Annotated in this window: 60 protein-coding genes (2 of these 60 cut by a window edge); 32 read left to right on the top strand and 28 right to left on the bottom strand. The window is 71.3% G+C overall.

Annotated elements, in window-relative coordinates; translation table 11 throughout:
• Positions 1 to 141, top strand: the 3' portion of a protein-coding gene (locus RM609_RS25305) for a DUF47 domain-containing protein (protein WP_311613856.1). Its footprint begins 480 nt before the window's first position; the window shows 141 of its 621 coding nt (coding positions 481–621); its start codon lies beyond the left edge, outside the window; its stop codon occupies positions 139 to 141.
• 6 nt (positions 142 to 147) lie between these two features.
• On the top strand, positions 148 to 1,146 hold the full coding sequence (locus tag RM609_RS25300; RefSeq protein ID WP_311613855.1) for an inorganic phosphate transporter: 999 nt from the start codon (positions 148 to 150) through the stop codon (positions 1,144 to 1,146).
• Positions 1,147 to 1,266: 120 nt separating this feature from the next.
• Here RM609_RS25300 and pstB read toward each other — a convergent pair whose 3' ends face one another.
• From pstB to pstS, 4 genes are all read right to left on the bottom strand, one after another.
• On the bottom strand, positions 1,267 to 2,046 hold the full coding sequence (pstB, locus tag RM609_RS25295) for a phosphate ABC transporter ATP-binding protein PstB (protein ID WP_311613854.1): 780 nt from the start codon (positions 2,044 to 2,046) through the stop codon (positions 1,267 to 1,269).
• A gap of 30 nt (positions 2,047 to 2,076) precedes the next feature.
• Entirely contained in the window at positions 2,077 to 3,159 is a 1,083-nt protein-coding gene (gene pstA / locus RM609_RS25290; RefSeq protein ID WP_311613853.1) for a phosphate ABC transporter permease PstA, read from the bottom strand.
• Positions 3,156 to 4,118, bottom strand: coding sequence for a phosphate ABC transporter permease subunit PstC (gene pstC / locus RM609_RS25285; RefSeq protein ID WP_311613852.1), 963 nt, complete (start codon positions 4,116 to 4,118; stop codon positions 3,156 to 3,158). The genes pstA and pstC overlap by 4 nt, the downstream gene beginning before the upstream one ends.
• Before the next feature lie 224 nt (positions 4,119 to 4,342).
• A complete protein-coding gene (pstS, locus tag RM609_RS25280) occupies positions 4,343 to 5,476 on the bottom strand; it encodes a phosphate ABC transporter substrate-binding protein PstS (protein WP_311613851.1) in 1,134 nt (377 codons plus the stop codon).
• Between the two features lie 375 nt (positions 5,477 to 5,851).
• Between pstS and RM609_RS25275 the strand changes: the two genes are divergently transcribed.
• Together RM609_RS25275 and RM609_RS25270 are read left to right on the top strand one after the other, a co-directional pair.
• On the top strand, positions 5,852 to 6,943 hold the full coding sequence (locus RM609_RS25275; protein WP_311613850.1) for a C40 family peptidase: 1,092 nt from the start codon (positions 5,852 to 5,854) through the stop codon (positions 6,941 to 6,943).
• Between the two features lie 260 nt (positions 6,944 to 7,203).
• Entirely contained in the window at positions 7,204 to 8,433 is a 1,230-nt protein-coding gene (locus RM609_RS25270) for a PP2C family protein-serine/threonine phosphatase (RefSeq protein WP_311613849.1), read from the top strand.
• Positions 8,434 to 8,469: 36 nt separating this feature from the next.
• Here the strand turns inward: RM609_RS25270 and RM609_RS25265 are convergent, their stop codons facing one another.
• From RM609_RS25265 to RM609_RS25250, 4 genes are all read right to left on the bottom strand, one after another.
• Entirely contained in the window at positions 8,470 to 8,811 is a 342-nt protein-coding gene (locus RM609_RS25265; protein ID WP_311613848.1) for a DUF2516 family protein, read from the bottom strand.
• A gap of 102 nt (positions 8,812 to 8,913) precedes the next feature.
• Positions 8,914 to 9,519: a hypothetical protein gene (locus RM609_RS25260; RefSeq protein ID WP_311613847.1), complete on the bottom strand. Its 606-nt coding sequence runs from the start codon at positions 9,517 to 9,519 to the stop codon at positions 8,914 to 8,916.
• Between the two features lie 73 nt (positions 9,520 to 9,592).
• On the bottom strand, positions 9,593 to 10,030 hold the full coding sequence (locus RM609_RS25255) for a helix-turn-helix domain-containing protein (RefSeq protein ID WP_311613846.1): 438 nt from the start codon (positions 10,028 to 10,030) through the stop codon (positions 9,593 to 9,595).
• 129 nt (positions 10,031 to 10,159) lie between these two features.
• Positions 10,160 to 11,104, bottom strand: coding sequence for a YwqG family protein (locus RM609_RS25250; RefSeq protein ID WP_311613845.1), 945 nt, complete (start codon positions 11,102 to 11,104; stop codon positions 10,160 to 10,162).
• Between the two features lie 202 nt (positions 11,105 to 11,306).
• On the opposite strand from RM609_RS25250, the gene RM609_RS25245 reads away from it, so the two are divergent.
• The 7 genes from RM609_RS25245 to RM609_RS25215 all read left to right on the top strand — a co-directional run bounded on the left by RM609_RS25245 (position 11,307) and on the right by RM609_RS25215 (position 16,391).
• Positions 11,307 to 12,461 carry an erythromycin esterase family protein gene (locus tag RM609_RS25245; RefSeq protein ID WP_311613844.1) on the top strand — a complete coding sequence of 385 codons (1,155 nt, stop codon included), beginning with the start codon at positions 11,307 to 11,309 and terminating at the stop codon, positions 12,459 to 12,461.
• 117 nt (positions 12,462 to 12,578) lie between these two features.
• Entirely contained in the window at positions 12,579 to 12,812 is a 234-nt protein-coding gene (locus tag RM609_RS25240; protein WP_311613843.1) for a hypothetical protein, read from the top strand.
• A 220-nt stretch (positions 12,813 to 13,032) separates the two neighbouring features.
• Positions 13,033 to 13,908, top strand: coding sequence for a putative protein N(5)-glutamine methyltransferase (locus RM609_RS25235; protein ID WP_311613842.1), 876 nt, complete (start codon positions 13,033 to 13,035; stop codon positions 13,906 to 13,908).
• Between the two features lie 30 nt (positions 13,909 to 13,938).
• Positions 13,939 to 14,340 (top strand): helix-turn-helix domain-containing protein, encoded by a 402-nt coding sequence (locus tag RM609_RS25230; protein ID WP_311613841.1) that lies wholly within the window; start codon positions 13,939 to 13,941, stop codon positions 14,338 to 14,340.
• Positions 14,341 to 14,411: 71 nt separating this feature from the next.
• Complete coding sequence (locus RM609_RS25225; protein WP_311613840.1) at positions 14,412 to 14,822, top strand: VOC family protein; 411 nt, start codon at positions 14,412 to 14,414, stop codon at positions 14,820 to 14,822.
• 60 nt (positions 14,823 to 14,882) lie between these two features.
• Complete coding sequence (locus tag RM609_RS25220) at positions 14,883 to 15,665, top strand: GNAT family N-acetyltransferase (RefSeq protein ID WP_311613839.1); 783 nt, start codon at positions 14,883 to 14,885, stop codon at positions 15,663 to 15,665.
• 66 nt (positions 15,666 to 15,731) lie between these two features.
• Positions 15,732 to 16,391: a ScbR family autoregulator-binding transcription factor gene (locus RM609_RS25215; protein ID WP_311613838.1), complete on the top strand. Its 660-nt coding sequence runs from the start codon at positions 15,732 to 15,734 to the stop codon at positions 16,389 to 16,391.
• Positions 16,392 to 16,416: 25 nt separating this feature from the next.
• Here the strand turns inward: RM609_RS25215 and dtd are convergent, their stop codons facing one another.
• A complete protein-coding gene (dtd, locus tag RM609_RS25210; protein ID WP_311613837.1) occupies positions 16,417 to 16,842 on the bottom strand; it encodes a D-aminoacyl-tRNA deacylase in 426 nt (141 codons plus the stop codon).
• A 157-nt stretch (positions 16,843 to 16,999) separates the two neighbouring features.
• Between dtd and RM609_RS25205 the strand changes: the two genes are divergently transcribed.
• The 4 genes from RM609_RS25205 to RM609_RS25190 all read left to right on the top strand — a co-directional run bounded on the left by RM609_RS25205 (position 17,000) and on the right by RM609_RS25190 (position 20,896).
• Entirely contained in the window at positions 17,000 to 17,665 is a 666-nt protein-coding gene (locus tag RM609_RS25205; protein WP_311613836.1) for an RsiG family protein, read from the top strand.
• Positions 17,666 to 17,740: 75 nt separating this feature from the next.
• A complete protein-coding gene (locus RM609_RS25200; protein WP_311613835.1) occupies positions 17,741 to 18,730 on the top strand; it encodes an asparaginase in 990 nt (329 codons plus the stop codon).
• A 159-nt stretch (positions 18,731 to 18,889) separates the two neighbouring features.
• Positions 18,890 to 20,146 carry a GNAT family N-acetyltransferase gene (locus RM609_RS25195; RefSeq protein WP_311613834.1) on the top strand — a complete coding sequence of 419 codons (1,257 nt, stop codon included), beginning with the start codon at positions 18,890 to 18,892 and terminating at the stop codon, positions 20,144 to 20,146.
• Positions 20,147 to 20,302: 156 nt separating this feature from the next.
• A complete protein-coding gene (locus RM609_RS25190; RefSeq protein WP_311613833.1) occupies positions 20,303 to 20,896 on the top strand; it encodes an NADPH-dependent FMN reductase in 594 nt (197 codons plus the stop codon).
• Positions 20,897 to 20,944: 48 nt separating this feature from the next.
• Here RM609_RS25190 and RM609_RS25185 read toward each other — a convergent pair whose 3' ends face one another.
• A complete protein-coding gene (locus RM609_RS25185) occupies positions 20,945 to 21,754 on the bottom strand; it encodes an SDR family NAD(P)-dependent oxidoreductase (protein ID WP_311613832.1) in 810 nt (269 codons plus the stop codon).
• Between the two features lie 60 nt (positions 21,755 to 21,814).
• On the opposite strand from RM609_RS25185, the gene RM609_RS25180 reads away from it, so the two are divergent.
• Entirely contained in the window at positions 21,815 to 25,009 is a 3,195-nt protein-coding gene (locus tag RM609_RS25180; RefSeq protein WP_438828528.1) for an ATP-binding protein, read from the top strand.
• 77 nt (positions 25,010 to 25,086) lie between these two features.
• Here the strand turns inward: RM609_RS25180 and RM609_RS25175 are convergent, their stop codons facing one another.
• Positions 25,087 to 25,464, bottom strand: coding sequence for an ArsR/SmtB family transcription factor (locus RM609_RS25175; RefSeq protein WP_311613831.1), 378 nt, complete (start codon positions 25,462 to 25,464; stop codon positions 25,087 to 25,089).
• A 100-nt stretch (positions 25,465 to 25,564) separates the two neighbouring features.
• Between RM609_RS25175 and RM609_RS25170 the strand changes: the two genes are divergently transcribed.
• Positions 25,565 to 26,791, top strand: coding sequence for an MFS transporter (locus RM609_RS25170; RefSeq protein ID WP_438828527.1), 1,227 nt, complete (start codon positions 25,565 to 25,567; stop codon positions 26,789 to 26,791).
• A gap of 287 nt (positions 26,792 to 27,078) precedes the next feature.
• On the opposite strand, the gene ygfZ is transcribed toward RM609_RS25170, so the two are convergent.
• The 6 genes from ygfZ to RM609_RS25140 all read right to left on the bottom strand — a co-directional run bounded on the left by ygfZ (position 27,079) and on the right by RM609_RS25140 (position 32,207).
• Entirely contained in the window at positions 27,079 to 28,059 is a 981-nt protein-coding gene (gene ygfZ / locus RM609_RS25165) for a CAF17-like 4Fe-4S cluster assembly/insertion protein YgfZ (protein ID WP_311613830.1), read from the bottom strand.
• A 10-nt stretch (positions 28,060 to 28,069) separates the two neighbouring features.
• Positions 28,070 to 28,507 (bottom strand): Fur family transcriptional regulator, encoded by a 438-nt coding sequence (locus RM609_RS25160; protein ID WP_311613829.1) that lies wholly within the window; start codon positions 28,505 to 28,507, stop codon positions 28,070 to 28,072.
• 19 nt (positions 28,508 to 28,526) lie between these two features.
• A complete protein-coding gene (locus tag RM609_RS25155; protein WP_311613828.1) occupies positions 28,527 to 29,558 on the bottom strand; it encodes an ABC transporter substrate-binding protein in 1,032 nt (343 codons plus the stop codon).
• Between the two features lie 10 nt (positions 29,559 to 29,568).
• Positions 29,569 to 30,336, bottom strand: a complete 768-nt coding sequence (locus tag RM609_RS25150; protein ID WP_311613827.1) for an ABC transporter ATP-binding protein — start codon at positions 30,334 to 30,336, stop codon at positions 29,569 to 29,571.
• Positions 30,336 to 31,382, bottom strand: a complete 1,047-nt coding sequence (locus RM609_RS25145; RefSeq protein ID WP_311613826.1) for a FecCD family ABC transporter permease — start codon at positions 31,380 to 31,382, stop codon at positions 30,336 to 30,338. The genes RM609_RS25150 and RM609_RS25145 overlap by 1 nt, the downstream gene beginning before the upstream one ends.
• 225 nt (positions 31,383 to 31,607) lie before the next feature.
• Positions 31,608 to 32,207, bottom strand: a complete 600-nt coding sequence (locus tag RM609_RS25140) for a heme-binding beta-barrel domain-containing protein (protein ID WP_311613825.1) — start codon at positions 32,205 to 32,207, stop codon at positions 31,608 to 31,610.
• A gap of 259 nt (positions 32,208 to 32,466) precedes the next feature.
• Between RM609_RS25140 and RM609_RS25135 the strand changes: the two genes are divergently transcribed.
• Positions 32,467 to 32,838 (top strand): DsrE family protein, encoded by a 372-nt coding sequence (locus RM609_RS25135; protein WP_126915426.1) that lies wholly within the window; start codon positions 32,467 to 32,469, stop codon positions 32,836 to 32,838.
• A 20-nt stretch (positions 32,839 to 32,858) separates the two neighbouring features.
• On the opposite strand, the gene RM609_RS25130 is transcribed toward RM609_RS25135, so the two are convergent.
• The 6 genes from RM609_RS25130 to RM609_RS25105 form a co-directional block, all read right to left on the bottom strand.
• Entirely contained in the window at positions 32,859 to 33,215 is a 357-nt protein-coding gene (locus RM609_RS25130; protein ID WP_311613824.1) for a DUF3099 domain-containing protein, read from the bottom strand.
• 59 nt (positions 33,216 to 33,274) lie between these two features.
• Complete coding sequence (locus RM609_RS25125; protein WP_311613823.1) at positions 33,275 to 33,565, bottom strand: DUF1416 domain-containing protein; 291 nt, start codon at positions 33,563 to 33,565, stop codon at positions 33,275 to 33,277.
• Between the two features lie 29 nt (positions 33,566 to 33,594).
• Positions 33,595 to 34,440 (bottom strand): sulfurtransferase, encoded by an 846-nt coding sequence (locus tag RM609_RS25120; protein WP_311613822.1) that lies wholly within the window; start codon positions 34,438 to 34,440, stop codon positions 33,595 to 33,597.
• Between the two features lie 411 nt (positions 34,441 to 34,851).
• On the bottom strand, positions 34,852 to 35,562 hold the full coding sequence (locus RM609_RS25115; protein ID WP_311613821.1) for an LmeA family phospholipid-binding protein: 711 nt from the start codon (positions 35,560 to 35,562) through the stop codon (positions 34,852 to 34,854).
• A gap of 194 nt (positions 35,563 to 35,756) precedes the next feature.
• A complete protein-coding gene (locus tag RM609_RS25110; protein ID WP_311613820.1) occupies positions 35,757 to 37,076 on the bottom strand; it encodes a hypothetical protein in 1,320 nt (439 codons plus the stop codon).
• Positions 37,077 to 37,085: 9 nt separating this feature from the next.
• Positions 37,086 to 37,373 carry a MoaD/ThiS family protein gene (locus RM609_RS25105; protein ID WP_311613887.1) on the bottom strand — a complete coding sequence of 96 codons (288 nt, stop codon included), beginning with the start codon at positions 37,371 to 37,373 and terminating at the stop codon, positions 37,086 to 37,088.
• A 145-nt stretch (positions 37,374 to 37,518) separates the two neighbouring features.
• On the opposite strand from RM609_RS25105, the gene RM609_RS25100 reads away from it, so the two are divergent.
• From RM609_RS25100 to RM609_RS25065, 8 genes are all read left to right on the top strand, one after another.
• Positions 37,519 to 39,252: an ABC transporter ATP-binding protein gene (locus tag RM609_RS25100; protein ID WP_311613819.1), complete on the top strand. Its 1,734-nt coding sequence runs from the start codon at positions 37,519 to 37,521 to the stop codon at positions 39,250 to 39,252.
• A gap of 179 nt (positions 39,253 to 39,431) precedes the next feature.
• Positions 39,432 to 41,330: an ABC transporter ATP-binding protein gene (locus RM609_RS25095; RefSeq protein ID WP_311613886.1), complete on the top strand. Its 1,899-nt coding sequence runs from the start codon at positions 39,432 to 39,434 to the stop codon at positions 41,328 to 41,330.
• A 483-nt stretch (positions 41,331 to 41,813) separates the two neighbouring features.
• Positions 41,814 to 42,671, top strand: a complete 858-nt coding sequence (locus RM609_RS25090; RefSeq protein ID WP_311613818.1) for a response regulator transcription factor — start codon at positions 41,814 to 41,816, stop codon at positions 42,669 to 42,671.
• Positions 42,672 to 42,695: 24 nt separating this feature from the next.
• On the top strand, positions 42,696 to 43,718 hold the full coding sequence (locus RM609_RS25085; protein ID WP_311613817.1) for a LacI family DNA-binding transcriptional regulator: 1,023 nt from the start codon (positions 42,696 to 42,698) through the stop codon (positions 43,716 to 43,718).
• A 252-nt stretch (positions 43,719 to 43,970) separates the two neighbouring features.
• A complete protein-coding gene (locus tag RM609_RS25080) occupies positions 43,971 to 44,990 on the top strand; it encodes a S1C family serine protease (protein WP_311613816.1) in 1,020 nt (339 codons plus the stop codon).
• 72 nt (positions 44,991 to 45,062) lie between these two features.
• Entirely contained in the window at positions 45,063 to 45,800 is a 738-nt protein-coding gene (locus RM609_RS25075) for a response regulator transcription factor (protein ID WP_311613815.1), read from the top strand.
• A complete protein-coding gene (locus RM609_RS25070; RefSeq protein ID WP_311613814.1) occupies positions 45,797 to 47,203 on the top strand; it encodes a sensor histidine kinase in 1,407 nt (468 codons plus the stop codon). The genes RM609_RS25075 and RM609_RS25070 overlap by 4 nt, the downstream gene beginning before the upstream one ends.
• A 228-nt stretch (positions 47,204 to 47,431) precedes the next feature.
• Positions 47,432 to 47,812 carry a hypothetical protein gene (locus RM609_RS25065; protein WP_311613813.1) on the top strand — a complete coding sequence of 127 codons (381 nt, stop codon included), beginning with the start codon at positions 47,432 to 47,434 and terminating at the stop codon, positions 47,810 to 47,812.
• 93 nt (positions 47,813 to 47,905) lie between these two features.
• Here RM609_RS25065 and RM609_RS25060 read toward each other — a convergent pair whose 3' ends face one another.
• The gene (locus RM609_RS25060) at positions 47,906 to 49,243 is read right to left on the bottom strand and encodes an LmeA family phospholipid-binding protein (RefSeq protein WP_311613812.1); all 1,338 of its coding nucleotides are present in this window, start codon (positions 49,241 to 49,243) and stop codon (positions 47,906 to 47,908) included.
• A gap of 341 nt (positions 49,244 to 49,584) precedes the next feature.
• Between RM609_RS25060 and RM609_RS25055 the strand changes: the two genes are divergently transcribed.
• A complete protein-coding gene (locus tag RM609_RS25055; protein WP_311613811.1) occupies positions 49,585 to 50,232 on the top strand; it encodes a hypothetical protein in 648 nt (215 codons plus the stop codon).
• A gap of 11 nt (positions 50,233 to 50,243) precedes the next feature.
• Here the strand turns inward: RM609_RS25055 and RM609_RS25050 are convergent, their stop codons facing one another.
• Positions 50,244 to 50,729, bottom strand: a complete 486-nt coding sequence (locus RM609_RS25050) for an ATP-binding protein (RefSeq protein ID WP_311613810.1) — start codon at positions 50,727 to 50,729, stop codon at positions 50,244 to 50,246.
• A 141-nt stretch (positions 50,730 to 50,870) separates the two neighbouring features.
• Between RM609_RS25050 and RM609_RS25045 the strand changes: the two genes are divergently transcribed.
• Genes RM609_RS25045 through RM609_RS25035 form a run of 3 tightly spaced genes read left to right on the top strand, consistent with a single transcriptional unit; the run spans position 50,871 to position 52,132 of the window.
• Positions 50,871 to 51,722 (top strand): helix-turn-helix domain-containing protein, encoded by an 852-nt coding sequence (locus RM609_RS25045; protein ID WP_311613809.1) that lies wholly within the window; start codon positions 50,871 to 50,873, stop codon positions 51,720 to 51,722.
• 12 nt (positions 51,723 to 51,734) lie between these two features.
• Positions 51,735 to 51,935 carry a DUF397 domain-containing protein gene (locus RM609_RS25040; RefSeq protein WP_311613808.1) on the top strand — a complete coding sequence of 67 codons (201 nt, stop codon included), beginning with the start codon at positions 51,735 to 51,737 and terminating at the stop codon, positions 51,933 to 51,935.
• Positions 51,929 to 52,132, top strand: coding sequence for a DUF397 domain-containing protein (locus RM609_RS25035; RefSeq protein ID WP_438828526.1), 204 nt, complete (start codon positions 51,929 to 51,931; stop codon positions 52,130 to 52,132). The genes RM609_RS25040 and RM609_RS25035 overlap by 7 nt, the downstream gene beginning before the upstream one ends.
• Before the next feature lie 16 nt (positions 52,133 to 52,148).
• On the opposite strand, the gene RM609_RS25030 is transcribed toward RM609_RS25035, so the two are convergent.
• Positions 52,149 to 53,189 carry a helix-turn-helix domain-containing protein gene (locus RM609_RS25030; RefSeq protein WP_311613807.1) on the bottom strand — a complete coding sequence of 347 codons (1,041 nt, stop codon included), beginning with the start codon at positions 53,187 to 53,189 and terminating at the stop codon, positions 52,149 to 52,151.
• A 204-nt stretch (positions 53,190 to 53,393) separates the two neighbouring features.
• Between RM609_RS25030 and RM609_RS25025 the strand changes: the two genes are divergently transcribed.
• Together RM609_RS25025 and RM609_RS25020 are read left to right on the top strand one after the other, a co-directional pair.
• Positions 53,394 to 54,017, top strand: a complete 624-nt coding sequence (locus RM609_RS25025) for a L,D-transpeptidase (RefSeq protein ID WP_311613806.1) — start codon at positions 53,394 to 53,396, stop codon at positions 54,015 to 54,017.
• The gene (locus RM609_RS25020; protein ID WP_311613805.1) at positions 54,017 to 54,175 is read left to right on the top strand and encodes a hypothetical protein; all 159 of its coding nucleotides are present in this window, start codon (positions 54,017 to 54,019) and stop codon (positions 54,173 to 54,175) included. The genes RM609_RS25025 and RM609_RS25020 overlap by 1 nt, the downstream gene beginning before the upstream one ends.
• Positions 54,176 to 54,249: 74 nt before the next feature.
• Here the strand turns inward: RM609_RS25020 and RM609_RS25015 are convergent, their stop codons facing one another.
• Together RM609_RS25015 and RM609_RS25010 are read right to left on the bottom strand one after the other, a co-directional pair.
• Positions 54,250 to 54,723, bottom strand: coding sequence for a hypothetical protein (locus tag RM609_RS25015; protein ID WP_311613804.1), 474 nt, complete (start codon positions 54,721 to 54,723; stop codon positions 54,250 to 54,252).
• Between the two features lie 78 nt (positions 54,724 to 54,801).
• On the bottom strand, positions 54,802 to 54,950 hold the 3' portion of the coding sequence (locus RM609_RS25010) for a hypothetical protein (protein WP_311613803.1). It continues 64 nt past the right edge of the window; 149 of the gene's 213 nt are visible here — the last part of the coding sequence; its start codon lies off the right edge, out of view; it ends in the stop codon at positions 54,802 to 54,804.

The following is a 54,950-nucleotide window of genomic DNA, read 5'->3' as shown; positions in this document are numbered from 1 at the left end:
CTCGCACAGCTCTTCAATGGCAAGTACGACGCCATCGAGGTCCTCAAGCTCAAGCAGATCGTGGATGTGCTCGAGGAGGCGGCCGACGCTTTCGAGCACGTCGCGAATACCGTCGAGACCATCGCGGTCAAGGAGTCCTGACCCCCGGTGGATACGTTTGCACTTGTCGTAACCATCGCGGTCGCGCTCGGTTTCACCTATACGAACGGCTTCCACGATTCCGCGAACGCCATCGCCACCTCGGTCTCCACGCGGGCGCTGACCCCGCGCGCGGCCCTCGCGATGGCCGCGGTCATGAACCTCGCCGGTGCCTTCCTGGGCAGTGGTGTGGCCAAGACGGTCAGTGAGGGACTGATCGAGACCCCGACGGGCGACAAGGGGATGGGCATCCTCTTCGCCGCTCTGATCGGCGCGATCGCCTGGAACCTGATCACCTGGTACTTCGGTCTGCCGTCGTCCTCCTCGCACGCCCTCTTCGGCGGCATGGTGGGCGCCGCGCTGGCGGGCGGTACGACCGTCATCTGGACGGGCGTCGTCGACAAGGTCGTCGTGCCGATGTTCCTCTCCCCGTTCGTCGGCCTGATCCTCGGCTATCTGGTGATGGTCGCGATCATGTGGATGTTCCGCCGGTCCAACCCGCACAAGGCCAAGCGCGGCTTCCGCATCGCCCAGACCGTCTCGGCCGCCGGCATGGCGCTCGGCCACGGTCTCCAGGACGCCCAGAAGACGATGGGCATCGTGATGATGGCGCTGGTCATCGGCGATGTGCAGAGCAAGGGCGACGCGATCCCGGTCTGGGTCAAGCTCTCCTGCGCGGTGATGCTCTCGCTGGGTACGTACGCGGGTGGCTGGCGCATCATGCGGACGCTCGGCCGGAAGATCATCGAGCTGGACCCGCCGCAGGGCTTCGCGGCGGAGACGACCGGTGCGTCCGTGATGTTCACGACCGCGTTTATGTTCCACGCGCCGATCTCCACGACGCATGTCATCACCTCGGCGATCATGGGTGTGGGTGCGACGAAGCGGGTCAACGCGGTGCGCTGGGGTGTCGCCAAGAACATCATCCTCGGCTGGTTCATCACGATGCCGGCCGCGGCGGCGGTCGCTGCGCTGAGCTACTGGATTGTGAACCTCGCGTTCGGCTGACGCGCCGGACGAAAGAATTGGGCCCGCCCCCTGGTACGAACAGGGGGCGGGCCCTTTGCCTTGCGGTGGCACCGCCATGCAGCACCGCGAGGCAGATCGTGGGCGGGCCGTGGCCGGGGATTACCCGAAGCGGCCCGAGATGTAGTCCTCGGTGGCCTGGACCGACGGGTTGGAGAAGATGCGCTCCGTGTCGTCGATCTCGATCAGCTTGCCGGGCTGGCCCACGCCCGCCAGGTTGAAGAAGGCGGTGCGGTCGGAGACACGGGCCGCCTGCTGCATGTTGTGGGTCACGATGACGATCGTGAACCGCTCCTTGAGCTCGCCGATGAGGTCCTCGATGGCGAGCGTGGAGATCGGGTCGAGCGCCGAGCAGGGCTCGTCCATCAGCAGGACCTGGGGCTCGACCGCGATGGCGCGGGCGATGCACAGCCGCTGCTGCTGGCCGCCGGAGAGGCCGGCGCCCGGCTTGTTCAGCCGGTCCTTGACCTCGTTCCAGAGGTTCGCGCCCTTGAGGGACTTCTCCACGATCGTGTCCAGCTCGGACTTGCGGTACCGGCCGCCGTTGAGGCGGACGCCGGCGACCACGTTCTCGTAGATGGACATGGTCGGGAAGGGGTTCGGGCGCTGGAAGACCATGCCGACCATCCGGCGCACGGCGACGGGGTCGACGCCGGAGCCGTAGAGGTTCTCGTCGTCCAGCATCACCTTGCCCTCGACCCGGCCGCCGGCGGTGACCTCGTGCATCCGGTTGAGGGTGCGCAGGAAGGTGGACTTGCCGCAGCCGGAGGGGCCGATGAAGGCGGTCACGGAGCGGGGCTCCACGGTCATCGAGATGTCCTCGATGGCCTTGTGGTTGCCGTAGTAGGCGTTCAGGCCGCTGACGTCGATTCGCTTGGCCATGGGGATCACTACTTTCGAAATCAAACCGCGTCAGCGGCCGGCCTTGGGGGCCTTCCAGCGGGCGATGCCGCGGGCCACCAGGTTGAGGATCATGACGAAGGCGATGAGGACCAGGGCCGCGGCCCAGGCGCGGTCGTAGCTGGCCTCGTTGCCCGCCGCCCACTGCTCGTAGATGTAGTACGGCAGGGAGGACTGGGCGCCTTCGAAGGGGTTGTTGTTGATGAGCTGGGAGCCGAAGACCAGGAGGACGATCGGGGCGGACTCACCGGCGATACGGGCGACCGCGAGCATCACACCGGTGGCGATGCCGCCTATGGCGGTGGGCAGGACGACCTTGAGGATCGTGCGCCACTTCGGCACGCCCAGGGCGTACGAGGCCTCGCGCAGCTCGTTGGGGACGAGCTTGAGCATCTCCTCCGTGGAGCGGACGACGACCGGCATCATCAGGATGGCCAGGGCCATCGACCCCGCGAAGCCGGAGTAGCCGTTGTCCAGCATCAGGATCCAGAAGCTGAGGACGAACAGGCCCGCGACGATCGACGGGATGCCCGTCATGACGTCGACGAAGAAGGTGACCGCTGTCGCGAGGCGGCCCCGGCCGTACTCGACCAGGTAGATCGCCGTCAGCAGGCCGATGGGGGCCGCGATGGCGGTGGCGATGCCGACCTGCTCCAGGGTGCCGATGATGGCGTGGTAGACGCCGCCGCCGGGCTGGATGGTCAGGACGCCGGCCATGGAGTGGGAGAGGAAGTTCCCGTCGAGGACCTTCGCGCCGCGCGAGATCGTCTCCCAGAGCAGCGAGACCAGCGGGACGACCGCGAGCAGGAAGCAGACCCACACCATGCTGGTGGCGAAGCGGTCCTTGGCCTGCCGGAGGCCCTCGACCCGGGCCGCCAGGGCGAACATCCCGGCGAGGAAGACCACCGCCGCGATCAGGCCCCACTGGACGTGGCTGCTCAGCCCGGCGCCCAGGCCGACGCCGGTGCCGACGGCGGCCGCGGCGGCCGCGAGGGCGGCGGGGGCCCAGCGCGGGAGGCGGGGCTGGCGCAGGGTGTGCGGGGGGAGGGGCGCGCTGTCGGCGACGACCGTCTTGTCCATGGTCACGTCGCTCATGCCGTGTACTCCTTGCGGCGGGCGATGATCAGCCGGGCGGCGCCGTTGACCAGCAGGGTCAGGACGAAGAGGACGAGACCCGAGGCGATCAGGGCGTCCTTGCCGATGTCACCGGACTCCTTGAAGCTGCTCGCGATGTTCTGGGCGAACGTTCCGCCGCCCGGGTCGAGCAGGCTCTTGCCGATGGTGAAGCTGGGGGAGAGGACGGTGGCGACGGCCATCGTCTCGCCGAGGGCGCGGCCCAGGCCCAGCATCGAGGCGCTGATGACACCGGAGCGGCCGAAGGGGAGGACGGACATCCGGATGACTTCCCAGCGGGTCGCGCCGAGCGCGAGGGCGGCCTCCTCGTGCATCTTCGGGGCCTGGAGGAAGACCTCGCGGCTGACGCTGGTGACGATCGGCAGGATCATGATCGCCAGCAGGATGCCGATCGTGAAGAGCGAGCGGGCGGCGCCGTCGTGGTACTCGAAGATCCCGGTCCAGCCGAAGTAGTCGTTCAGCCAGCTGTAGAGCCCGCCGAGGTGCGGCACCAGGAAGAGGGCGCCCCACAGGCCGTAGACGATGGACGGGACGGCGGCGAGCAGGTCGATCACATAGCTCAGCGGCGCGGCGAGCTTGCGCGGCGCGTAGTGCGAGATGAACAGCGCGATGCCGATCGCCACGGGCACGGCGATGAGCATCGCGATGACCGAGCTGACGATCGTGCCGAACGCCAGCACCGCGATGCCGAACTTGGGCGGGGTGGAGTTGGCGGCCCACTCGAAGGTGGTGAAGAAGTCGCCCTCGTTCTTGGAGAGGGCGCTGGTCGCCCGCACGGCGAGGAAGGCCGCGATGGCGGCCATGATCACCAGGAGCAGGATCCCGGAGCCCCGGGAGAGGCCGAGGAAGATCCGGTCACCGGCGCGGGAGGTTTTTTGCGGCGGTGGTGGGCCGGGGGGCGTGGCTGAGGTTATTTCCATGGGTTTCTCCGGTCTGCGGGGCGGCTGGCGCCGGGCCTTCCGGGGCCGGTGGTTTCCGGTTGTCCGGGTGGGCCGTGGCGCTGCCGTCCCGTCGTGCGGCGGTGCACCGGATGGTGTGTGGGCTCGGGGCTGGTGCGGCCCGGTGGGCGGTTTGTGCCCACCCGTTCCGCTTGGGGGCACCTCCCAGCGGTAGCTGGGGGAGGAACGATTGCCCACAAAGCAGGTCAGGACAGGGTGGCGACGGTCTCGCGGACCTTCTTGGCGATCTCGGCGGGCAGCGGCGCGTAGCCGAGGCCCTTGAGGACCGACTGGCCGTCCTCGCTCGCGATGTAGGTCAGGAAGGACTTGGCGGCCGGGAGGGTCTCGGCCTTGTTGCCCTTGTCACCGACGATCTCGTACGTGACCAGGGTGATCGGGTAGGCGCCCTCGGCCTTGGTGGCGTAGTTGAGCTTGAGGGCGAGGTCGGAGCCGGTGCCGACGATCTTGGCCTCGGCGATCGCCTTGGAGGCGTTGTCGGAGGTGGCCTCGACCGGGGCGGCGGCGCCGGTGTTGAGCTTCACCGTCTTGATGCTGTTGGCGGTGGCGTAGCTCAGCTCGAAGTAGGAGATGGCGCCGGAGGTCTGCTTGACCTGCGAGGAGACCCCCGCGGAGCCGTCGGCCGACTGGCCGCCCTTGGCCTTCCAGGCCTTGGCGGGCTCGTACGACCAGGAGGAGGGCGCGGCGGCCTTGAGGTACTTGGTGAAGTTGTCCGTCGTGCCGGACTCGTCGGAGCGGTGGAACGCCTGGATCTTCAGGTCGGGGAGCTTGGCGTCCTTGTTGAGCTTGGCGATCGCCTCGTCGTTCCACTTCTCGATCTTGCCGTCGAAGATCTTGGCGAGGGTGTCGGCGTCGAGGACCAGGTTGTCCACGCCCGGGACGTTGTAGCCGATGGCGATGGGGCCGCCGACCATGGGGAGGTTGACGCCCTGGCCGCCCTTGACGACCTCCTTGGACTTGGTGACCTCCTCCGGCTTCAGCGCCGAGTCGGAGCCCGCGAAGGCCGTCTTGCCCTGGAGGAACTCCTGGACGCCGGCGCCGGAACCCGTGGCCTTGTAGTTGATCTGGGTGTCCTTGCAGGCCGCCGAGTAGTTCTTGATCCAGAGGTCCATGGCGTTCTTCTGCGCGGAGGAGCCGGAGGCCAGCAGCTGGCCCTTGCCCTCGCACTTGATGTTGCCCGCCGCCTTGGTGGAGTCGCCGCCGCCCGTGGAGCCGCCGCCGCTGTTGTCGTCCGAGCCGCACGCCGTGAGCACCAGGGCGCTCGAGACGGCGATGGCGCCGAGAGCGACGGTGCGAAGCCGGTTCTTGCGCTGAAGCTTCACTTTCGGGTGTTCCTTCCGGGAGCCGCCGCTGGGGCGGCGTGCGAGAGGTGTCGGTACGAGCGGTCCTGCCCGCACCCTCTACTCGGCGAAATTAGGCAGATCAGGTGAAGCGGTCGAAGGGTGAGAGTGAACGGAGGGTGAACCTCACCCGTCAGGGTGGTTGCCCACACGCAGGTCCGGTTCTTTTTGCAGTGTGACGCAGGTCTCTATCGATTTGACGCCAGGCATGGCAGCATCCGAATTTCGCGTGACGGTATGTCAGGCGTGGGGGTGAAGGCGCGGAGGTGGCCGGTGGGGTGTCCTGACAGGCGGAACGACGACCGTACGGGCGATGACGGTGCGGGCGACGGCCGGGGGCGCCGGCGGCGTGTGGCGGTGGCGACCGCGCTCGTGTGCGCGGCCGGGCTGGCGGTACTGGGCGCGCCTGGCGTGACGTACGCGGCGCCCGTGCCGACGCCGGACCCGACGCCGTCACCGTCGTCGTCCGCCTCGGCGGGTGCGGCGGGCACGGCGGGTGACGACGACGCCCGGCGTCTGGAGACCATCCACAAGGAGGTGGAGGAGCTCTACCGCAAGGCCGAGACCGCCACCGACGCCTACAACGCCGCAGGTGAGCAGCTGCGTCTCCAGGAGAAGTCGATCGCGGACCTCACCCGCCGGCTGGAGGCGTCCCAGAAGCGCCTGGACACGCTGCGCGCCCAGGCGGGCGCCCTGGCCCGCGCCCAGTACCGCAGCGGTGGCTTCAACCGCACCCAGCTCTTCCTCAGCGGGTCCCCCGACTCCTTCCTCGGCAACGTCTCCCTCGCCCGCAAGGGCGAGCAGGCCACCCGCCGGCTGCTGACCGACGTCACGGCCGCCAAGGCGGAGCTGGAGCGCTACACCCAGGACGCGGGCGTGCGCTGGAAGGCGCTGGACGCGGAGAAGAAGAAGCGGGAAGCCGCGAAGAAGGAGATCCAGGAGCGGCTGGACACCGCCAAGCAGCTGGAATCACGACTCGCGGCGCAGGAGAAGGAGAGACTCCGGCTGCTGGAGGAGGAGCGGGCCCGGCAGGCCCAGGACCGCTGGCTCTCCTCGGACGCCGCGAAGCAGCTCACCGGCCGGGGCTCCGTCGCGGCGACCGGCGACGCCGCCCGCGCGATCGACTTCGCGACCGCGCAGATCGGCAAGGACTATGTCTGGGGCGCGGAGGGCCCCGACACCTACGACTGCTCCGGCCTCACCCTCAAGGCCTGGGCCGCGGCGGGCCGGGCCATCCCCCGCACCTCGCAGGAGCAGTGGCGGCAGCTGCCCAAGGTCGACGTCAAGGACATGCGCCCCGGTGACCTGGTCATCTACTTCACGGACGCCAGTCACGTGGGCATGTACATCGGCGACGGCCGGATCGTCCACGCCCCGCGGCCGGGCCGGCAGGTGACCATCACGGGCGCGGGCTCGATGCCGGTGCTCGGGGTCGTACGGCCGGGGTGACGGTTCCCTTCCCGGGGCTCTGCCCCGGGGCCCCGAGAACCGGTGTGATCGTCGGCTCGTAGGACGGTCCGCTTTTCCTTGTGCAGACGTCAACTACCGTCACCCGTAAGGCATATGACGGAGGCGGGTGGCTGCGTACCATTCCGTTCGGGCGGGCTCTGGCGCTAGGGTCACGTTCTGTACTCGTCTGTCGGCGAGGTGCCGCGCCCCTGGGGCAGGGGCACCCCCTGGTGGTGGCCGGGGGAGGAAGGACCGAAGCGATGCCCGTATCCGCGCCCGGGCCGGCGGAGCCGCCCGCCGTGCCGCCCGACGGCGGGCTGACGCTGCTGGTGATCGAGGACGTCCCGGGCGGGGCGCTGTCCGGCACCGGCATGGCGGAGATGACCGGTACGGCCGAGGGGCTCGTACGCATCCGGACCGCCCGCAATCTCACCGAGGCGGAGCGGCTGCTCACCGACGACGTCCAGTGCATCCTCCTCGACCTCGCCCTCCCCTCCAGGGCCTACAGCCCGGGCCGCGGCCACGAGCTCGACACCCTGCGCCAGGTGCTGCGGCTGGCCCCGCACCAGGCCGTCCTGGCGCTGACCGCCGAGACCGACGCCGCGCGGGCGGCGGAGGCGGTCCGGGTCGGGGCGCAGGACTACCTCTTCCGCGACGAGCTCGACGGACGGGTGCTCAGCCGGGCCATCCGCTACGCCGTCGAGCGCAAGCGCGCCGACTTCGACCGGCGGCAGCTCACCGAGACCCGGCTGCGCGCCCAGGAGAACGCCCGGCTGGAGCGCGGCCTGCTGCCCCATCCGCTGCTGGCCGGCTCCGAGCTGCGCTTCGCCGCCCGCTACCGGCCCGGGCGCAGCCGCGCCCTGCTCGGCGGGGACTTCTACGACACGGTCCGCACCGCCGACGGCACCGTCCACGCGATGATCGGCGACGTCTGCGGGCACGGCCCGGACGAGGCGGCGCTCGGCGTCGAGCTGCGCATAGCGTGGCGGGCGCTGACGCTCGCCGGGCTGTGCGGGGACGAGCTGCTGGCCACCCTCCAGCAGGTGCTGGAGCACGAGCGGGCGGACGAGGAGGTCTTCGCGACGCTGTGCGCGGTCGACATCGCCCCGGACGGGCGCTCGGCCGCGCTCTGCCTCGCCGGGCACCCGGCGCCCCTGCTCGTACGCCCCGGGCGCGCCCCGGCCCTGCTGCCGCAGGAGGGCGGCGGCCCGGCGCTGGGGCTGCTCTCCGCCGCCCGCTGGCCGCACCGCGAGATCCGGCTCGGGGAGGCGTGGAGTCTGATGATGTACACGGACGGCCTGGTCGAGGGCCGGGTGGGCGAGGGGACGCGGCGGCTGGGCCAGGAGGGGATGATCGAGCTGGTCACCCGCCAGCTGAAGGAGGGGCTGGCCGGGGAGGAACTGCTGGAGGCGGTCGTGGCGGAGGTGCGGGCGCTCAACGGCGGCGACCTGACGGACGACCTCGCGGTGCTGCTGCTCGCCCGGGGCTAGGGCCGGCCGGGGAAGAGGGGGCAGCGGCCGGAAAGGTCAGCGGCCGCCGTTGTACGGGCCGTACGGGCCGTCCGAGCTGGAGCCCCGGCGGCGCGGGCCGCCGCGGCCGGAAGCCCCCCGCAGGGCGGGGCGCACGTCGACCATGTAGACGATCGTGGCGATCAGGCCGAGGATCGGCAGGAAGTTCAGGATGCCGAAGAAGAGGTTCACGGCGACCGCGATACCGAGGATGATCAGCCAGAAGCCCTTGGACTGCTTGTCCGCGGCCCGGTAGGCGTCCTCCCGGCGGACGGCCGCGTCGACGAAGGCGACGACCGTGAAGACGAGCAGGCCGATCGACACCCAGTACAGGACCTCGCCGAAGCCTTCCACCAGCATGCCGCTCACCTCTCAGTGCGTCCGTTGCCCACCGTACCCGGAGAACGATCCGGGCACGTGGTGTGTGCCCGGATCGTTTCGCTCTCTGCCGCGTGCTGCGGGCTAGGCGTCCTCACCGGCCTTGGCGTCCGCCTTCTTCGTGCCGGCGGGCTTGCGGGCGGCGGTCCGGCGGGCGGCGGGCTTGGACGCGTCGTCCGAGCCGTCCGTGGCGTCGGTGGCGGAGGGCTCCGAGGAGCCCTCGGCGGGCTGGTCGGCCTTGGCGCCGCCGTTGCTCTCCGCGCTGCCCGGCTCCACGGCGACGGCGATCTCGGAGAACCCCTCGGCGGCCTCGCCGCGCCAGGTCTTCACGGCCTCGCGCCCGCGCGTGGCCAGCTTCTCGAACTGCTCGCCGCCCTTGGCCGCCACCGTGAGGACCTGCCCGACGCCCTGGAGCGCCAGGTCCTGGGCCTTCTGGCCGAGCTTCTTGGCGTCGGTGTCGACGGTCCCGACGAACTCGGTGACCTTGGTGGTCACCTGGGTCTGGACCTGCTTGGCCTGCTCCTTCACCCGCCCGCCGAGCTCCTTGGGGTCGGTGTTGCGCAGCTGCTCGAAGCGGCCGGGGGCCTCGGCGACGAGCTGCCCCGCCTTCTCCGCCGCGAGGTCGGCGATGCCGGCGGTGGCGTAGAGGGTGTCGGTAGCCGTCTTGCGGATGTCCTGAGTGAGGGCCATGGCGAAGGGTCTCCCGGATCGGCTCGAAGGGTTGCTCTTGAGGTTCTTAAAACTCTTAAGGCTCTTAAGCCTTTTAAGAATTGCTCTGGTCGTCGTCCGTCTTGCCCGTGCCGCTCGTCCCGCCCGCGCCGCCGGTCCCGCTCGGACCGGCCTGCTCGGGCGTCGTGAGGGCGTTCTCCTTGCGGAAGGACTCGTAGATCTGGAGCAGCACCTGCTTCTGCTGCTCGGTGATCGAGGGGTCGGCGAGGATCACGCTGCGGACCTCCGCCTCCTCCCGGTCCCGCTGGTCGAGGATCCCGGCCTGCACGTACAGCGTCTCGGCGGAGATCCGCAGCGCCTTGGCCAGCTGCTGGAGGATCTCGGCGCTCGGCTTGCGCAGGCCGCGCTCGATCTGGCTGAGGTACGGGTTGGACACTCCGGCGGCATCCGCGAGCTGCCGCAGCGTCAGCTGCGCGGTGCGCCGCTGCTCGCGGAGGTACTCGCCGAGATTGCCGACGTTGAGTGATGCCATGCAGCCGATGCTGCCGCAGCTTGCTAACTATTGCAAGCGGATGTTTGCAATAGTTTTCCGCCAGTCATGTGACTGGGCACTTCATTTGGCCAGTGAGCGGTTGAGTCAGCCGGTTGAGCGTTCATCGGCTCACTGGATCAGGTCGGTGTGCGGATGATCCGGGTACTCCGGGCAGACATAGAGCTGCAGGCGATTGGTCCTGGAAACCTTGACCTTGGGTGGGTTCGCCACGCAAGAGTCGTCGAGGGAGCCGAGCGCTTGGTCCTCGTACGGGACCCAACCCATGTTGCTGCTGTCCCATTCGCACGAGGCGATCGTCAGCAACGGGGCCATCTTGGCGCCACAGGCGGTGCAGAAGCGGGCGATCGGATCGGTGAGGCCCCACCCGGGCCAGCCACCGACCTTCCATCCCGGGGCGACGGACAGCTCGCTCCCATAGAACGAATCCGGGTAGGGGGCCCAGGAGCTGTCCACAGCGGATCCGGCTGCCTGCCAGTTGCTCCAGTCTCTCAGCTGCTGCTGTAGCTCCTTGCTCAGATCCGTGGAGTTGGGGTACTCGGTGATCTGCTCCGGCGTGAGCACGCACGGCCGCGGTATATAGCCGTCGTACTCCACGGCGAAGGGGCCGGGCGGGGTGCCGAGGGTGCCGGTGACTGCGGCGGAGGATCGCCAGAACAGTGCGGTCGGAGGCTTGTAGTCCGGCTCGTGTTCGAAGGGACACCACAGCACCTGGAGCAGGTCGGCCTCTCCGGGCGGTCGTAGCAGGGGTATGTCGCGCACGTATAGCTGGGCCATGGGCACCATGGGGTTTGGACCGTCGTGCCACTCGTAGTCCTCGCTCGCGCGCACCTCGTACGCCTCGTACAGGTCGTCCATCTGGTTGTGTGACTCGTGGCAGTGCGGCCACGGCTCGTCGGCGGGCCATAGCAGCGGCCCGCCGACCGAACTGTCGTGCGGTGACGGGGCCCCGGGGCGGGGATGCAACCGGATCGCCGGACGTGCCAGCGGAGCCAATTGAGGAAATACCGCGGTGACGTCGACCGGCCGCGGCGGGGTGGTACGGATGACGTTCATAGCGGCGATGCTGCCAGCAGCCTCTGACAACGGGCGCACCGATCCGCGTACAGCTGACACCAGGCAACGCTCAACTGACCAACTGAAGCGCTAAGTCACAAGTCACCGTGCGTCAGTCCGGTCACCGTCCGTCAGTCATGTGACCGGGCGCACCGCTTGGGCCCGTTGACCTCAACCATGCTTTAGGTAAGAGCCTGGTGGCATGAACAGTGACACCGCCGCTCCGCTGCCCGATGCCACGCTCGATGAGCTTGCCGAGAGGATCGCCGCCGGTGCGACGGTCGTCGGCATCGGGGAGTCCACTCGATTCTCCCGGGAGACCTTCGGGGTGCGGGAGCAGCTCTTCCGTCGGCTCGTCCGGCACCACGGGTTCCGGGCGCTGGCCGTGCAGGACAGCGCCGGCGCCGCCGCCGGCCTCGACAGGTACGTGCACGGCGGCGGGGGTTCGGCCGAGTCCGTCCTCGACGGCGCCTGGCGCCCCTGGCGCACCGCCGAGATGGCCGCGGCGCTGGAGTGGATACGGGCGTTCAACCAGGACCACCCGCACGACCCCGTCCGGATCTTCGGTGTGAAACCCGTACAGGCGCGGTCCGAGGACTACGACGCCGTCCTGGATCACGTGCGTGAATCGGCCCCGGAACGGTGGGCGGAGGCGGCGTCCCATCTGGAGCCGATCCGGACCGCTCACCGCGTCGACGAGCACGTGCAGCGCGCTCGGGGGACGCACCCGGGGCGCCTGTTCGCCGACCACGCCCGCGATGCGCTCGCGCTCGTCCGGTCGTTGCCCGGTGTCGACCAGGCCGACGGCATCGTGGCGCGCATGCGTCTGATCGCGGACTTCCACGAACGCAGTGTCGCGGGGAGCGGCAACTACGCGGGCGACGCTGTCGTGTGTGCCGATGCCATCAGTGACCACCAGCGTCGGACGGGCCGGCGAGTGGTCTACTGGGACGGGATCGCTCACACGTCGGCGGCCGCCGTGACCATGGGGTCGGCGCCCGAGCGCGGTCCGCAAGCGAGCGCCGGCAGCCTGCTGCGCGATCGATTCGGCACGCGGTATGTCTCCGTGGCCATCGGTTTCCATCACGGGGACGTCGGTGTCGCCGTCGTCCAGGAGCCGGCCGGGGATCTGATCGACGCGAGGCTGGGCGAGGTGGATGCCGCCGCCCACTGGCTGGACCTGCGTTCCGACGCCGTTCGCCGCCGATGGGACGGCCCCGCGAAGGCCCGCGTCATCAGCGGGGTCTACACCCCGTCCCGTGATGCCGTCGAACATATCGCCGTCGCCCGCCTTGCCGACGCGTTCGATGCGCTCGTCCACATCCGCCAGGTGTCCCCGGTGCGATGGTTGCCGTGAGCGTCCCCAAGCCTCGGTTACAAGTCTCAGTCGCAAGTCACTGTCTGTGTATGGCCAACCGCCCCAATTCGTCGCTATGTTCGCTTCATTCGCCACCATCACGAATGGAGCAGAACGGTGAGACGTCGTCTGGTTTCTCTCGCGTTACTGGGATCCGCCCTCACCATGGGCCTCGGCCTCGCCGGTGCCGGCACCGCCTCGGCCGCCACGCCCGCCGCTCCCGCGGCGGTGTCCGGCATTCCCACGGTGAGCCCGAAGGAGTGCGTCGCGGGTGGCGGCCAGATCGTCTTCCGCTACATCTACCTGGCCTGCGTCGGCGGCAAGTACGACGGCTACCGCATAGGGGCCTGACCGTCGCCGGTCCGAGGCGGGGAGCCGGGCGTGGGCGTGCGGTAATCTTGCCGCCCCCGGCCGGTTCGAGCCGGTGTCATACGGGTCTTGAACAGGCCCGGGCCGAAGGAGGTGAGACCGATCAACGCTGTGTCAGGTCGGGTGCTCTCGTCCCGCGACGCCTCGGTCGCGCCGGTCTAGCTGGACCGGGAGGGCGCCCTTCGTATCCCGAAAGGCTCCCGTGTCGGTTTCTTTCGCCGCTTCCGCGGCTCTGCTGCATTCCTTTCGTAACACCGTCATCTCCTCGCTGCGCGCCGCTGGTTGTGTCTTCGCCGAGGACGAGGCGGATCTGATCCTCTCCGCGGCGGCCACGCCGGACGAGCTCCGGGCCATGGTGGACCGGCGGGCGGCCGGGCATCCGCTCGAACACGTCGTCGGCTGGGCCGAGTTCTGCGGACTGCGGATCGCCGTCGACCCCGGTGTCTTCGTACCGCGCCGCCGCACCGAATTCCTCGTCCGGCAGGCCGTCGCCCGCGCCCTGGACCGTGGCCCGGACGTGATCGCCGTGGACCTGTGCTGCGGGTCCGGCGCGCTGGGCGCGGCGCTGGTGGCCGGGGTGGGGGAGGCCGGGGTGGGGGAGGCCGGCGGGGGGACGGGCGTCGAGCTGTACGCCGCCGACATCGACCGCGCCGCCGTGCGGTGCGCGCGCCGCAATGTGGCCGCGTGCGGCGGGCGGGTCCTGGAGGGCGACCTCTACGCGCCGCTGCCCGTCGCGCTCCGCGGCCGCGTCGACGTCCTGCTCGCCAACGCCCCCTACGTCCCCACCGAAGCCATCGGGCTGCTGCCCGCCGAGGCGCGGGTCCACGAGGCGCGGGTGGCGCTGGACGGAGGTCCGGACGGGCTCGACGTCCAGCGCCGCGTCGCCGCCGGGGCCGCGCGCTGGCTGGCGCCCGGCGGGCATCTGCTGATGGAGACGAGCGAGCGGCAGGCGTCCCGTACGGCCCGGACCTTCGCGCGGGGCGGGCTGGTCCCGGAGGTCGTCCGCTGCGAGGAACTGGGCGCCACCGTCGTCATAGGGACGCGCAGGACCGGCATAGGGCCGTTCCCACAGCGCTGACCTGCGTTTCCGCGCCCGCCATATGGTGGGATGAGCGGTGTGAACCGTGCCGTCGAGGACACCAACCGCCGGATGCTGAGGGCGCGGGACGCCATGGACCGCGCCTACGCGGAGCCGCTGGACGTCCCCGCCCTCGCCCGTATCGCCCATGTCTCCGAGGCGCATTTCAGCCGGACCTTCCGGGCCACGTTCGGGGAGACCCCGCACCGCTATCTCCAGCGGCGCCGCGTCGAGCGGGCGATGTTCCTGCTGCGCGAGAGCGGGCGCAGCGTCACGGACATCTGCTTCGAGGTCGGCTTCGGCAGCCCGGGGACGTTCAGCAGGACGTTCCGGGACATCGTCGGCATGTCGCCCCGGGAGTACCGCAAGCAGGCCGTCGCGCAGCATGTGCCCACGTGCTTCGCGATGGCCTGGACGCGGCCCGGCTCGTAGAGGCTCGTAGAAGTTCGTAGAGAGCAGTTTTGGATAAGTTTTCGGGCGGGTGGCCGAATAGCGTTGTCCTCATGTTCAACGCCATCACGCACTCGCAGATTTACGTCCTCGACCAGGACGAGGCCCTCGACTTCTACGTCGGCAAGCTGGGCCTGGAGGTCACCGCCGACATCCCGCTGGGCTTTATGCGCTGGCTGACCGTCGGCGTCCCCGGTGACGCCGGCCGCCAGATCCTGCTGGAGCAGCCGGGCGGGCCGATGATGTCCGACGAGACGGCGGCGCAGGTGCGCGATCTGGTCACCAAGGGCGCGATGGCCGGCTGGCTCATCCTCACCACGCCGGACTGCCACAAGACGTACGAGACGCTGCTGGCCAAGGGCATCGAGTTCACCGAGGCGCCGACCGAGCGCCCGTACGGGATCGACTGCGGCCTGCGCGACCCGTTCGGCAACCGCATCCGCTTCACCCAGCCGAAGGTCTGACGGATCGCGGATCCTTCTAATTCCGTTGCCCCGCGCTCCGCTTGGTGCTGGGGTGTGCGGATGGACAAGGACACAGTGGCGGCGCTTCTGCCGCTCTTCGACCGCGAGATGCGGGAGGGCGTGCGGGCCGACGGGCCCGGCGCCCGAGTCGAGCGCGTCGGCGAGGTCGTCCGGCACGTCGGCGCGGACACCGACGGCTGGAACGGCGTCGTCTGGTCGGACCTCGACGAGGCCACGGCGGACGCCGCCATCGCGGAACAGGTGGCGTACTTCGCCTTCCTCGGCCGCGAGTTCGAGTGGAAGCTCTATGGGCACGATCTGCCTGCCGACCTGCCGCAGCGGCTGCGGGCGGCCGGTTTCGTGGCCGAGCCCACGGAGACGGTGATGGTCGCCGCCATCGCGGACCTGCCGGCCGGCTCCGGGCCCCCGGAGGGGATCCGGCTGCTTCCCGTCACCGACGCGGCCGGCGTCGACCTCGCGGTGGCCGCCCAGGAGCGGGCGTTCGGCGAGGCCCGGGAGCAGCACCGGAAGCTTCTCCTCGACCAGCTGGACTCGGACGTTCCGCTCGCGGTCGTCGCCATGGCCGGGGACGTTCCGGTGAGCGCGGCGCGGATGGAACTCCACCCCGGGACGTCCTTCGTGAGCCTGTGGGGCGGCGGCACCGCGCCGGAGTGGCGGGGGCGGGGCATCTACCGTGCGCTCGTCCACCACCGGGCGCGGCTGGCTGCCGAGCGGGGATACCGCCATCTGCACGTCGACGCGTCGGCGATGAGCCGGCCGATCCTGGAGCGGCTGGGGTTCGTGGGGCTGGGGACGACCACGCCGTATGTCCATGTGCCGTGAGAACCTGCGGCTCCGGCCGCAGCCCTGAAGGCAGAAATATACCTGCCAGAAGGTATATTGATGCCCATGGTGAACGAATCGGCTGAGTGCGCCTCGACGACCGCGTTCCCGCCGCGGAGGATCGACTGCGCCCGGGGGCCCGCCCCCAAGCAGGACCGGTCGATCCGCACCAAGGCCCTCGTCCTGCGCGCGGCCGCCGAGCTCTTCGCCGCGCGCGGCTTCCGGCACACGTCCGTCAATGACGTGGCGGACCGGGTGGAGATGACCAAGGGCGCGGTGTACTTCCACTACCCGTCCAAGGAGTCGCTCGCCGTCGCCGTCGTCGAGCAGCACTACGCCCGCTGGCCCGAACTGCTGGAGGAGATCCGGGAGCAGGGCCTGTCCCCGCTGGACACCGCCGCGGAGATGCTCGACCGGGCGGCCGTCGCCTTCCGCGACGACGTCGTCGTCCAGGCGGGCGCCCGGCTCCAGCTCGAACGCCCGGAGATCGACGCCACGCTCCCCACGCCCTACGTCGACTGGACCGAGCTGCTCACCGGGCTGCTGACGGCCGCGCGCGACGAGGGCCGGCTGCGCGAGGGCGTCGACCCGGCGGCGGCCGCGCGCTCGCTCGTCGCGGGCTTCTTCGGCATGCAGCACATCTCGGACGTGCTGGAGCACCGGGCCGACATCGTGGAGCGGTGGCGCGAGGTGGGCGGGCTGATGTTCTTCGCGCTCCGCGCGTAGCGCCCGCGGGACGAAAGCGGGTCCCTCAGATCTCCAGCAGCACCGTGAACGGTCCGTTGTTCGTCAGCGACACCTTCATGTCCGCCCCGAACACCCCCGTCTCCACCCGCGCCCCGAGCGCCCGCAGCTGCGCGACCACCTCGTCGACGAGCGGCTCCGCGACCGGGCCCGGGGCCGCCGCGTTCCACGTGGGGCGGCGACCCTTGCGGGCGTCACCGTAGAGGGTGAACTGCGAGATCACCAGCAGCGGTGCCCCCACATCCGAACAGGACTTCTCGTCCTGAAGGATCCGCAGGCTCCACAGCTTCCGCGCCAGCTGCGCGCAGCGCTCCGGCGTGTCGTCGTGCGTCACCCCGACCAGCACGCACAGGCCCTCGCCGACGATCTCGCCGACCACCCGGCCGTCCACGGCGACGCTCGCCCCGTCCACCCTCTGCACCACAGCACGCATACGGACCATGATGCCCTGCGCCCATTCAGGTCCGTTCGGGCGGAGAGGCCCTGCGCACCGGGCGCACCGAATGGCACGATGCGTGCAAGGCGGTGCTCCTCGCGGGCATCGGCAAGGTGATCCGGCCGCGCACCGCCGCCCGAGGGGACGGAACCGCATGACGAAGGACCTCACGGAGGGCTTCACGGAAGGCCTCGCGGAAGGCCTCACCCAGGGCCTCACGGACCTCGAAGAGCTCAAGCGGCTCAAGGACTTGAAGGACCTGACGGCAGTGGACAGCTTGCAGGCCAGACCCCCTAGCCAGCGCACCGGGCGGCAGGCGGACGTCCCCGGGCGGCGGCTGAACGAGCTGCGGATGGCCGAGCTGCGGGCGATGCGGCGGGACGCCCGGCAGGACGAGGCGGATCTCAGCTATGTGCGGCGGCTGCTCCAGGGCCGTATCGACATCCTGCGGGCGGAGCTGGCGCGCCGGGCGACGCCGGGGTCCCCGCTGGTGGAGCGGCTGCTGGTGGAGCGGCTCTCGGAGATCCTGGCGGACGGCCCGTCCACCCACCGTTCCTCGGCCCGGCATGTGACGCTGGGCACCCCGCACAGCGAGGAGTACCGGCGGCTGGCCGAGGACATGCTGTCGGAGGTCGAGCTGTCCGACCTGGGCGCCCGTACGGACGGGGAGCTACGGGCCGGTATGGGCCGGCTGGTGGCGTACGAGCGGCAGGTCTCCCTGCGCCGTCAGGGATTGCAGCGGACCACGGACGATTGCAGTGCCGAGATCGCACGCAGGTACCGTGAAGGGGAAGCGCAAGTGGACGACCTGCTCTCGTGATCGTGTCGAACCTCTGACACCACGGACCACCGGGCGGCCCCCGCACCACCATCCCCACCCCCCGGAAGGCCGACGATGACCTCCTCGACCCTTGACGCCACCACGGCGTCGCCCGGCATATCCCGGCTGTCCCCGGTCCTCGCCGAGGTCGTCCGCTCCGGCTTCGTCGAGGGCGTGCACCGCGGCTCGCTGGTGCTGCTGGCCGCCGACGGCAGTGTCGAGCTCGCGCTCGGCGACCCCACGGCCCCGGTCTATCCGCGCTCCGCCAACAAGCCGATGCAGGCGGCCGCCGTGCTGCGCGCCGGGCTGGAGCTCTCCGGGGAGCGGCTGGCGCTGGCGGCGGCGAGCCACTCCGGAGAATCGTTTCACCTGGAGCTGGCGCGGACGATGCTCGGCGAGTTCGGCCTCTCCGAGGAGGACCTCCAGACCCCGCCCGACCTGCCGCTGGACCCGGTCGAGGCGGAGGCGTACCTGGCCTCGGGCCTGGCCCGCCACAAGGTCACCATGAACTGCTCCGGCAAGCACGCGGCCATGATCGCCGCTTGTGCGGCCAACGGCTGGCCCACCGAGACCTACCTCGACCCCGCCCACCCCCTCCAGCGCCTCGTCCTCGACGTCGTGGAGGCGGTGACCGGCGAGCCCGTGCACCACATGGGCACGGACGGCTGCGGCGCGCCCCTGATGGCGCTCTCCCTGACCGGTCTGGCCCGGGCGTTCCGCTCCTTCGTGCTGGCCGCGCCGGGCACGCCGGAGCGCGCGGTGGCCGACGCGATGCGCGCCCACCCCGAGTACGTCGCGGGCACCCGCCGTCCCGACACCTGGATCATGCGCGAGGTGCCGGGCGCGCTGTCGAAGATGGGCGCCGAGGCCGTGCAGGCCCTGGCCCTGCCGGACGGCCGGGCGCTGGCCTTCAAGATCGACGACGGGGCGGCGCGCGCCATGGGGCCCGTGCTGGCCCGCGCTCTCGCGCTGCTGGGCGTCGACTCGCCCGTCCTCGCCCGGATCGCCGAGGCGCCGCTGCTGGGCGGCGCGCAGCGGGTGGGGGAGATCCGCGCCGCGTTCTGACGCGCGTCGCGACGGGCGCGCCGACTCGGGTGCGCGCCGCCGGTTCCTGGCGCGCGCCCGCTGAGCGGTCCCTTCCACCTGGGCAGGTCCTGTTCCGGATCATTGACGGTCGTAGGAAATCGCGTGCGGCCCGGACGGGCCCGCCCCTAGCGTGCTCGCATGAACCCGAGCACCGGCATCGAAGTCCGCACGATCGGCGACGACGACGTCCCGGCCTGGTCGCGCGCCCTGCACACAGGTTTCCTCCAGCCCCCCGTGGCATCCAAGGAGGAGATCGAGATACGTCGCGCGGGGATGGACCTCGACCGCACCCAGGGGGCCTTCGACGACGGGCGCTGCGTGGCCACCTTCCGCACCTTCGCACAGCGGCTCACCGTGCCGGGCGGGGCGTCCGTGGCGACCAGTGCCGTCTCCAACGTGACCGTCTCGCCCACGCACCGCCGGCGCGGGCTCCTCGGCCGGATGATGGCGAACGACCTGCGGGCGGCCAAGGAGCGCGGCGAGGCGGCGGCCACGCTGATCAGCGCCGAGTGGCTCATCTACGGCAGGTATGGCTTCGGCCCCGCCACCTGGACCACCGAGTGGGAGGTGGACGTGGCCGCCGCGGGCCTGGACCGCCGCTACGCGGGGCCCACGGACGGCGGGCGCGTCGACTTCGTGGACCCCGGCACGGTGCGCGAGCTCGGCCCCGCCCTCCACGAGCGGCTGCGCGCCGCACGGCCCGGCTTCATCGACCGCGACGAGCGCTGGTGGCGGCGGGCCACGGGCGATCTCCGCCCGGCCGGCCGGCCGTGGACCGAGCCGTTCTACGTCCTGTACCGCGCCCCCGACGGCGATGTCGAGGGTCTCCTCGCCTACACCGCCGAGGACGTCTGGGAGGCCAAGCGCCCCCACGGCACGGCCTCCGTGCTCGACCTGATCGCGGTGAGCACCGAGGCCGAACGCGCCCTGTGGCACTTCCTGCTGTCGGTCGACTGGATCACCACCGTCCGCTCCGGCTTCCGCGCTCCCGACGACCTGCTCCCGCTGCTGCTGCCCGACCCGCGCGCGGCCAAGGTCACCACGCACGCCGACCTCCTGTGGCTGCGCCCGCTGGACGTGCCCGCCCTGCTGGAGGCCCGGACGTACGCCCAGCCCGGCGCGCTGGTCGTCGAGGTCGCCGACCTGGACGGCTACGCGGGCGGGCGCTTCCTGCTGGAGGCGGGGCCGGACGGCGCCGCCCGCTGCGCGGCCACCGCGCGCCCGGCCGACCTCGCCCTCGCCGCGCGCGATCTGGGCGCCCTGTACCTGGGCGACGAGTCCGTCGTACGGCTGGCCGCGCTGGGCCGGGTCGCAGAGGAGCGGCCGGGCGCGGCGGCGCGCGCCGAGCTGATGCTGCGCACGGCCCGGCGGCCGTGGTGCCCGGACGTCTTCTGAGCCCACCCGCTCCCGCTCGGGCGCTCCGCGGGTGCCCGGAAATCCGCGCTTGACCTCAATCGTGGTTGAGGTAAGAGGCTTCTTCCCAGCGGCCGCCACCGGCCCGCACCGATACAGCCCAGTGAAGCGCCTGAAGCGCCGAGAAGAGGACCCGTCATGTCCGAGACCCCGTACCGCCTCGCCGTCGTCGTCGCGTCGACCCGTGAGGGCCGCTTCGGCCCGACCGTCGCCGAGTGGCTCGCCGACCAGACCGCACGGCGCGACGACATCGACGTCGACGTCATCGATCTCGCCGAACACCCGCTTCCCGTCAGCCTGTCCAGGGACCCCGGCCCCGAGGACGCCGCCGCGCTGGCCGCCGTGACCCCGCGGCTGGCGGCGGCCGACGCCTTCGTCGTCATCACGCCCGAGTACAACCACAGCTACCCGGCGTCCCTGAAGAACCTCATCGACTGGCACTACACCCAGTGGCAGGCCAAACCCGTCGCCTTTGTCTCCTACGGCGGCCTCTCCGGCGGTCTGCGCGCGGTCGAGCACCTGCGCCCGGTCTTCGCCGAACTGCACGCCGTCACCATCCGCGAGACCGTTAGCTTCCACAGCCCCTGGGGCAAGCTGGACGCCTCCGGCCGCCACCTGGACGAGGAGGCGGGCGAGCTGGCCGCCGGTGCCGCGAAGGTGATGCTGGATCAGCTCTCCTGGTGGGCCGTCTCCCTGCGCGAGGCCCGCGCGGTCCGTCCGTACGGCGCGTGAGCCCGCGTTCCCGGCCGGGGCCGGCCGGTCGGCGCCGACCGGCCGGCGCTAACCGGCCGGGGGGAACACGACGACGCTCTGCGCCAGCCCGCCGTCCACCGGCAGCTTCACCCCGGTGGTGAACGTCGCCTCCGTGGCCAGGAACAGCGCCGCCCGCGCCACCTCGTCGGCCGAGCCGTGCCGCCCCATCGGCGTGGCGGCGTCGCCCAGCTCCCTGAAGTGCAGCCGCTCCTCGTCGGACATGTCGGCGATGCCCATGGTGGGGGTGTCGATGAAGCCCGGGCACACGGCGTTGACCCGGATGCCCTGCCCGACCAGCTCGGCCGCCAGCACCTGCGCGAACGCCCACACGGCGGCCTTCGACCCGGAGTAGACGCCCATGCCCGGCGCCCCCAGGGAGTCCGCGACGCTCGTGGTGAACACGATCGCCCCGCCCTCGCGTAACAGCGGGATCATCCGCTGCGCCGTGAAGAACGCCCCCTTCGCGTTGACCCCGAACTGCCGGTCGTAGGACTCCTCGGTGACCTCCGTGACCGGGCCGAGCTCCGAGACCCCGGCGTTGACGAAGAGGTAGTCGACATGGCCGAGGACTTCCTCGGCCATCGCGCCCAGCGCGGCGATGTCGTCGATGCTGGTGGTGTCGGAACGGACGACATGGGCGTGGGCGCCGAGCTCCTCCTGCGCTCTGAGCAGGTTTCTGTCGTTCAAGCCGGTCAATAACACCTCCGCCCCGCCTGCGACGAGGCGTCTGGCGATGGCCAGACCCATGCCCATGGTTCCCCCGGTGATGACGGCCTTCCTACCGTCGTAGCGAGGCCTGTCGGTGAACGCGTCCGTGGATTCGATGGAAATCGCCATGACCGTACTCTTTCGTGTCCCACTGACGCCCCGCTGCGGAAGGACTGACGGTCCACGGTCATGTCTGCCCGGCCGGGAGCGGCGCGCTGGGTTACGGTCATCGGCATGCGGTTCGGGGTGCTCGGTCCACTGACGGTGTGGGACGAGGCAGGGGATGCGGTCACGGTGCGCGAGGCGAAGGTCCGCGCGCTGCTGACGGACCTTCTGGTGCACGAAGGCCGGCCGGTCCCCACCGACCGGCTCGTCGACGACCTGTGGGGCGGCGTGCCCCCCGGCAACCCCGCCAACGCCCTCCAGGGCAAGGTCTCCCAGCTGCGCCGGGCAGTCGGCCGCGAACGCGTCGTCCACACCCCGCCCGGCTACCGGCTCCACCTGGACACCGGCGACACCGACGCCGACCGCTTCCAGGCCCTCGTCGCCCGCGCCCGGGCCGTCACCGCCCCCCGCGAGCGCGCCGCGCTGCTCACCGAGGCGCTGGGCCTGTGGCGCGGGCCCGCCTACGCCGACTTCGCCGACGCTGCGTACGTCCGCGCGGCCGCCCTGCGCCTGGAGGAACTCCGGCTGACCGCGCTGGAGGAACAGGCCGAGGCCCGGCTCGAACTGGACGAACACGGCCGTCTCGCCGGGGAGCTCACCGCGCTCGTCGCCCGCCACCCGCTGCGCGAACGGCTGCGCGCGGTCCAGATGCGCGCCCTGTACCGGGCCGGACGGCAGAGCGAGGCCCTGGCCTCCTACGCCGGGCTGCGCGAACGGCTCGCCCGCGAACTGGGCCTGGACCCGGGACCGGAGCTCACCGCCCTCCACCAGGCGATCCTCACCCAGGCCCCGGAACTCACCGGCCGGGCCCCCGCCCTGCCGTCCGGCCCGGCGGCCGTCCGCACCAACCTCCCCGCCCCCCTCACCGAACTCATCGGCCGCGAGGACGCCATGGCGGAGGTCACCACCCTGCTCCGCACCGGACGCCTGGTGACGCTCACCGGGCCGGGCGGCGTCGGCAAGACCGTCCTCGCGGTCGAGGCCGCGGGCCGGCTCGCGGGCGGCCGCCTCGACGAGGTGTGGCTGGCGGAGCTGGCCGGGCAGCACGGCGACGCCGACTCCCTGGCCGAAGTGATCGCCGGGGTCATGGGCGTACGCGACGACGGGGCGCCGCACGGCGCGCCCGCGCCGCTGTCGGCCGTGGAACGCCTCGCCCAGCGGCTGCGCGACCGGCGGGCCCTGCTGATCCTCGACAACTGCGAGCAGGTCATCGAGGCCGCCGCCGAGCTCACCGACCGGCTGCTGCGGGCCGCGCCCGGCCTGCGCGTCCTGGCCACCAGCCAGGAACCGCTGGGCCTGCCCGCCGAGACGGTGCGCTCCGTCGAACCGCTGCCGCAGGCCGACGCGGTACGGCTCTTTACGGTCCGCGCGGCCGCCGCCGCCCCCGGCTTCGTCCTGGACGACCGCAGCAAGGACGCCGTCGACGTCATCTGCCGCCGCCTGGACGGGCTCCCGCTCGCCCTGGAACTCGCCGCCACCCGCGTCCGGGCGCTGGGCGTGCGCGAACTCGCCTCACGACTGGACGACCGCTTCGGCATCCTGACGGGCCGTCGACGGGGCGCGCCGCGGCGGCAGCAGACGCTGCGGGACGTCATCGACTGGAGCTGGGGGCTGCTGACCGTCCCCGAACGGACCGTCCTGCGGCGACTGGCCGCCCACACCGACGGCTGCACGCTGGCGGCCGCCGAGGCCGTCTGCGCGGGCGAGGGCGTCGAGCGCGGGGACGTACTGGGCCTGCTGGCCCGGCTCGTCGACCGGTCCCTGGTCCTGGTGACCGACGACGACCGGGGTCCCCGCTACCGGCTGCTGGAGTCCGTCGCCGCCTACGCCACCGAGCGGCTGCGCGAGGTCGCGGACGAGACGTGCGTGCGCCGGCGGCACCTGCGCTACTACGCCGACCTCGCCGAGCGCGCCCGCCCGTATCTCCACGGCGCCGATCAGCGCGAGTGGCTGGGCCGGCTGGACGCCGAGAGCGGCAACATGCGCGCCGCGCTCGACACGGCCGTGCGCGAGGGCGCGGCGGACGAGGCCCGCCGGCTGGTGGGCTCCCTGGCCTGGTACTGGCTGCTGCGCGGCCGGCTGGGCGAGGCGCGCCGCCGGGCGGCGGCGGCCCTGTCGACCGGCGAGTCCGGCGAGATCCGCGCCGTGCACAGCGGCTTCGCGCTGCTCTCGGGCCACCGGGCCGAACCGCCGCCGTACGAGGGGCTGGACGGGCCGGGCGTCCGGTCCAGGGCCCGCTGGTTCCTGGCGTACGCCCTGTTCAACACCGGTGACCTGGCCGCCAGCGAGAAACAGACGGAGCTGGCGCTGACGGGCTTCCGGGAGCACGACGACCGCTGGGGCATCGCGGCCGCCCTCGCCCTGCGCGCCACGCACGCGATGATCCGCGGCGAGCTGGCCGCCGTCCGGCGCGACGGCGAGGCCAGCGCGGCCCTCTTCCGGGAGCTCGGCGACCGGTGGGGCCAGCTCCAGAGCGTGGCCCCGCTGGCGACCCTGGCCGAGATCGGCGGGGACTACGCACGGGCCGAACGGCTGCTGAACGACGCGCTGATCATCGCGGAGGACCTGGACCTGGCCACCGAGGTCTCCCTCCTGCTCTCCCACCTCGGCCGGGTCGCCCTGCTGACCGGCTCCCCGGGCGCGGCCCGGGCGCTGCACGAGAGGGCCCGGCGGACGGCCGTGGCCCAGGGCTTCAAGTTCGGCGAGATCCACGCCGAGCTGGGCCAGGCGCTCTCGGCCCGGCGGGAGGGGGACCTCGCCACTGCGGAAACGATTCTGCTGAAGATCCGGGACTGGTACGACGCGGTGTCGGCGGAGCCGGGCAATCCGCTGGTCCTCGACGAACTGGGCTTCGTCGCCGAGCTGCGCGGCGACGCGGTCGCGGCGTGGCTGCTGCACCGGGAGGCGCTCGACATCGCCCGGCTGATCGGCGACCCGCGCGCGATGGCCCTCCCCCTGGAGGGCCTCTCCGGCGCCGCCGCGCTCGGCGGCGACCCCGGGCTGGCCGCGCTCCTCCTGGGCGCCGCCGCGAGCGCCCGCGCCTCGGCGGGCGCCCCCCTGCCGCCCGCCGAACGCGGCGACGTCGACCGCGTCACGGCGGGCGCGCGGGCGGCCCTGGGCGAGGAAGCGTTCGCGGCCGCCTTCGACCGGGGCACCCGGCTGGGGCTGGCGGTGCTGGGGGCGCGGGTGATGCCGCGGATGCCGCTGGGGGGCGGGTAGGCCGTACGGGCTGGGGGTGGGCGGGCCTGCGCCTCGTACGGCCTAGGGGCCGGAGGGCACCGCTCCCAGTTCCGGGCTCAGGGCGTGGGCGTCCAGGCGGCGACCAGGGCGAGCAGGCCGGGGAAGCGGGCGTTGAGGTCGTCGACGCGGACGTGGCTGCGGCGCTCCAGCCCGTACTGCCGCTGACGCGTGACGCCCGCCTCGCGCAGGGCCTTGAAGTGGTGGGTGAGTGAGGACTTGGGGCGGTCCAGCCCGAACCAGCCGCACGGGTGGTCGAACTGCTCGGACTCCAGGAGGAGTTTACGGACGATCCCCATTCGCAGGGGGTCGCTGAGCGCGCCCATGACCGCCTCCAGGCGGATCTCGTGGGCTGCGGGCTCCGGGAGGGGCTCCGGCAGGCCGTCGGGGGTGGGCAGGACCTTGATGACCGTGCCGGTTCCGGCTGTTGACGTCATGACCGCTCCCTCGCAGCGTGCCGTTTTCTTGTACGAGTCTGATCGTACTGCATGCTAAGTTCGACTCGACTCGTACTGGAGCTCGCCAAGGGGGACCCCTGTGACCATCACTCGTCCTGCGCCCGTGGAAGCGGCGGCGGTTGCGGCGCCAGCCGTCGCTCCGGCCTGGTGGATCTGGCTGGCGGCCTGGCCGGTCACAGCGGTTTTCGTCCTCTCCAACGCGGCGACACCGCTGTACGGGCTGTGGCAACGCGACATCGGCTTCTCCAAGGGCACGATGACCGTCGTCTTCGCCTGCTACATCGTGGGCCTCATCGGCTCGTTGCTGGTGTCGGGCGTGGTCTCCGACCGGGTCGGCCGCAAGCCGGTGCTGCTCCCGGCGCTGGGGCTGGCGGTGCTGGCCTGCGGGATCTTCGCCACGGCCACGTCGGTGGTCGCGCTGATGCTGGCCCGTCTGCTCACGGGTGTCGCGGTCGGCGCGGTGGTCTCCGCGGGCATGGCGGCGGTGACGGACATCGCCGGCCCCGACCGCAAGCGACTCGGCGCGCTACTGGCGTCCTGCGCGATGGTGCTCGGCGCGGGCCTGGGGCCGCTGCTGGCCGGTGTGCTCTCCGAGACGCTGCCGGGCCCGACGGTGACCGTCTTCCTGGTCGAGATCGCGCTGCTCGTCGTGGCGTTCGTGACCGTGCTGCGGATGCCGGTGTCCCGGCGGCCGTCCGCTTTGGGTGAGGGTGCCTGGATCCGGCTGCCCAAGGTGCCGCGGGGCAACGGGCGTCAGCTGCTCCTCGGGATCGCGGTGTTCGCCCCCGGCATCACGTCGACATCCTTCGTGCTCTCGCTCGGCCCGTCGCTGTTGTCCGGTCTGCTGGGCACCACCAGCCGTGTGGTCGCGGGTGCGATGGCCTTCGTGATGTTCCTCGCCGCCACGGGGGTGCAGTTCGCGGTGAAGGGGCTGCGGGTGCGGGTGATTCTGCTGGGCGGGGCGGGGAGTGTCGTGGCGGGCATGGTGGCTCTCGTGGCCGCCGTGTGGACGTCGTCCGTCGTCCTCCTGGCCGCCGCCGCGATCCTTGTCGGCGCGGGTCAGGGCATGGGCCAGCTCGGCGGTCTCTCCCTGCTGAACTCCACCGTCCCCGGCGACCGCCTCGCCGAGGCGAACGCCGCCCTGAACGTGGGCGGTTACCTCCCGGCGGGCGCTCTGCCGGTCGCGGCGGGCTACTTGAGCGATGGGGTTGGACTGACGGGCGGGGCGACGACGTTCGCGGTGGTGCTTGCGGTTTTGGCGGTGGGGGGTGGGGTGGTTGTGGCCGGGGGGCGTGCGGTGCGGTGAGGTTGCGGGGTGCCCGCGAGGGGGCATTCCCCAGACCCGCCCTTTCCCCTCTTCCCGGGGTTGCCGCCCCGGCCCCCGCCCCTTGCCCCCTCCGGGGGCTGCGGCCCAGGCCTCGTGCCCACCAAGCCCTGAGCCCTCGGGCGGCCGTCGGGCCCCGCGCCCGCCCGCCCGGGCCGTGCCCGCCTGGTCCCCGCCCAGCAGGCCGCGAGCACGAGCGGGCCCCGGGGCTCGCCCCCAGGAGACACGTGGGGGCTCATCCACCCCCGCCAAAGCCCAGCCGCACGGCGTCAGGGCTCGACCACGACCTCCTGCGCCGCCGCCGTCGCATCGCCCACCAGCAGTGCCGCGTCCACCGGGACGTTCCGCTTCACCAGGGCCAGGGCGATCGGGCCCTGTTCGTAGTGGCGTGCCGAGGTCGTGATGAAGCCGAGCTGGCGGCCCTCGGGGCCGTCGGAGGCCAGGCGGACGGGGGCGCCGTGGGCCGGGAGGGAGACTTCGCTGCCGTCGAGGTGGAGGAAGACCAGGCGGCGCGGCGGCTTCCCCAGGTTGTGGACGCGGGCCACCGTCTCCTGGCCTCGGTAGCAGCCCTTCTGGAGGTGGACGGCCACGCCGATGAGGCCCAGCTCGTGGGGGATCGTCCGGTGGTCGGTCTCCAGGCCGAGCCGCGGGCGGTGGGCCTCGACGCGCAGGGCCTCGTAGGCGAGGACGCCCGCCGCCGGGCCGTGCGCGGCGGCGAAGGCCGGCAGGTCCGCGCGCGGCAGGAAGACGTCCCGGCCGTGGGACGTCTCGCGGGCCACGACGCCCTCGGGCGTCTCCGCGATCGAGCCGGCCGGCAGGTGGACCATCGCGATGTCGTCCGTCCGGTCGGCGACCTCGACCCGGTAGAAGAACTTCATGCTCTCCAGGTAGGCGATGAGCGCCTCCCGCGTGCCGGGCTCCACGTGGATCCAGGTCGTCTCACCGTCGTCGACCAGATACAGGGCGTGCTCGATGTGGCCGTGCGGGGAGAGGATCAGGGCCTCCGTGGCCTGCCCCGCCGGGAGCTCGCTCACGTGCTGGGTGACGAGCAGGTGCAGCCAGCTCAGCCGGTCGGAGCCGGTGACGGTCAGGACGTCCCGGTGCGAGAGGTCCACGAAACCGGTTCCGCCGGCGAGCGCGCGCTGTTCGCGGAACAGGTCGCCGTAGTGCGCGGCGACCCCTTCGTCGGGCCCCTCGGCGGGGACGGCGCCGGGCAGCGACAGCAACGGGCTCTTCGATTGACGCAGCATGAGGCCAAGCCTACGGCGCGGCGTCCGGCGCCTTCGAGGAGCAGTCGGCGCACCGGCCGAAGATCGCGAAGTGCTTCATGTCCGTCTCGAAGCCGAAGGTCTCGCGGAGCTTCGCGGTGAAGTCCGCCGCGACCGCCAGGTCGGCCTCGACGACACCGGTGCAGTCCCGGCACACGAGGTGTATGTGGTCGTGCCGGTCGGCGAGGTGGTAGGTCGGCGCCCCGTGCCCGAGATGGGCATGGCTGACCAGCCCCAGCTCCTCCAGCAGCTCCAGCGTCCGGTAGACCGTCGAGATGTTCACCCCGCCCGCGGTCCTGCGGACCTCGGTGAGGATGTCGTCCGGCGTCGCGTGTTCGAGCCGGTCCACGGCTTCCAGGACGAGCTGGCGCTGCGGGGTCAGCCGGTAGCCGCGCTTACGGAGGTCGCTCTGCCAGTCGGTGTCCACCACGCTCCCAGTCTAGGCAGCGTCACGCGCCCCGTACCCCCTTCAGATATCCGGCGAGCGCGGCGATGGCCGACGGATTGCGGGGGCTTTCGACGAGATCGACGTAATCGAGGACGAAAACCCGGTCGTTCTTGATGGCGGAGACCCCCGCGAGCGGCGGGTAGGACATCAGGAACTTCTTCTTCTCCTCCGCGCTCACGGCCCCGTAGTTGTTGATCACGATGACCTCGGGGTCCCGCTCCACGACCGTCTCCCAGCCGACCGTCACCCAGGAGTCCTTGAGGTCCTTCATCACATGGTCGCCGCCCGCCTTGGCGATGATGTCGTGCGGCCCGGCGAAGGCCCCGGCGGTCAGCGGCTTGTCCTTGCCGTCGTCGTAGAGGAAGACCCGCGGCGCCCGGCCGTCCTTCGGCACCGCCGCCTGGGCGTCGGCGACCTGCTTCTTGAAGCCGTCGACGAGCTTCCGTGCCCGGTCCTCGACGTCGAAGACCTTCCCGAGCGTCTCCAGGTCGGTGTAGAGCGCCTCCAGCGGCGGCATCACCCCGCGCGACGCGCCCGTCCCGCCGTTGTGGCAGGACTCGGTGAGGACGTACGAGCCCACGCCGACCTTCTTCAGCGCCTCCGGGGTGAAGCCGTTCCCCTCGCCGAAGCCGTAGTTCCAGCCCGCGAAGACCAGATCCGCCTTGGCGTCGAGGACGAGCTCCTTGTTGATCTCCTTCTTCGACAGCCACTTCGCCCTGTCGTAGCCGCTCTTCCAGGGTGCGGCTCCCTTGTCGTCCCTGCTCGTGCGGTAGTCGGGCGCCACATAGCCGGCCATGTGGTCCTCCAGGCCCAGCGCGAACATGATCTCGGCTATCCCGACGTCATTGGTCACCACGCGCTCCGGTGCCTTGTCGTACGTCGTCTTCACGCCACAGTTGGAGATCGTCACCGGGTAGTGGCCGCCGGCCGCCGCCTTCGACTGTTTGCCGTCGGGAGCTTCCGAAACCTTGGCGCCACAGCTCGTGAGGGTGATGGCGGTGAGGACGGCGAGGGTGATGCGGGCGGTTCGCATGCGGGGTTCCTTACGGGAGGCGGTCGAAGAGCAGCTGCGGGGCGCCGGAGACCGGGTGCGGCACGCGGTGCGCCCGTACGCCGAAGACCTCGGCCAGCAGCTCGGCGGTCAGCACGGAGTGCGGCGGCCCGGACGCGACGACGCGCCCACCGGCGACGACGTACAGCGCGTCGCAGTACCCGGCGGCGAGATTGAGGTCGTGCAGCGCGGCCAGCACCGTCACCCCCGATTCGCGCACCAGCGACAGGACCTCCAGCTGCTGGGCGATGTCCAGGTGGTTCGTCGGCTCGTCCAGGACGAGCACCTTCGGCTCCTGGGCCAGCGCCCGCGCGATCAGCACCCGCTGCTTCTCGCCCCCGGACAGCGACAGGAAGCCCCGCCCGGCCAGGTGCGAGGCGCCCGTCCGTGCCAGCGCCGCCGCGCACACCTCGGCGTCCGCCGCCGTGGCCCGGCCGCCCGGGCCCTGGTGCGGCAGCCGGCCCATGGCCACGACCTCGGCGGCCGTGAAGTCGAACTCGCTGCCCGACTCCTGCGGCAGCGCCGCCAGCCGCCGCGCCCCCTCGCGGGCGGGGAGCGCGTGGAGATCGTCGCCGTCCAGCAGCACCCGCCCGGCGGCCGGCCGCAGCGCGCGGTAGACGCAGCGCAGCAGCGTGGACTTGCCACTGCCGTTCGGCCCCACCAGCCCCACGAACTGCCCGCTGCCCGCCCTCAGCTCGATGTCCTCCACCAGCCGCGCACCCGCGATGTCGACCGCGAGCCCCTCGATGTCGACCCGCATCACGACCCCCCGAAGACATAGCCGCGCCGCCGCATCAGCAGTACGAAGCAGGGCACCCCGATCAGCGCGGTGATCACCCCGACCGGCAGCTCCACCGGCGCCAGCAGCAGCCGGGAGACGACGTCCACCCACAGCAGGAGCACCGCGCCCATGAGCGGCGCAACGGCCAGCACCCGGCGGTGGTCGGCGCCGACGAGCATGCGGGTGACGTGCGGGACCATCAGCCCCACGAAGCCGATCGCTCCGCTGACGGCCACGACGGCCCCGGTGACCGCGGCCGTCACCACGAACAGCACCCGCCGCAGCCGCTCGGCGTCCACGCCCAGCGTGGCGGCGGTCTCGTCGCCCATGGCCAGCGCGTTCAGCCGCGGTGCCGACCACAGCAGATACCCGGTCCCGGCCAGCACCACGGCCGCCGCGATCGGCACGGACGACCAGGTGGCCCCGCCCAGGCTGCCCAGCAGCCACATCATGGCCGAGCGCGCCGCCTCGCCCCGGTCGGCGCTGAACACCATGAGCGTGGTGATCGCGGAGAAGCCGTAGTACATCGCGCTGCCGGTCAGCACCAGCCGCAGCGGCGTCAGCCCGTGCCGGGTGCGCGCCGCCGCGTAGACGAGCGCCATCGCGGCCAGCGCGGAGGTGAACGCGGCACCGGACAGCGCCCACACGCCGAGCGAGCCCAGCGCCCCGAAGAGCAGCACGGCGTTGGCGCCGACGGCGGCGCCGGAGGAGATGCCGAGGACGAACGGGTCGGCGAGGGCGTTGCGCACCATCGCCTGCACGCCCACTCCGATGGCCGACAGCCCCGCGCCGACGACGGCGGCCAGCAGGGCGCGCGGGAAGCGCAGCTCCCAGACGATCGTGTACGCCGGTACCTCGTCCGGTGCGATGGTCCCGCCGCTCAGCCCCGCCCACAGATGGCGCGTCGTCTGGCCCCAGCCGACGCCGGACGCGCCGAGCGCCACACAGCACAGCAGGGAGACGAGGAGGGCGGCGGAGAGGGCGGCCAGGAGGGGTGGCAGGGGGAGCCTGCGGGGGTGCGCCACGGGCGGTACGCCTTCGCCTCGGGCCGTGGCTCCGCGCGCGAAAGCGTTAAACGTAGACGCTGTAAACGCGTACGGGTGTCCCCTCGCAGTCCACGGCGAGTGTGCTGGGAACCGCGCCGCCGCGGGTGATCGGGCTCGCGGAAGGCCCCGGAAAGGGCCTTCCGCCTACCGTTGCGGGTCAGCGCCGGAATTCGACCGGACTTCCCCCGCGGGGCGCGAAAGAGGTTACTTTTCCTCGGGCTTGTACGGCGTGCCGTCGGGGTTGAAGAAGGAGACGCCGTCCGGCAGGTCGTCGGGCAGGTTGCGCGCCCAGTCCTGGAGGTCCGCCGGGACCTTCTTCAGCTGCGCCGACATGTACGGGCGCAGCGGCACCTCGGGGGTGGCCTTCTCGCCGACCCACATCAGGTCGCCCTTGACGTAGCCGTAGAGGCGCTTGCCGCCCGAGTACGGGCCGGAGGCGGCGGTCCGCGCGACGGCGTCCGTCGCGATGTCGATCTGCGGCTTCTGGTCGGCCAGCTCGCCGTACCAGACCTCGACGACACCGGTGTCGCGGATCATGACGATCTCGACCTTGCGGTTCCTGTCGATCCGCCAGTAGCCGGTCTCGGTCTCCAGCGGCTTGACCGGCTTGCCGGCGGCGTCCAGCACCCAGGAGCGCGAGACGTACTCGAGGAAGTCCCGGCCGTCGTGGCTGAAGACGACTTCCTGCCCGAAGTTGCACTTCTCGGCGCCGGGGAAGTCATGGACGCCCGCGCCCTCCCACGTGCCGAGGAGGAACGCCAGGGGGACCAGGTCGGGGTGAAGGTCGGACGGAATCTCGATCATGGGCTCAGGCGATCTGTAGGCGGTGCGGACAAAGGGGTCAGCGCTGGCCCTGGTACAGCTTCTTCCAGGTCAGGCCCGCGAAGGCCATGACGCCGACGGCGACCAGTACCAGCAGGGTGGTGAAGAAGCCTTCAAGCACGAGCGCGCTCCTCGGTCGGGATGGAGATCAAATGTCGGTACGGACCGGACAGGAGTCTAGTCGGCCGCCTCGGGGACGGCGCTGTGAGGTCGGCCGCCCCGCCGTCCTAGAGTGACGGGCATGGCGAACGCGAAGAAGCTCGTGATCAAGGTGACGGCGGGCGCGGACGCGCCCGAGCGGTGCTCGCAGGCGTTCACGGTGGCCGCCGTGGCCGTGGCCAGCGGTGTCGAGGTGTCGCTGTGGCTGACGGGGGAGTCGTCGTGGTTCGCGCTGCCCGGGCGCGCCGCGGAGTTCGAGCTGCCGCACGCGGCGCCGCTGCCGGACCTCATCGACGGGATCCTCGCCGGGGGCGGGATGATCACGCTGTGCACGCAGTGCGCGGCGCGGCGCGGGATCGAGGAGAAGGACCTGATCGAGGGCGCCCGGATCGCGGGCGCGCAGGTGTTCGTCAGCGAGGCGATGGCGGACGGCACGCAGGCGCTCGTCTACTGATCCGCCGGACCTTAACCGGGTTAATCGCGGCCCCAGGGGTCGCGTGGCCCCTGACGGCGCTTGCCGTCCAGCTCGTCCCACCACTCGTCCGACTTCTCGTCGCCCGACGGATCGTCCCACCAGCGGTCCTCGGGCCCCCGGCGGTTCGCGACGATGGCCGCGACCGGCGGGATGACCATGGCGAAGAGGCACAGCCCCACGGCCGCCGGCACCGACCACAGGCGCACGACGGCCCATGCCATGACGAAGAGGAAGATGCAGGTCCCCATCATGGCGAAGTAGAGGTGCTTACGCCTCGCGTACACGCTTTCACGGTACGACCGTGGGGCGCTCTGCGCGAAGGGCGCGAGGGGTGCGCGAAGGGCCGCACCCCCCACAAGGCGTCCAACCCCGGGGTGCGGCCCTTCGAGTCTCGTGGCCGTTCGAGCGGCCGGCCTCAGACGGCGATGACGACCTCCGCCAGCGCGCCCTTCTCGGTGAGCACGACCTTGCGGTCGGCCGTGGCGCCCGGGACGAGCGCGCGGACCGTCCACGTGCCCTCGGCGGCGTAGAAGCGGAACTGTCCGGTCGCGGACGTGGGCACCTCCGCCGTGAAATCGCCGTGCGAGTCCAGGAGCCGGACGTAGCCGGCGACGGGCTCGCCGTCGCGGGTCACCGAGCCCTGGATGGTGGTCTCACCGGCCTTGGCGGTCGAGGCGTCGGGGCCGCCTGCTTTCGCTCCACACATGTGCGTTCCTTTCCGTTGGCGCGGGAGGCTCAGTTGCCGGTGCCGAGCTCGATCGGCACGCCGACCAGGGAGCCGTACTCGGTCCAGGAGCCGTCGTAGTTGCGGACGTTCTGCTGTCCGAGCAGCTCGTGGAGGACGAACCAGGTGTGCGCCGAGCGCTCGCCGATGCGGCAGTAGGCGATGGTGTCCTTGGCGAGGTCCACGCCCGCGCCCCGGTAGAGCTCCGTGAGCTCGTCGTCGGACTTGAACGTGCCGTCGTCGTTGGCCGACTTCGACCACGGGATGTTGCGCGCGGTCGGGACGTGGCCCGGGCGCTGCGACTGCTCCTGCGGGAGGTGCGCCGGGGCGAGCAGCTTGCCGCTGAACTCGTCGGGGGAGCGCACGTCGACGAGGTTGAGCTCGCCGATGGCGGCCAGGACGTCGTCGCGGAAGGCGCGGATGGACGCGTCCTGCGGCTGCGCGCGGTAGTCGGTCCGCGGGCGCTCGGGCACCTCGGCGACGAGGTCGCGGGAGTCGAGCTCCCACTTCTTGCGGCCGCCGTCGAGGAGCTTCACGTCCTGGTGGCCGTAGAGCTTGAAGTACCAGTAGGCGTAGGACGCGAACCAGTTGTTGTTGCCGCCGTAGAGGACGACGGTGTCGTCGTTGGCGATGCCCTTCTCGGACAGCAGCTTCTCGAAGCCGGCCTGGTCGACGAAGTCACGGCGGACCGGGTCCTGAAGGTCGGTCTTCCAGTCGATCCGGATGGCGGTCTTGATGTGGTTCTTGTCGTACGCGGACGTGTCCTCGTCCACCTCGACGATGACGGTCTTGGGGTGGGCTTCGTCGATGCGGGCCTGGACCCAGTCGGCGTCCACCAGGACGTCACTGCGGCTCATGCTGATCTCCTCCGGGGCGGTTGCTGGCGTGCCGGTGCGCGGCGCGTGCGCGTGGTGCGGTGAGCGGGTACGCGGCACCGCGCGGCGAGTGGAGCGGTGGTGCGGGGAGGCGGCCGAGGGGCCGGAAAGGGGTCCGTTAAACGGTCCCCGTCAGACACGGCGACACAGCATGGCGGCAACACGGCACAGGTCCACTGCCCGCCGCTTGGTGAGATCCGCCTGTCGCTTCATAAGGGGGATCGTAGGGAGGGGCGGGAGCCCTGTCACCGGGGTGCCGGATAATGAGACAAAAAATCCCACATGTTGGGATCGGAATCTTCGCGGAAGGCTCGCCGGCCCCCGTCCGGCCCTTTCATGGGCTCGCGTGGACTGATGTGCGGACGGGGGTGTCTCGTACAGTGGACGGGGGTCTCAGCCCGTCAGGTTGACGTCGGTGCCGGTGAGGGTGATGTCGATGCCGTTCGGCGTGGCGACGACCGTGTCGAGCTTGATGCCCCTGGGCAGGCCCGTGATCTTCCGGTCGAAGTCGGTCTTCTCGCGGATCTTCCGCTCCAGACCGGGGATGCCCTGCGCGGGGACCTCGTTGGCCCGGACGCGGACGGTGTCGCCGTTCACGACCGTCACGGTGGAGATCACGCTCTGCTGCGACGTCTGGCCCATGACGGTGACCTTGCCGGAGACCTTCACCTGGTTGCCGCCGGTGGTCTCCTTGCCGCCGTAGCCGACGGTGGCGTCGGGGTCGCCGGTGGCCTTGGTCAGCTCCTCGTAGGTGAGGTGCGCGGTGCCGGACGCGCGGCCGGCGGTGGCGGAGGTGTAGCTGCTGTCGACGCGGACGTCGTGCAGGGTGGCGTCGAAGCCGCTCACCGTGATGGAACGGTCGCCCGCGCCGGCGGTGACGCCGCCGTCGAGCTTGATCTGGACCTCGTCGAGCCGCGAGCTCGCGACCTGGGTGAGGAAGGGGAACCCCTTGATGGAGACGTCCGGGGTGCCGGAGAGGCCCTGGCTGCTGCGGATCTTGTCGGCTACCTGGTTCTCGGCGAAGTAGACGGCCGCACGGTCGGCGCCTATGAACAGGGCCGCCAGGATTATGGCGGCGATCAGGAGCCTGCGTATCGCGCGCATCGGTTCGTTCGTCCCCCACTCTTGGTCAGGCTTTCCCGTGAGCCTAACCGGGTGAGGGCGGTGGGTGGCAGGGCCGGGTGTCACCGGTCTGTAACCGTTTGGGGGGTCTTACCCCAAAAAACGCCGGACAGGCTGAAATCAGCCCGTCCGGCGTTCGAGGACCGGGGGTCCGGGGGCGGAGCCCCCGAAGTTCCCTACCCCAGCGCCCGCCCCAGCACGTACACCGCCGGCGCCGCCAGCGCCAGCGGCAGCGCCACGCCCGCCGTCAGGTGGACGAAGCGGGAGGGGTAGTCGTAGCTGGCGACCCGCAGGCCGGCCAGGGCGCAGACGCCGGCCGCCAGGCCGAGCAGCGCGGCCGACGCGCCGAAGCCGGTCAGCTGGCCGCCCGCGATGCCCGCGCCCGTCGCGGCGATCAGCGCGACGACGGGGGCGGCTACCGAGGGCAGCGGCAGGGCGCGGGCCAGGACGGCCGCGGCCACGCCGAGCGCGCCGATCACCACCGCGTCGGAGTCGGCCGCCAGGTGGGCGCCCGCCATGACGGCCAGGGCCGACGAGGCGGTGGCCGCCGTCAGTCCGTAGAGCCGCTCGTCCGGCGCGGCGTGGCTGCGCAGCTGGAGGACGACGACCAGCAGGATCCATACGCCGAGGGTGCCGAGGAGGACCGTCGGCGCCTTGGCCGTGTCGGTGGCCAGCAGGCCGATGTCGGCGGCCACGCCGCCGAGGAAGGCCAGCGCGATGCCCTGCCGGGCGGGCCACATGCCGTTCAGCCGGAACCAGCCCGCCGCCGTCACCGCCTGGAGCAGCACCACGGGCACGGCCAGCGCGGGCCGCCCCAGCGGCGCCACGGCGGCCAGCAGCCCGGCGAGCGCGGCGGTGATCAGCGCCGGCTGGAGACCGGGCGACACGATCTGCGCGCGGCCCTCCGCCTTCGCCTTCTCGGCCGCGGTCATCGGCCGCTCGGCCACCTCACCGGCGACCGGCGCCGACGCCGTCACGACCACGCCCTCCGGACGGGGCACCGGCAGCGCCCCGGCTCCGGCCCCGGCTCCGGCGGGCTCGTAGCCGCCGGACGGCTGCTGCCGGTCCCAGGACGACGCCGCGTCATCGCCGCCGCCCGTCGGCCACGACGCGTCGTACGCGGGCGCGGGCGTGGCCGGGGCCGCGGGGGCCTGCTCCCGGCTCTCGTCGAGCGGCTGCTGCCAGGTGTGGGTCTCCCAGGTCTGGGTCTGCCAGGTCTGGGTGTGCGGCTCGTCGTGCTGCTGGTAGTCCTGCTGGGCCTGCGGCCACGCGGCGGGCTGCTGGTGCGACGCGTGCTGGTGCTGGGCTTGCTGGTGCTGCGCGTGCTGCTGCGCGTCGTAGCCGTAGCCGTACGCCGACGACCCGTCAGCCTGCCCGGCCTGTCCGTCCGGCCCCTGGTCGTACGAACCGTAGCCCTGCTGCGGCTGCTCGTACTGCGGGTACTGCCCGTGCTGGTCGTACCGGTCATAGGGATTGCGGTGGTGCTGTTCGCTCATGCTGCCGGGTCACCCTCCTGCGAAGGGCGGGAGCACCTCGACCGTGCCGCCCTCGGTCAGTCGGACCGTCGAGTGGTCGCGCGTGCCGACGGGGTCACCGTTCACGAGGAACGAGCAGCGGGCGAGCACCCGCGCGAACTCCGGCGCCGCTTCGTGCGCCCGCCGGGCCGCGACCAGCGCGTCCGCGAGCGTGCGCGCGGCGTACGGCTCCTCGGCCGTGCCCGCGGCGGCCTTGGCCGCGGCCCAGTACCGGATCGTGCCGGCCGGAGGTTCCGGCGGCCCCGGCTGTGCCGGCAGTGATGCCGGACGAGCCGTGTGTGTCGTCGCCACGGCGACCCCTTTCGGTTTCTTGCCGCCTCCATGATGACGGGTGCCGGGCCCGGCATGTCCCCGCCCGGTAAAGGAGAGGCCCCATCGAGAGGTGCTCGCATAGGCTTCTTGTGTGTTGGTGCGACTTCTACGGTCGTCTTTGCGGCCCTACTCCGGAGCGATCGCGCTGATCGTGCTCTTGCAGCTCGTTCAGACCCTCGCCACCCTCTACCTCCCCAATCTCAACGCGGACATCATCGACAAGGGTGTCGTCAAAGGCGATACCGGATACATCCTGAGCACCGGCGGGCTGATGCTCGCCGTGACCCTCGTGCAGATCGTCTGCGCCATCGGCGCGGTGTACTACGGCGCCCGGACGGCCATGGCGGTCGGCCGGGATCTCCGCGCCGCGGTCTTCGACCGGGTCCAGTCCTTCTCCGCGCGTGAGGTGGGGCAGTTCGGGGCGCCCTCGCTGATCACCCGCACGACCAATGACGTCCAGCAGGTCCAGATGCTGACCCTGATGGCGTTCACGCTGATGGTGTCGGCGCCGATCATGTGCGCGGGCGGCATCGTCCTGGCCGTCCAGCAGGACGTGCCGCTGTCCGCGCTGCTGCTGGTGATCGTCCCGGTCCTGGCGGCCATCGTGGGCGTGATCATCTGGCGGATGCGGCCGGTGTTCCGCGGGGTGCAGGCCCGTATCGACACGGTCAACCGGGTGCTGCGCGAGCAGATCGCGGGCATCCGCGTCATCCGCGCGTTCGTCCGCGACGACCACGAGCGGAAACGATTCCGGAACGCCAACGCCGAGCTGATGGACGTCTCGCTGCGCGCGGGCCGGCTGATGTCGCTGATGTTCCCGTCCGTGATGCTGGTCGTGAACCTGTCCTCGATCGCCGTCGTGTGGTTCGGCGGTCACCGCATCGGGGACGGCGGCATGGAGATCGGCGCGCTCACGGCGTTCATCAGCTATCTGATGCAGATCCTGATGTCGATCATGATGGCCACCTTTATGTTCATGATGGTGCCGCGCGCCGAGGTCTGCGCCGAGCGCATCCAGGAAGTCCTGACCACCGAGTCCAGCGTGGCGCCGCCCGCCGTCCCGGTGACCGAGCTGCGGGGGCGCGGTCACCTGGAGCTGCGCGCCGTGGAGTTCGGCTACCCGGGCGCCGAGGAGCCGGTGCTCCGGGACGTCTCCCTGGTGGCCCGGCCCGGCGAGATCACGGCCGTCATCGGCTCCACGGGCAGCGGCAAGTCGACCCTGCTGGGCCTCATCCCCCGGCTGTTCGACGCCACCGGGGGCGCCGTCCTCGTCGACGGCGTGGACGTACGGGAGCTGGAGCCTGCCGCGATGTCGGAGGCCGTGGGGCTCGTCCCCCAGAAGCCGTACCTCTTCTCCGGCACCGTCGCCTCCAACCTTCGCTACGGACGCCCCGACGCGACCGACGAGGAGCTGTGGCAGGCGCTGGAGACAGCGCAGGCCCGTGAATTCGTCACGGCCATGGAGGGGATGCTGGAGGCGCCGATCTCCCAGGGCGGCACCAATGTCTCCGGCGGTCAGCGGCAGCGCCTGGCGATCGCGCGGGCCCTGGTCCGCAAGCCGGAGATCTACCTCTTCGACGACTCCTTCTCCGCCCTCGACTACGCGACGGACGCCCGGCTGAGGGCCGCGCTGTCGCGTGAGACCGGGGACGCGACGGTGGTGATCGTCGCGCAGCGGGTGTCGACCATCCGCGACGCCGACCGCATCGTGGTCCTCGACGAGGGCCGGGTCGTCGGCACGGGCACCCATACCGAACTGATGGGGACGAACGAGACCTACCGGGAGATCGTTCTCTCCCAGCTCACCGAGGAGGAGGCGGCGTGACGTCCCTCGAGAAGCCCGCCGCGCCCACCGCCGGCGGCCCGGACGGAAAGTCCGGCGGCCCGGACGGCAAACCTGGCGGCCCGGACGGAACACCCGGCGGACCGAGCGGCAAGCCCGGGGGCGGTCCCGCCGCCCCCCAGCGCAGAGGCCCCGCGCCCGCCGTCGGCATAGCCCGCTTCATGGGCGGCCAGCCCACCGAGAAGTCCATGGACTTCGCCGGCTCCGGCCGCCGCCTCCTGGCCCGGCTGCGCCCCGAGCGGGCGGTCGTCGCCATCGCCCTGGCGCTCGGCGTGGCCAGCGTGGGGCTGGCCGTCATCGGCCCCAAGGTCCTCGGCCACGCCACCGACCTGATCTTCGCCGGTGTCGTCGGCGCCGGGCTGCCGGCCGGCGCCACCAAGGCCGAGGTCCTGGCCCGGATGCGGCAGCAGGGCAACGGCAAGATCGCCGACGTGCTCTCCGGCGTGGACTTCGTCCCGGGCCACGGCATCGACTACGGCGCCATCGGCACGGTGCTGCTGTGGGTGACGCTGATCTACGTGGGCTCGTCCCTCTTCCAGCTCGTCCAGGCCCGCATCGCCACGAACGTCGTCCAGAAGGCCGTGTTCCGGCTGCGCGAGGAGGTCGAGGAGAAGCTCGGCCGGCTGCCGCTGAGCTACTTCGACAAGCAGCAGCGCGGCGAGGTCCTCTCCCGGGCCACCAACGACATCGACAACATCGCGCAGACCCTCCAGCAGACCCTCAGCCAGATCATGGCCTCCCTGCTGACGATCGTCGGCGTGCTGGCGATGATGTTCTGGATCTCCTGGCTGCTGGCCCTGGTCGCCCTGGTGACCGTGCCGGTGTCGATCATCGTCGCCACCCGGATCGGCAAGCGGGCACAGCCGCAGTTCGTCGCGCAGTGGAAGTCCACGGGCAAGCTCAACGCCCACATCGAGGAGATGTACACCGGCCACTCGCTGGTGAAGGTCTTCGGCCGCCAGAAGGAGTCCGCCGAGACCTTCCGCAAGGAGAACGACGAGCTCTACGAGGCCGGGTTCAAGGCACAGTTCATCTCGGGCCTGATCCAGCCCGCGATGATGTTCATCGGCAACCTCAACTACGTGCTCGTCGCCGTGGTCGGCGGTCTGCGCGTGGCGACCGGTTCGCTGTCGATCGGTGACGTCCAGGCGTTCGTGCAGTACTCGCGCCAGTTCAGCCAGCCGCTGACCCAGGTGGCCTCCATGGCCAACCTGGTCCAGTCCGGTGTGGCCTCGGCCGAGCGCGTCTTCGAGCTGCTGGACGCGGAGGAGCAGTCCACCGACCCGGTGGACGCGCGCCGTCCGGACCACGTACGCGGCGAGGTCGCCTTCGAGAAGGTCTCCTTCCGCTACGAGCCCGACCGCCCCCTCATCGAGGACCTCTCGCTGACGGTCCGGCCCGGCCAGACCGTCGCCATCGTCGGCCCGACCGGCGCCGGCAAGACCACCATGGTCAATCTGCTGATGCGGTTCTACGAGGTCAACGGCGGACGCATCACGCTCGACGGCGTCGACGTCGCCCAGATGTCCCGTGAGGAGCTGCGCTCCCACATCGGCATGGTCCTCCAGGACACCTGGCTCTTCGGCGGCACGATCGCGGAGAACATCGCCTACGGCGCCCCCGAGGGCGTCTCCATGGACAAGATCGTGGAGGCGGCGAAGGCCACCCACGTCGACCGCTTCGTCCGTACGCTGCCCGACGGCTACGAAACGGTGATAGACGAGGAAGGTTCCAACGTCAGCGTCGGCGAGAAGCAGCTGATCACCATCGCGCGGGCCTTCCTCGCCGAGCCGGAGATCCTCGTCCTCGACGAGGCCACCAGCTCCGTCGACACCCGCACCGAGGTGCTGATCCAGCAGGCCATGGGCCGGCTGCGGACCGGGCGCACCAGCTTTGTGATCGCCCACCGGCTCTCGACCATCCGGGACGCGGACGTGATCCTGGTGATGGAGTCCGGCCGGATCGTGGAGCAGGGCACCCACGACTCGCTGCTGGCGACGGGCGGGGCGTACGCCCGGCTGTACGAGGCGCAGTTCGCGGAGCCGGTCGCGGAGGCGTAACGGCATCGGGGCGCGCGCCGTCGTGGCGGCGCGCGCCCCGGCGCGTGCTCCCATGCGCCGTCTGTGCCTCATCGCACCCCCATCCGGCCGTCCGCCGGCCGGTGGGTGCGCGAGACTGGACGGTGCGGGACGCCCCGTCCCGCGACCGCCGCGCCGGACGCCGCCCCACTGCCGTCCGCTGTCAAGAGTGCGATGCGATGACCACTCGAAGTGACCGACGAAACACAAGCTCATGCAAAATCGTCCGCGCCGTCGAAAGTCGGGTGGGTTATTCTGCTGCGCAGAGAGGATCCGGGCAGAGTGGCCCCCGGGTCCTTTTGTGCATTCGGACGACGAGCAGTGCCCCAACCGTCCTCGCAGGGACCGAGGAGGAACCGACGTAATGGGCGAGCGAAGCGCACGACAAGAGAGCGCGACCCCGACGGGTCGTACGAGTATGAGTACGAGTACGAGCCGTATGAGGACCCGGGCGGGTGGTTGCCGATGAGCTCCCTGCTCCTCCTGACCAATGCCCTCCAGCCCTCGACCGAGGTGCTGCCGGCGCTCGGTCTGCTGCTGCACAGCGTGCGTGTGGCACCCGCCGAGGGCCCGGCCCTCGTGGACACCCCCGGGGCCGACGTCATACTGATCGACGGCCGCCGTGACCTGCCCCACGTCCGCAGCCTCTGCCAGCTGCTGCGCTCCACCGGACCGGGCTGTCCGCTGCTCCTCGTCGTCACCGAGGGCGGCCTCGCCGCCGTCACCGCCGACTGGGGCGTCGACGACGTCCTCCTCGACACGGCGGGCCCCGCCGAGGTCGAGGCGCGGCTGCGGCTGGCCATGGGACGCCAGCAGATCTCCATGGACGACAGCCCGATGGAGATCCGCACCGGCGACCTCTCCGTGGACGAGGCCACCTACAGCGCCAAGCTCAAGGGCCGGGTCCTGGACCTGACCTTCAAGGAATTCGAGCTGATCAAATACCTCGCGCAGCACCCCGGCCGGGTCTTCACCCGCGCCCAGCTCCTCCAAGAGGTCTGGGGCTACGACTACTTCGGCGGTACGCGCACGGTGGACGTCCACGTCCGGCGGCTGCGCGCCAAGCTGGGCCCCGAGCACGAGTCCTTGATCGGCACCGTCCGGAACGTGGGCTACCGGTTCGTGCTGCCGGAGAAGCTGGAGAAGGCCGAGAAGGCGGAGAAGGGGAAGGCCGAGTCCTCGGGCTCCTCCTCGTCCACCGCCTCCGCCGGGAGGCAGGCGCCGGAGCGGTCGCCGAACGGCTCACGGAACGGGTCGCGGGACGGGTCGAACAGTGCCCCTCTTAGTGACCGAACCGAGGCCGTTCGCCCGGTGAAACGGTAGGTGGACCCGCGTAGACTGCCGCGCGTGGCCAAGGTGACGCGGGACGATGTGGCAAGGCTTGCGGGGACGTCGACCGCGGTCGTCAGCTACGTCATCAACAATGGACCGCGCCCGGTGGCACCGGCGACGCGGGAGCGAGTGCTGGCCGCGATCAAGGAGCTGGGGTACCGGCCCGACCGGGTCGCCCAGGCGATGGCCTCACGACGGACGGACCTCATAGGCCTGATCGTCCCGGACGCGCGCCAGCCCTTCTTCGCGGAGATGGCGCACGCGGTCGAGCAGGCGGCGGCCGAGCGCGGGAAGATGGTCCTCGTCGGGAACTCCGACTACCTCGACGAGCGCGAAGTGCACTACCTGCGCGCCTTCTTGGGCATGCGTGTCTCCGGCCTGATCCTGATCAGCCAGGGCCCCAGCGAGACCGCCGCCATGGAGATCGACGCCTGGGACGCCCGGATCGTCCTGATGCACCGTCGGCCCGACGCGATCGACGACGTGGCCGTCGTGACCGACGACGTCGGCGGCGCCCAGCTCGCCACGCGCCACCTCCTGGAGCACGGCCACCCGTACGTCGCCTGCCTCGGCGGCACGGAGGTGACGCCGGCCGTAGGGGACCCGGTCACCGACCACGTCGAGGGCTGGCGGCGCGCGATGCGCGAGGCCGGGCTGTCCCTGGAGGGCCGGCTCTTCCAGGCCCCCTACAACCGCTACGACGCGTACAAGGTCGCCCTGGAGCTCCTCTCCCGCCCCGACCGGCCGTCGGCCCTGATGTGCGCCACCGACGACCAGGCCATCGGCGTGCTGCGGGCCGCCCGCGAGCTGCGCATCGACGTGCCGGGCGAGCTGGCCGTCGCCGCCTTCGACGATGTGAAGGAAGCGGCGCTGACGGACCCGCCGCTCACCACCGTCGCCTCCGACCGCCAGGCGATGGCCCGCGCGGCGGTCGACCTCGTCCTCGACGACAGCCTCCGCTTCGCGGGCTCGCGGCGCGAGCGCTTGAAGCAGTTCCCGTCCCGCCTGGTAATCCGCCGCTCCTGCGGCTGTGGGTAACCGGCGGTTGTGGGCAATCGTCCCGCAGGGCGGGACGGGTGGGCACAACCCGGACGACGGCCCGCACCACGGCGGGTGCCCCCGGGCTGCGGCACGGTGAGGATTCCGCCGGACCCTCGCCGTACGGGCCGCTCACCGTCGCGGCGGGAGGAATCTGGGACCCGGCATCCTTATGCCAGGTGAACAGGGTTCTGCACCCCTTCTCAGCCCGTCCTCAGACTCCTCTCATCATCGCGGCGCACAGTCATACCCATGACGGAAACCCCCCGCCCCGGCGGCCCCCAGGACCCTGGCCAGTACCCCGCGCCCCCGGCGCACCCCCCGTACGCCCAGTTCGGCGCCCCCGCGCCCGAGGGCGCGCCCACCCCGTCCTACCCCGCATCCCACCGCGCCCGCGCCAAGCGCCCGATCGCGCTGCTCGCCGCCGCGGCGATCGTCGCGGCCGTGGTCGGCGGCGGGTCGGCGGCCCTCGTCGGAGAGCTGACCAGCGGGCGCGGCGGGGACAGCAGCCAGTCCACCCCCGTCCAGAACGCCTCCGTCAAGGGCACCGGCGTCTCGGCCGTGGCCAACGCCCTCAGCCCCAGCATCGTCGAGATCAAGGCGACGACCGCCTCCGGCCAGTCCACCGGCTCCGGCGTGATCATCAGCGGCGACGGTGAAGTGATCACCAACAACCACGTGGTCGCCGGAGCCGACGAGGTCAAGGTCAGCCTCAGCGACGGCAGCTCCAAGACCGCCAAGGTCGTCGGCACCGACCCCGACAAGGACCTCGCCCTCATCAAGATCCAGGACGCCAAGGGCCTCAAGGCCGCCAAGCTCGGCGACTCCGGCAAGATCAGGGTCGGCGACCAGGTCGTCGCCATCGGCTCCCCCGAGGGCCTGACCGGCACCGTGACCAGCGGCATCGTCTCCGCCCTCAACCGCGACGTGACCGTCTCCAAGGAGCAGGGCGGCGGCCAGAACCAGCAGCAGCGTCAGCAGCAGCGCGGCCTCCCGCAGTGGCCGTTCGAGTTCGGCGGCAATCAGTACAACGGCGACACCGGCTCCTCCAAGACCACGTACAAGGCCATCCAGACCGACGCCTCCCTCAACCCCGGCAACTCCGGCGGCGCCCTCATCAACATGAACGGCGAGATCATCGGGATCAACTCCGCCATGTACAACGCGGGCTCCAGCGACACCGCCGGCAGCGTGGGCCTCGGCTTCGCCATCCCCGTCAACACGGTCAAGGCCGACCTGGCCAAGCTGCGAGCCGGCGGCAGTGGCAGCTGAGAACGCGCCGGGCGTGCGAGGCTGAGGAGAGAGCCCCTGAACCCGCCCAGTGAGATCCGTGAGGTACCGCCGATGAGCCCCGCCGAGCACGGCGAGACGCCCGCCCGCATCCTGATCGTGGACGACGAGCCCGCCGTGCGCGAGGCGCTGCACCGCAGCCTCGTCTTCGAGGGCTATGCGACCGAGCTGGCCGTCGACGGACTGGACGCGGTCGAGCGGGTCGCCGCCCACCGCCCCGACATGATCGTGCTCGACGTGCTGATGCCCCGCATGGACGGCCTGACGGCCGCCCGCCGCATGCGCGCCTCCGGAGTGACCGTCCCCATCCTGATGCTGACCGCCCGCGACACGGTCGGCGACCGCGTCACCGGCCTCGACGCCGGCGCCGACGACTACCTCGTCAAGCCCTTCGAGCTGGACGAGCTGCTGGCCCGCATCCGCGCGCTGCTGCGCCGCAGCTCCTACGCCACCGTCCCCGCGCCCGCGGACACCGACTCGCAGACGCTGTCCTTCGGTGATCTGCGCATGAACCTCGCCACGCGCGAGGTGACCCGGGGCGAACGTCGCGTGGAGCTGACCCGGACCGAGTTCACCCTGCTGGAACTGTTCCTCGCGCACCCCCGTCAGGTGCTCACCCGGGAGCAGATCCTCAAGTCCGTCTGGGGGTTTGAATTCGAGCCGTCGTCCAACTCCCTCGACGTGTACGTGATGTACCTGCGCCGCAAGACCGAGGCCGGGGGAGAGGCAAGGCTCGTGCACACCGTCCGCGGGGTGGGGTACGTCCTGCGGGCCGACGGCGGCACGGAATGATCGCGACCAGATTCCGCGGGCTCCCGCTGCGCTCCCGGCTGGCACTGCTGACGGCCGGCGCCTGCGCGGTGGCGGTGGCGCTGGCGGCGTGGGCCTGCTGGTTCGTCACCAAGGAACAGCTCGGCGGCGAGCGCGACACCACCCTGACGAGCAAGCGCCTCGACGAGCGGTCGGTGCAGGCCCTGGTGCGCGGCTGCGGCGCCAACCCGCCCGGCCTGCCCCCGGCCCCCGGCTCGTACACCGTGCAGGTCGTCACCGCCACTGGCCTGGTCTGCACGATGCCCGGCAAGTCCCCCATCAGGGTCACCGCCGCCGACCTCGCCGTCGCCGACGGCCGGCTGGAGGAAGCGCTGCACGACAGCGTCGCGACCGACGGCAACGAGATGCGCGTCTCGACCTACCGCAGCGAACAGCTGCCCAACACGGCCGTCTCCATCGCCCAGCCGCTGAGCGAGACCGACAAGCCCCTCAACTCCCTCGCCATCGTCCTGGTGTTGACGGCCGGAGTGGGCGTCGTGCTGGCCGCGACGGCCGGCCTGTGGATCGCCCGGGCCGCGCTGCGACCGGTGGACCGGCTGACGGACGCCGTCGAGCACATCGCCCGCACGGACGACCTCGCCGTGCGCATCCCGGTCGAGGGCGAGGACGAGATCGCCCGCCTGTCAGCCTCGTTCAACTCCATGACCGAGGCGCTCGCCTCCTCCCGGGACCGGCAGCAGCAGCTCATCGCCGACGCCGGACACGAACTGCGCACGCCGCTGACCTCGCTGCGCACCAACATCGATTTGCTCGTGCGGAGCGAGGAGACCGGCCGGGCGATCCCCCCGGAGGACCGTAAGGCGCTGCTCGCGAGCGTCAAGGCGCAGATGACGGAGCTCGCCGAGCTCATCGGCGACCTCCAGGAGCTCTCCCGCCCGGACGGCCCCGAGAACAGCGGCCCGCTCCAGGTGGTGGCCCTCCACGAGGCCGCCGGACGAGCCGTCGAGCGCGCCCGGCTGCGCGCCGGTGGCGCCGGGCTCACCATCGACGCCGAGCTCGACCCGTGGTTCGTCCGCGCCGAGCCGGCCGCGCTGGAGCGCGCGGTGGTCAACCTCCTCGACAACGCCGTGAAGTTCAGCCCCAGGGGTGGTGTGATCGAGGTCCGTCTGGTGAAGGGCGAGCTGACCGTTCGCGACCACGGCCCCGGCATCCCGGCCGAGGAACTCCCGCACGTATTCGACCGGTTCTGGCGCTCCCCGTCGGCACGCGGCATGCCGGGCAGCGGCCTGGGCCTGTCGATCGTCGCCCGGACGGTCCGGCAGGCGGGCGGCGAGGTGTCACTGCGCGCGGCGGCCGGGGGCGGCGGTGGCACGGTGGCGAGCGTACGTCTGCCGGGCGCGTCGACGGAGCCGCCGCGGCTCTAGCGGCGCCGCTGCGGCGTGTCCGACGGGTTTTCACCCGATTCGGCGAGCCTTGATCCGGCATGAAGCGGGGCTGTCGCCGGTTCGGCGGAATCCGGCACCACGATCGTTTGCGCAGGGACGAGCCGGAGATCTTTCCCGTGCGCGGCGGCGCTCACCGGGCCGCCCCTGCCACGTAGCGCCGTCTGCTCGACGCCGGCGTCCGCCGTCCGCCGTCCCACGGGAGTGAACATGCGTATCCGTACTGCCCTCGCGGCCTCCGCCCTCGCGCTGACAACCGTTCTGGGCGCGGTCGGCTCGTCGGCGGTAGCGGTCGCTCCGGCCGGTCACGCCAAGCTCGCCGCCGAATGCGGAGTCCGTTCGGACGGCAGGCTGCACTGCGGCAACAAGGCCGGGGCGAAGGGCTACGCGGACCGCTCCTACCGTTCGGCGACGCGTGGAACGCTCCGCGGGACGTTCAGCTGGTTCCAGTGCTGGGGACACGGCGACCCGCACCCGGGCGGGAACGACATCTGGTACTGGACGCAGCTCGACAACGGCGCGTGGGGCAACGTGCCGGCCGTCGACGTGAAGACCGGCCAGGACCCGGCTCCCGGACTGCGTGAGTGCTGAGGTCCCTGCTCGTGGATCCGGCGCACACCCGCCGAACACTCCGACTGCCTGGTCAAGCAGGCGCGGAAGCGCTGCGCCGCCAGGGCCTACCGGTCAGGACTGCTTGCCGACGGCGAGATCCGTCGCCGACAGCTCGGCGCGAATGCCGTCCGGCCGGACTGTCAGAGCGCGGAGTCGCAACTGGTCGGCCTGCGGCGGCAGGTTGAAGGAGAACGAGAAACGGTCCGCGAGCTCGGGCGGCTGGAGCCGCGTCAGCGCCGTGAGCAGCCCGGGGTCGATGCCCAGCTTCTCCAGCAGCCACGGGTGGTCGACGAGCACGTCGACGAGGTTGAGTCGAGTGAGCCCGTCGACGAACAGGGGTGTCCCCGCCACCTCCCGCAGCTTCTCCTCGCTGCCCAGCGCGGCCTCCACCGCCTCCTCCGGCACGCCGAGCCGCTCGACGATCGCCGGGACGGCGAACAGGGCCTTCACCCGGGCGGTGTCCTTGGCGATCCGCTCGGCGGCCTCGCGGTGCAGGACGAGACTTCTGTGGTCGCCGGGGCCCTGGCCCCCGGGGCGGTAGGTGGCGACGTGGGGAAGGTCGAGGCTCATCCCGTCGACCTCGGTGGTGATGCCCCGCCCGCCGTCCCGGCGCAGATGGGCCTCGGCCTGGACGACCAGCTCCTGCCCGGCGACGTTCAGCCGGCCCCGGGCGCCGATCGAATCGCCACCGAGGTCGCGGAATCTGACCTGGGAGGCGCCCAGCTCCCGGTCCATGTCGGCGAAGGCCAGCAGGACCTCACCGTTGACGTCACCGATCACGGCACCCCGGATGGCGGTCGGCAGGCTGCCGGTGAGCCGGATGTCGCGGGCGCTCGCCCGTACCCGCGCCAGCGTCACGCGGTCGGCGGCGACGTGGGGGACGGTGACGTCGACCCGGTCGAGGCGCTTGGCGGCCACCTGGGTGAGGAACGGGAACCCCTTGATGTCGACCTGCGGTTCGGCCGTCAGGTGCAGAGCGCTCTGAAGCTGCTGCTGGGCCTTCTTCTCCGCGTACATCGCGGCGCAGCGGTCGGCGAGGAAGAGGAGGGCGGTGCCGGCGGTGAGGAAGAGGAGGAGTTTCACGACGCGGCGGAGGAAGCGGAGGGGACTGGGCGTCCACCGCTGGCGACGGGCGCGACGGGCGCGGCGCCCGCTGCGGCCGCGTCGGCTTCCGCGGCGCCTGCTGCGACGGTGGCCGGGAGGGGCCCACGGCTGGCCGTCGTCAGGACTGGCGGGGACGTAAGCGGTCGTGTCGGCGTAGGGATCGGCGTAAGGGTCGGCGTGGGGGCCGGCGGATATGAGGGGCGGTTCGGGCGGCTCGTCGTACGGCGGCGGCTCGGGATCCGCGAGTGCCGCCAGTTCCTCGTAGGGGTTGGGGGGACGGGCGGCTATGCGCGTGGGGGTTCGCATCGCTACATCCCATCACGGCCGAGGACGGCGCCCGCAAGGGCTACCGCCAGTACTGGCGCATTCTTGGCAGGTCCTTCGAACGCGAGTCTTAGCACGAATACGCGCAGAAATCGGGGCGGTTTCCGGCCGTTTCGCCATGGCTTATCCCGGATGGCCCGCGAAGCCCTCTAGCGTGATCTCCATGGCACGGGCTCGGGGGAGTCGCGACGATCACGCGACATGTGCGACACCGGATGACTCGGACAGCGGTCATCCCAATGACGGCGGGCGGATGCGAGTGATTCCCGCTGGGGCGAGGATGCCAGCGTGGTCCGAGCCCAAGCCCGAGGAGGCGTCGCCCCGTGAACCGGAAGGCTGTGGTCGCCCTGGCGGCCGCCGCGCTCACCGGCGCCGCGGTCACGGGATGGGCCGCGTTCGTACCCGACCCCGTCACCCTCACGACCGAGGGTGCGACGGGTGAGTGCGCTGTCTCCTGGCATAAGCCGGACGTCGTCTTCGCCCCGCTGACCCCGGGCGCCGCGCCGGGCTCCTTCGCCACCAAGGACGGTACGGGGAGGGTCGAGATCGCGGGCGAGGGGGATCTCCCCTCGCTGGCCACGGATGCGTCGGCTCTGACACGCGCGATCACCATCACCGGTGAGGCGAAAGGCGGATTCTCGCTGCGGGACGGGGCGGGGAACATGATCGAGGCATCAGACCCCGAGATCCCCAGCAGTGCCGAGAATCTTCTCCAGGGCGTACTGACGTTCCTCATCAAGACCCCCGCCGACCCGTCCGGCACACGAAGCCCGGCCTTCACCTACGTCCCGTCGGGACCGCTGTCACCGCAGCTGGAGCTGATGCCGACGCCCAAGGTCACCATCCCCTTCACCATCGCTCTGAGCGTCACCCCGCAGTTCGCGGCAGCGCTGAACACTGCGTTCGGGGAGGGCTCGGTGAAGAGCGGCGATGCGTTTGGGCTGTGCCGGGGCGTCATCAACGCGCAGTGAGTGCCTCTGTTTTATGCCGCTGTTGCGGCGAGGGCGAAGGGTACGGACGACGGGCTCACCTCGCACCACAGGAGTTTCCCCTGCAACCCCAGGTACGCCGCACTGGCCGACCAGCTGCCCCAGTTGTCGGCGCAGAGCCGCACGACCCGTAGGCCCCTGCCCCGGCTCGCCTCCGGATCGATCTCCGGGATCCGCCCCTTGCCGAGGTGAACGGGCCGTTCGAACGCCGCCGGCACTTCTGGGTTCCGGTCCCAGACGCTGATCCGGAGCCGGTCGTCCGCCACGTACTTCAGTCGTACCTCGGTCGGTCCGTCCGAGTAGAGGTACGAGTTCGTCACGAGCTCGCTCACCACCAGCTCGGTGACGTCCGCGAGTTCGTCCATGCCGTGACTTTCCACCGCGCTGCGGAGTGTGATTCGGGCGACCCGCGCAGAGCGCGGGTCGTGGGGGAGGGTGAGCGAGTAGGACCAGCGGTTCTCCGGCGATACGGTTGCCATGGTGGCTCCTTTCGGGGAGTGGCTTGGATATGACGGTAGGGCCTGCTCCCGTATGGCTAACACCGCTTCGTTCGTAGAGCTACGAAATCCCCCTCGTGTGGGTGACAGGACGCCTCTGGCGTCGGCCCTACAGTGGTCGCCATGCCACCGAGCCATCCACCTACACTCAGGCAACGACGCCTGGGTGCCGAGCTGCGCAAGCTCCGCGAGCGCGCGGGCCTTTCGTCAACAGCCGCCGCAGCGAGCTTCGGCTTCCAGCAGGCGCGCATGAGCATGATCGAGGCGGGCCGCCACGCGGTGAGTGCCGACCGGGTGCGGGCGATGGCCCGTGCCTACTCGTGCGCCGACGACAAGCTCATCGACGCGTTGGTCGATATGACGGGCGGGCGTACGCGTGGTTGGTGGGACGAGTACCGCGAGCATCTTCCGGCGGGTTTGGCGGACTTGGCCGAGTTGGAGCACCACGCCCACGGTCTGCGCGTGGCGCTGGTGATCCACATTCCGGGACTCTTGCAGACCACCGACCACGCCCGGGCCGTGATCAGAGAGTCGGCTTTGCCGCTTCGTGCTTACGAGGTGGAGCACCGGCTTTCGCACCGATTGAAGAGGCAGGAGGTCCTCTTCGGCAGCAAGCCTCTCCCTTACACCGCGATCATCCATGAGTCGGCTCTGCGCATGCGGTTCGGCGATACCGCCACTGTCCGCGCGCAGTTCGAGCACCTCATCGAGATGAGCGAGCTGGATAACGTCGTGATTCGCGTGATCCCCTTTAGGCGGGGGGCGTTTCCGGGTACAGGGCAGTCGATCGACTACGTCGAAGGCCCCGTGCCCCAGCTCGACACCGTGCAGCTTGATCTTGCTTGGGGCTGCCAGTTTCTCGATGCTGAAGCCGAACTGGCCCAGTATGGAGATGTGCTGGAGCGAATGGAGCAGAGCTCCCTCGCCCCTGCTGAGTCACGGGACTTCGTCCATGACCTCCTGCGGAGCATGTGAAGGGTGAGAGACGTGTCCACGTACCAGTGGTGGAAATCCTCCTACAGCTCGAATTCGTCGAACTGCGTCAACGTGGCAGCCGCCGGCGACGGAACGCTGCGCTTACGCGAGAGTGACGACCCAGGCGTGGTTCTCGCAACCAACGCCGCGTCGCTGCGCGCGCTGATACGGGCTGCCAAGGCGGGGCGGTTGCCCACCACCGGCGAGTGGTGATTGTGGTCGCCTGGCAGAAGGCCTCGTACAGCCATGAAGGCGCGAACTGCCTGAACATCGCGGCCGCCGGAGACGGAACCCTCCACCTCCGCGAGAGCGACGACCCGGACACCGTCCTGGCCGTCACCCCCGCGTCCCTGCGCGCGCTGCTGCGCACCGCCCGGAGGGGTCACCTCCGGGCAGGCCGCCAAGGGTAGGGAAGAGGCTGCGCGTTCAGACGAGGTCCGGCTGCCAGATGGTGCGGTCGGGATAGACGTGCGCCGTCGGGGAGAGCTTGTACGAGCCCGACGCGGCGTGTTCGGCCAGCACCCAGCCCACCCCCTGGTAGGCCATCGGCGTCTTCGCCCGTGCCGTCCCGCATTCTGCGGGGTCCGTGAGAAGGGTTTTGCCTGCCGGAATGAGCATGGCGCGGGTTTCCGGGGCTCCGGTGCAGGGGTGGAACACCGTGGCCTGTGCGTACTGGAGACGGGTCTTGATCCGCACGTCGCCGGGGCCCTGGTTCGTGAGCTTCAGGGCGAAGGTGATCCGCTCTGCTTCGACCCGGGTGCAGACGCGCCAGGTGATGGTGTCCGGGCCGGGGAAGGGGGCGCTGCACCGGCTGTCCTCGCCGAGTGTCCCGCGTTCCAGATCAGGTCGTTCCGGGGTGGCGAGGCCGGTGACGGCCGATTGTGCCGGGCGGGTGGCTCCGGTGGCGGTCTCGGCGGGGGGATCGGTCCGTTCCCAGGGGGCGAGGGCGGCGCTCGCCACCGCGAGGACGGCCGCCACGGCCCCGCCGGCGAGTAGGGCCTTTGCGGTGGGGAGCCGCCGCCACCGCCGACCGAGGCGATCTGGTGGTGCGGATTCCCCGGGTTCCCCAGGCTCCCCGGCGGTACGGGGCGCCGGGACAGCGGTCGGCGTCGTCGGACGACCGTAGCGCTGCTGCCGCTGGGCGATCAGTGCTTGTCTCTGGAGCGCGTACCACTCGTCGAGTTCCCCGCCCGGGACTCCGAAGATCTGGGCTAACGCGGTGAGCACGGCCTTGTCGGGGACGGGCGCGTGGGTCGCCGACATGTAGCGCTGTAGCGCGGATTTGCTGACTCCTTTGACCTTCTGGCCGTGCAGGGCGTTCCGGAGCTTCTCCGCGACCCGGTCCAGTGGCAGCTCTGTGGCGCTCCAGCGGGCGTGCAGTCTCCGGGCGAGTTCGGCCCGCGCCGCCTCCGGCGCGATGCGAGGTCCGGCTGTCGTGTCGCCGGTGGTGTCCCGTTCTCCCGTCACGATCCCTCCGTCATCCCAAGTCCAAACGTTTTTGCAGGTGGACGCCCTGGAGAACGAGCGGGACGGGATCGGGATGCGGGCGGGACGGAGCGCCTCCCCGGGGAGCTGGTGCCCCCGTCGACGCCCCGGAACTCTGGATGCCGCGAGGCCCGCAGGAACGGCCGGTCTCGCAGACCTTCCACTCGACCAAGGAGCGGCAATCACATGCCCAAGAACAACATCACGACGCGCCGTCCGGCGCGTACCGTCGCGGCGGCGCTGACGGTCGCCTCACTCGTCGCACTGGCCGGGCCGGTGGCCACCGCGCAGGCCGACGGTAAGGATTCGCACAAGGGGGCCAAGGGCTCCCACGCGGCAAAGCACTCCGGCATCGGCCTCCTCTCCCTGAAGTTCGTCAAGAACCGCGCGAACCACAGGAACTCCCGGCTTTATGTGATGCGCGACGGATCCCCGGTCAAGAGTTACCGGGCCGGCTCCGGCTGGGGCGAGAAAGCCACGGAGGAGTGTGTGGTCGACCAGGGTTGGCTGCCCAGCGGGAGCTACCGGATCGGCGGATACGAGAGGCACCACGACAGCAAGATCAAGGGCTATGCGATCAGTCTGAGCGACACGGTCTGCGAGGACAAGAAAACCGCGCGCAAGGGCCTGTTCATCCACAGCGAGATGACTCGTGACGGTGGCCGGGGCCGAGACGAGTCCCAGCGCTGGGACGGCGAGAAGGACTACAACTCCAACGGCTGCATCAAGCTCAGCCCGGACGACATCAAGGGGATGTACAAGTGGTTCGAGAAGAACGGATGGCCGAAGACCCTGAAGGTCGTCGGCTGATGCCCAGGTGCAAGTCGTGCGAGGGCAGCGGGGAGTGCCGTAAGTGCGACGGGACCGGGCAACTGGACGGTTTCTTCTCCAGGCCCAAGTGCGACGCGTGCGGCGGTGACGGCGTGTGCGACTCCTGCAAGGGCCGCGGCGAGGGCTGGAACTGGTGAACGGGGTCAGCCCTCCTAGCGAGGGCTGACCCGGCTCCGGCGGTACGGCACCGCCGGAGCCGCACCGGCGGCGGCTACATCCAGGTCGTGGCCGTCGCCACCACACGCGCCTCCTTCGGCTGGGCCGGGTCCCCATACCGGACCTCGAAGCGGGGGTGGGAGCGGGTGAACTCGCTGTCCACGAGGCGGACCTGGCGGGGGTGCCGCACCGTGCGGGTCGCGATGTCCGTGTTCAGGAAGAAGCCGAACTCGCCCGTCGCCGGGGCGTAGGCGAAGAACTCCCCACCCCGGTACGAACGCTTCGCGACCTCGTCCGTCAGGACCAGTGACCAGTAGCCGACGCAGTGCCCCGCCGGGCACATGAAGCGGTACTCGGCGCGCAGGCCGTCCAGGTCCATCCAGCGGAAGGGGTTCTCCTCCGAGGCGGAGACCGTCGTCGTGCGTGCCGGCGTCGTTGCCGCCGACGCGCTCTGCGCGAAGGGCGCGCTCAGGGCGGTCGTCGCCACTATCGCGGCGAGGGCGCGGAACGCGATGCTGCGGGATGCCACGTCTCGTCTCCAGTCCTGTTGGGTGACCGACTCGATACGAGAAGTGATCATGGGCCTGTCCCGCGCCCCCGGCAAGGATCAGATCGAGCCTTCGAGGGGGTTCGGGAGGTGGACCAGATTCGTGCCCAGGACGCCCACGTCGGTAGAGCCGTCGTCGTGGACCGTGGCGAGTCCGCCCAGCACCGTGCCGTCCACCTCCGCGTGGGCCGGTGTCGCCAGGGCCGCGC

Origin of the sequence: Streptomyces hesseae (assembly GCF_031845785.1) — a bacterium.
Lineage (GTDB): Bacteria > Actinomycetota > Actinomycetes > Streptomycetales > Streptomycetaceae > Streptomyces > Streptomyces hesseae.
Note: the sequence above shows the minus strand (reverse complement) of the source record. Positions and strands in the feature narration are given on the sequence as shown.

Bases quoted from the DNA above. Each gene is read 5' to 3' on its own strand.
- RM609_RS25175 (WP_311613831.1), bottom strand. From the start codon at position 25,464: ATGACGTCAACAGCCGGAACCGGCACGGTCATCAAGGTCCTGCCCACC.
- RM609_RS25110 (WP_311613820.1), bottom strand. From the start codon at position 37,076: ATGAGCGAACAGCACCACCGCAATCCCTATGACCGGTACGACCAGCAC.
- RM609_RS25265 (WP_311613848.1), bottom strand. From the start codon at position 8,811: ATGCTGGTGGAAGGCTTCGGCGAGGTCCTGTACTGGGTGTCGATCGGC.
- RM609_RS25115 (WP_311613821.1), bottom strand. From the start codon at position 35,562: ATGCGCGCGATACGCAGGCTCCTGATCGCCGCCATAATCCTGGCGGCC.
- RM609_RS25155 (WP_311613828.1), bottom strand. From the start codon at position 29,558: ATGCGAACCGCCCGCATCACCCTCGCCGTCCTCACCGCCATCACCCTC.
- RM609_RS25220 (WP_311613839.1), top strand. From the start codon at position 14,883: ATGGACAAGGACACAGTGGCGGCGCTTCTGCCGCTCTTCGACCGCGAG.
- RM609_RS25075 (WP_311613815.1), top strand. From the start codon at position 45,063: ATGAGCCCCGCCGAGCACGGCGAGACGCCCGCCCGCATCCTGATCGTG.
- RM609_RS25255 (WP_311613846.1), bottom strand. From the start codon at position 10,030: ATGGCATCACTCAACGTCGGCAATCTCGGCGAGTACCTCCGCGAGCAG.
- RM609_RS25180 (WP_438828528.1), top strand. From the start codon at position 21,815: ATGTCTGCCCGGCCGGGAGCGGCGCGCTGGGTTACGGTCATCGGCATG.
- RM609_RS25270 (WP_311613849.1), top strand. From the start codon at position 7,204: ATGCCCGTATCCGCGCCCGGGCCGGCGGAGCCGCCCGCCGTGCCGCCC.
- RM609_RS25080 (WP_311613816.1), top strand. From the start codon at position 43,971: ATGACGGAAACCCCCCGCCCCGGCGGCCCCCAGGACCCTGGCCAGTAC.
- RM609_RS25200 (WP_311613835.1), top strand. From the start codon at position 17,741: ATGACCTCCTCGACCCTTGACGCCACCACGGCGTCGCCCGGCATATCC.
- RM609_RS25020 (WP_311613805.1), top strand. From the start codon at position 54,017: ATGCCCAGGTGCAAGTCGTGCGAGGGCAGCGGGGAGTGCCGTAAGTGC.
- RM609_RS25215 (WP_311613838.1), top strand. From the start codon at position 15,732: ATGGTGAACGAATCGGCTGAGTGCGCCTCGACGACCGCGTTCCCGCCG.
- RM609_RS25245 (WP_311613844.1), top strand. From the start codon at position 11,307: ATGAACAGTGACACCGCCGCTCCGCTGCCCGATGCCACGCTCGATGAG.
- RM609_RS25095 (WP_311613886.1), top strand. From the start codon at position 39,432: ATGGGCGGCCAGCCCACCGAGAAGTCCATGGACTTCGCCGGCTCCGGC.
- pstA (WP_311613853.1), bottom strand. From the start codon at position 3,159: ATGAGCGACGTGACCATGGACAAGACGGTCGTCGCCGACAGCGCGCCC.
- ygfZ (WP_311613830.1), bottom strand. From the start codon at position 28,059: ATGCTGCGTCAATCGAAGAGCCCGTTGCTGTCGCTGCCCGGCGCCGTC.
- RM609_RS25260 (WP_311613847.1), bottom strand. From the start codon at position 9,519: ATGGCCCTCACTCAGGACATCCGCAAGACGGCTACCGACACCCTCTAC.
- RM609_RS25190 (WP_311613833.1), top strand. From the start codon at position 20,303: ATGTCCGAGACCCCGTACCGCCTCGCCGTCGTCGTCGCGTCGACCCGT.
- RM609_RS25140 (WP_311613825.1), bottom strand. From the start codon at position 32,207: ATGATCGAGATTCCGTCCGACCTTCACCCCGACCTGGTCCCCCTGGCG.
- RM609_RS25125 (WP_311613823.1), bottom strand. From the start codon at position 33,565: ATGTGTGGAGCGAAAGCAGGCGGCCCCGACGCCTCGACCGCCAAGGCC.
- RM609_RS25205 (WP_311613836.1), top strand. From the start codon at position 17,000: ATGACGAAGGACCTCACGGAGGGCTTCACGGAAGGCCTCGCGGAAGGC.
- RM609_RS25060 (WP_311613812.1), bottom strand. From the start codon at position 49,243: ATGCGAACCCCCACGCGCATAGCCGCCCGTCCCCCCAACCCCTACGAG.
- RM609_RS25050 (WP_311613810.1), bottom strand. From the start codon at position 50,729: ATGGCAACCGTATCGCCGGAGAACCGCTGGTCCTACTCGCTCACCCTC.
- RM609_RS25150 (WP_311613827.1), bottom strand. From the start codon at position 30,336: ATGCGGGTCGACATCGAGGGGCTCGCGGTCGACATCGCGGGTGCGCGG.
- RM609_RS25090 (WP_311613818.1), top strand. From the start codon at position 41,814: ATGAGCTCCCTGCTCCTCCTGACCAATGCCCTCCAGCCCTCGACCGAG.
- RM609_RS25250 (WP_311613845.1), bottom strand. From the start codon at position 11,104: ATGAACGTCATCCGTACCACCCCGCCGCGGCCGGTCGACGTCACCGCG.
- RM609_RS25070 (WP_311613814.1), top strand. From the start codon at position 45,797: ATGATCGCGACCAGATTCCGCGGGCTCCCGCTGCGCTCCCGGCTGGCA.
- RM609_RS25045 (WP_311613809.1), top strand. From the start codon at position 50,871: ATGCCACCGAGCCATCCACCTACACTCAGGCAACGACGCCTGGGTGCC.
- RM609_RS25195 (WP_311613834.1), top strand. From the start codon at position 18,890: ATGAACCCGAGCACCGGCATCGAAGTCCGCACGATCGGCGACGACGAC.
- RM609_RS25120 (WP_311613822.1), bottom strand. From the start codon at position 34,440: ATGAGCCGCAGTGACGTCCTGGTGGACGCCGACTGGGTCCAGGCCCGC.
- RM609_RS25225 (WP_311613840.1), top strand. From the start codon at position 14,412: ATGTTCAACGCCATCACGCACTCGCAGATTTACGTCCTCGACCAGGAC.
- dtd (WP_311613837.1), bottom strand. From the start codon at position 16,842: ATGCGTGCTGTGGTGCAGAGGGTGGACGGGGCGAGCGTCGCCGTGGAC.
- pstB (WP_311613854.1), bottom strand. From the start codon at position 2,046: ATGGCCAAGCGAATCGACGTCAGCGGCCTGAACGCCTACTACGGCAAC.
- RM609_RS25135 (WP_126915426.1), top strand. From the start codon at position 32,467: ATGGCGAACGCGAAGAAGCTCGTGATCAAGGTGACGGCGGGCGCGGAC.
- RM609_RS25025 (WP_311613806.1), top strand. From the start codon at position 53,394: ATGCCCAAGAACAACATCACGACGCGCCGTCCGGCGCGTACCGTCGCG.
- RM609_RS25230 (WP_311613841.1), top strand. From the start codon at position 13,939: ATGAGCGGTGTGAACCGTGCCGTCGAGGACACCAACCGCCGGATGCTG.
- RM609_RS25185 (WP_311613832.1), bottom strand. From the start codon at position 21,754: ATGGCGATTTCCATCGAATCCACGGACGCGTTCACCGACAGGCCTCGC.
- pstC (WP_311613852.1), bottom strand. From the start codon at position 4,118: ATGGAAATAACCTCAGCCACGCCCCCCGGCCCACCACCGCCGCAAAAA.
- RM609_RS25065 (WP_311613813.1), top strand. From the start codon at position 47,432: ATGCGTATCCGTACTGCCCTCGCGGCCTCCGCCCTCGCGCTGACAACC.